68 protein-coding genes (2 of these 68 only partly in view) are annotated in these 52,958 nt (G+C 66.2%); 45 read left to right on the forward strand and 23 right to left on the reverse strand.

The window, feature by feature from the left end; genetic code table 11:
* A protein-coding gene (locus ACRYLO_RS03215; protein WP_482658838.1) for a methyl-accepting chemotaxis protein crosses the window boundary here: on the forward strand, window positions 1–1,480 show its 3' portion. 467 nt of this gene lie to the left of the window's left edge; only the last 1,480 of its 1,947 coding nucleotides appear in the window; its start codon lies beyond the left edge, outside the window; its stop codon occupies window positions 1,478–1,480.
* A gap of 175 nt (window positions 1,481–1,655) precedes the next feature.
* On the opposite strand, the gene ACRYLO_RS03220 is transcribed toward ACRYLO_RS03215, so the two are convergent.
* A complete protein-coding gene (locus ACRYLO_RS03220; RefSeq protein WP_482658839.1) occupies window positions 1,656–3,434 on the reverse strand; it encodes an endoglucanase in 1,779 nt (592 codons plus the stop codon).
* Window positions 3,431–3,652, reverse strand: a complete 222-nt coding sequence (locus ACRYLO_RS03225) for a hypothetical protein (protein ID WP_482658840.1) — start codon at window positions 3,650–3,652, stop codon at window positions 3,431–3,433. Before ACRYLO_RS03225 ends, ACRYLO_RS03220 begins: the two co-directional genes overlap by 4 nt.
* Before the next feature lie 100 nt (window positions 3,653–3,752).
* Here ACRYLO_RS03225 and ACRYLO_RS03230 point away from each other — a divergent pair, with 100 nt between their 5' ends.
* Window positions 3,753–4,163, forward strand: a complete 411-nt coding sequence (locus ACRYLO_RS03230) for a hypothetical protein (protein ID WP_482658841.1) — start codon at window positions 3,753–3,755, stop codon at window positions 4,161–4,163.
* Window position 4,164: 1 nt separating this feature from the next.
* On the opposite strand, the gene ACRYLO_RS03235 is transcribed toward ACRYLO_RS03230, so the two are convergent.
* The 5 genes from ACRYLO_RS03235 to ACRYLO_RS03255 form a co-directional block, all read right to left on the reverse strand.
* Complete coding sequence (locus ACRYLO_RS03235; protein ID WP_482658842.1) at window positions 4,165–4,815, reverse strand: GAF domain-containing protein; 651 nt, start codon at window positions 4,813–4,815, stop codon at window positions 4,165–4,167.
* A gap of 93 nt (window positions 4,816–4,908) precedes the next feature.
* Window positions 4,909–5,493 (reverse strand): MotE family protein, encoded by a 585-nt coding sequence (locus ACRYLO_RS03240; protein WP_482658843.1) that lies wholly within the window; start codon window positions 5,491–5,493, stop codon window positions 4,909–4,911.
* A complete protein-coding gene (locus tag ACRYLO_RS03245; protein ID WP_439538847.1) occupies window positions 5,493–5,831 on the reverse strand; it encodes a DUF6468 domain-containing protein in 339 nt (112 codons plus the stop codon). Before ACRYLO_RS03245 ends, ACRYLO_RS03240 begins: the two co-directional genes overlap by 1 nt.
* Window positions 5,828–6,847, reverse strand: coding sequence for a flagellar motor switch protein FliM (gene fliM / locus ACRYLO_RS03250; protein ID WP_482658844.1), 1,020 nt, complete (start codon window positions 6,845–6,847; stop codon window positions 5,828–5,830). Before fliM ends, ACRYLO_RS03245 begins: the two co-directional genes overlap by 4 nt.
* Entirely contained in the window at window positions 6,844–7,416 is a 573-nt protein-coding gene (locus ACRYLO_RS03255; protein ID WP_482658845.1) for a flagellar basal body-associated FliL family protein, read from the reverse strand. Before ACRYLO_RS03255 ends, fliM begins: the two co-directional genes overlap by 4 nt.
* 129 nt (window positions 7,417–7,545) lie before the next feature.
* Between ACRYLO_RS03255 and ACRYLO_RS03260 the strand changes: the two genes are divergently transcribed.
* Genes ACRYLO_RS03260 through flgH form a run of 4 tightly spaced genes read left to right on the forward strand, consistent with a single transcriptional unit; the run spans window position 7,546 to window position 10,366 of the window.
* Window positions 7,546–8,289 (forward strand): flagellar hook basal-body protein, encoded by a 744-nt coding sequence (locus tag ACRYLO_RS03260; RefSeq protein WP_482658846.1) that lies wholly within the window; start codon window positions 7,546–7,548, stop codon window positions 8,287–8,289.
* Window positions 8,290–8,313: 24 nt separating this feature from the next.
* Window positions 8,314–9,096 carry a flagellar basal-body rod protein FlgG gene (gene flgG, locus ACRYLO_RS03265; protein ID WP_482658847.1) on the forward strand — a complete coding sequence of 261 codons (783 nt, stop codon included), beginning with the start codon at window positions 8,314–8,316 and terminating at the stop codon, window positions 9,094–9,096.
* Window positions 9,096–9,572 carry a flagellar basal body P-ring formation chaperone FlgA gene (flgA, locus tag ACRYLO_RS03270; RefSeq protein ID WP_482658848.1) on the forward strand — a complete coding sequence of 159 codons (477 nt, stop codon included), beginning with the start codon at window positions 9,096–9,098 and terminating at the stop codon, window positions 9,570–9,572. Before flgG ends, flgA begins: the two co-directional genes overlap by 1 nt.
* 14 nt (window positions 9,573–9,586) lie before the next feature.
* Window positions 9,587–10,366, forward strand: coding sequence for a flagellar basal body L-ring protein FlgH (gene flgH, locus ACRYLO_RS03275; RefSeq protein WP_482658849.1), 780 nt, complete (start codon window positions 9,587–9,589; stop codon window positions 10,364–10,366).
* Window positions 10,367–10,647: 281 nt separating this feature from the next.
* Here the strand turns inward: flgH and ACRYLO_RS03280 are convergent, their stop codons facing one another.
* From ACRYLO_RS03280 to ACRYLO_RS03290, 3 genes are read right to left on the reverse strand one after another with little or no spacing between them, the layout of a single operon-like run.
* Entirely contained in the window at window positions 10,648–11,022 is a 375-nt protein-coding gene (locus ACRYLO_RS03280) for a hypothetical protein (RefSeq protein ID WP_482658850.1), read from the reverse strand.
* A gap of 31 nt (window positions 11,023–11,053) precedes the next feature.
* Window positions 11,054–11,785 carry a FadR/GntR family transcriptional regulator gene (locus ACRYLO_RS03285; RefSeq protein WP_482658851.1) on the reverse strand — a complete coding sequence of 244 codons (732 nt, stop codon included), beginning with the start codon at window positions 11,783–11,785 and terminating at the stop codon, window positions 11,054–11,056.
* A gap of 34 nt (window positions 11,786–11,819) precedes the next feature.
* On the reverse strand, window positions 11,820–12,737 hold the full coding sequence (locus ACRYLO_RS03290) for a DUF4861 family protein (protein ID WP_482658852.1): 918 nt from the start codon (window positions 12,735–12,737) through the stop codon (window positions 11,820–11,822).
* A 161-nt stretch (window positions 12,738–12,898) separates the two neighbouring features.
* Between ACRYLO_RS03290 and ACRYLO_RS03295 the strand changes: the two genes are divergently transcribed.
* Together ACRYLO_RS03295 and ACRYLO_RS03300 are read left to right on the forward strand one after the other, a co-directional pair.
* Window positions 12,899–13,318 carry a glycoside hydrolase family 88 protein gene (locus ACRYLO_RS03295; RefSeq protein WP_482658853.1) on the forward strand — a complete coding sequence of 140 codons (420 nt, stop codon included), beginning with the start codon at window positions 12,899–12,901 and terminating at the stop codon, window positions 13,316–13,318.
* Window positions 13,318–15,201, forward strand: a complete 1,884-nt coding sequence (locus tag ACRYLO_RS03300; RefSeq protein WP_482658854.1) for a hypothetical protein — start codon at window positions 13,318–13,320, stop codon at window positions 15,199–15,201. The genes ACRYLO_RS03295 and ACRYLO_RS03300 overlap by 1 nt, the downstream gene beginning before the upstream one ends.
* 132 nt (window positions 15,202–15,333) lie before the next feature.
* On the opposite strand, the gene ACRYLO_RS03305 is transcribed toward ACRYLO_RS03300, so the two are convergent.
* On the reverse strand, window positions 15,334–16,644 hold the full coding sequence (locus tag ACRYLO_RS03305; RefSeq protein WP_482658855.1) for a replication-associated recombination protein A: 1,311 nt from the start codon (window positions 16,642–16,644) through the stop codon (window positions 15,334–15,336).
* A gap of 103 nt (window positions 16,645–16,747) precedes the next feature.
* Between ACRYLO_RS03305 and ACRYLO_RS03310 the strand changes: the two genes are divergently transcribed.
* The gene (locus ACRYLO_RS03310; protein WP_482658856.1) at window positions 16,748–17,344 is read left to right on the forward strand and encodes a PadR family transcriptional regulator; all 597 of its coding nucleotides are present in this window, start codon (window positions 16,748–16,750) and stop codon (window positions 17,342–17,344) included.
* On the forward strand, window positions 17,344–17,658 hold the full coding sequence (locus ACRYLO_RS03315; protein ID WP_482658857.1) for a DUF2218 domain-containing protein: 315 nt from the start codon (window positions 17,344–17,346) through the stop codon (window positions 17,656–17,658). Before ACRYLO_RS03310 ends, ACRYLO_RS03315 begins: the two co-directional genes overlap by 1 nt.
* A 115-nt stretch (window positions 17,659–17,773) precedes the next feature.
* On the opposite strand, the gene ACRYLO_RS03320 is transcribed toward ACRYLO_RS03315, so the two are convergent.
* Window positions 17,774–18,919 (reverse strand): glycosyltransferase family 4 protein, encoded by a 1,146-nt coding sequence (locus ACRYLO_RS03320; RefSeq protein ID WP_482658858.1) that lies wholly within the window; start codon window positions 18,917–18,919, stop codon window positions 17,774–17,776.
* Between the two features lie 147 nt (window positions 18,920–19,066).
* Between ACRYLO_RS03320 and ACRYLO_RS03325 the strand changes: the two genes are divergently transcribed.
* From ACRYLO_RS03325 to radA, 4 genes are all read left to right on the forward strand, one after another.
* On the forward strand, window positions 19,067–19,984 hold the full coding sequence (locus ACRYLO_RS03325) for a hypothetical protein (RefSeq protein ID WP_482658859.1): 918 nt from the start codon (window positions 19,067–19,069) through the stop codon (window positions 19,982–19,984).
* Window positions 19,985–20,071: 87 nt separating this feature from the next.
* Window positions 20,072–20,767, forward strand: coding sequence for a glutathione S-transferase N-terminal domain-containing protein (locus ACRYLO_RS03330; RefSeq protein WP_482658860.1), 696 nt, complete (start codon window positions 20,072–20,074; stop codon window positions 20,765–20,767).
* 101 nt (window positions 20,768–20,868) lie between these two features.
* Complete coding sequence (locus ACRYLO_RS03335) at window positions 20,869–21,159, forward strand: hypothetical protein (protein ID WP_482658861.1); 291 nt, start codon at window positions 20,869–20,871, stop codon at window positions 21,157–21,159.
* A 59-nt stretch (window positions 21,160–21,218) separates the two neighbouring features.
* Entirely contained in the window at window positions 21,219–22,586 is a 1,368-nt protein-coding gene (gene radA / locus ACRYLO_RS03340; protein ID WP_482658862.1) for a DNA repair protein RadA, read from the forward strand.
* On the opposite strand, the gene ACRYLO_RS03345 is transcribed toward radA, so the two are convergent.
* Window positions 22,533–22,946 carry a VanZ family protein gene (locus ACRYLO_RS03345; protein WP_482658863.1) on the reverse strand — a complete coding sequence of 138 codons (414 nt, stop codon included), beginning with the start codon at window positions 22,944–22,946 and terminating at the stop codon, window positions 22,533–22,535. The two genes, radA and ACRYLO_RS03345, sit on opposite strands and share 54 nt — an antisense overlap.
* A 49-nt stretch (window positions 22,947–22,995) precedes the next feature.
* Window positions 22,996–23,877 (reverse strand): DMT family transporter, encoded by an 882-nt coding sequence (locus ACRYLO_RS03350; protein WP_482658864.1) that lies wholly within the window; start codon window positions 23,875–23,877, stop codon window positions 22,996–22,998.
* A gap of 102 nt (window positions 23,878–23,979) precedes the next feature.
* Between ACRYLO_RS03350 and ACRYLO_RS03355 the strand changes: the two genes are divergently transcribed.
* The 6 genes from ACRYLO_RS03355 to ACRYLO_RS03380 are packed head-to-tail and all read left to right on the forward strand — an operon-like array spanning window position 23,980 to window position 27,571.
* Window positions 23,980–24,555, forward strand: a complete 576-nt coding sequence (locus tag ACRYLO_RS03355; protein WP_482658865.1) for a CvpA family protein — start codon at window positions 23,980–23,982, stop codon at window positions 24,553–24,555.
* A complete protein-coding gene (locus ACRYLO_RS03360; protein WP_482658866.1) occupies window positions 24,552–24,989 on the forward strand; it encodes an iron-sulfur cluster assembly scaffold protein in 438 nt (145 codons plus the stop codon). Before ACRYLO_RS03355 ends, ACRYLO_RS03360 begins: the two co-directional genes overlap by 4 nt.
* Window positions 24,989–26,809 carry a monovalent cation:proton antiporter-2 (CPA2) family protein gene (locus ACRYLO_RS03365; RefSeq protein WP_482658867.1) on the forward strand — a complete coding sequence of 607 codons (1,821 nt, stop codon included), beginning with the start codon at window positions 24,989–24,991 and terminating at the stop codon, window positions 26,807–26,809. Before ACRYLO_RS03360 ends, ACRYLO_RS03365 begins: the two co-directional genes overlap by 1 nt.
* Window positions 26,806–27,141 (forward strand): DUF423 domain-containing protein, encoded by a 336-nt coding sequence (locus tag ACRYLO_RS03370; protein WP_482658868.1) that lies wholly within the window; start codon window positions 26,806–26,808, stop codon window positions 27,139–27,141. The genes ACRYLO_RS03365 and ACRYLO_RS03370 overlap by 4 nt, the downstream gene beginning before the upstream one ends.
* Window position 27,142: 1 nt before the next feature.
* Window positions 27,143–27,397, forward strand: a complete 255-nt coding sequence (locus ACRYLO_RS03375) for a hypothetical protein (protein ID WP_482658869.1) — start codon at window positions 27,143–27,145, stop codon at window positions 27,395–27,397.
* Window positions 27,398–27,406: 9 nt separating this feature from the next.
* Window positions 27,407–27,571: a hypothetical protein gene (locus ACRYLO_RS03380; protein ID WP_482658870.1), complete on the forward strand. Its 165-nt coding sequence runs from the start codon at window positions 27,407–27,409 to the stop codon at window positions 27,569–27,571.
* Window positions 27,572–27,575: 4 nt separating this feature from the next.
* Here the strand turns inward: ACRYLO_RS03380 and ACRYLO_RS03385 are convergent, their stop codons facing one another.
* Window positions 27,576–28,832: a sensor domain-containing phosphodiesterase gene (locus tag ACRYLO_RS03385; RefSeq protein ID WP_482658871.1), complete on the reverse strand. Its 1,257-nt coding sequence runs from the start codon at window positions 28,830–28,832 to the stop codon at window positions 27,576–27,578.
* 90 nt (window positions 28,833–28,922) lie between these two features.
* Complete coding sequence (locus ACRYLO_RS03390) at window positions 28,923–30,800, reverse strand: M1 family metallopeptidase (protein ID WP_482658872.1); 1,878 nt, start codon at window positions 30,798–30,800, stop codon at window positions 28,923–28,925.
* A 91-nt stretch (window positions 30,801–30,891) separates the two neighbouring features.
* On the opposite strand from ACRYLO_RS03390, the gene ACRYLO_RS03395 reads away from it, so the two are divergent.
* Window positions 30,892–31,254: a PRC-barrel domain-containing protein gene (locus ACRYLO_RS03395; RefSeq protein WP_482658873.1), complete on the forward strand. Its 363-nt coding sequence runs from the start codon at window positions 30,892–30,894 to the stop codon at window positions 31,252–31,254.
* Here the strand turns inward: ACRYLO_RS03395 and ACRYLO_RS03400 are convergent.
* The 6 genes from ACRYLO_RS03400 to ACRYLO_RS03425 all read right to left on the reverse strand — a co-directional run bounded on the left by ACRYLO_RS03400 (window position 31,251) and on the right by ACRYLO_RS03425 (window position 33,432).
* The gene (locus ACRYLO_RS03400) at window positions 31,251–31,469 is read right to left on the reverse strand and encodes a DUF2842 domain-containing protein (protein WP_482658874.1); all 219 of its coding nucleotides are present in this window, start codon (window positions 31,467–31,469) and stop codon (window positions 31,251–31,253) included. The two genes, ACRYLO_RS03395 and ACRYLO_RS03400, sit on opposite strands and share 4 nt — an antisense overlap.
* Window positions 31,466–32,020 carry a 5-formyltetrahydrofolate cyclo-ligase gene (locus tag ACRYLO_RS03405; RefSeq protein WP_482658875.1) on the reverse strand — a complete coding sequence of 185 codons (555 nt, stop codon included), beginning with the start codon at window positions 32,018–32,020 and terminating at the stop codon, window positions 31,466–31,468. The genes ACRYLO_RS03400 and ACRYLO_RS03405 overlap by 4 nt, the downstream gene beginning before the upstream one ends.
* Before the next feature lie 326 nt (window positions 32,021–32,346).
* Window positions 32,347–32,661 (reverse strand): type II toxin-antitoxin system RelE/ParE family toxin, encoded by a 315-nt coding sequence (locus ACRYLO_RS03410; RefSeq protein WP_482658876.1) that lies wholly within the window; start codon window positions 32,659–32,661, stop codon window positions 32,347–32,349.
* On the reverse strand, window positions 32,662–32,907 hold the full coding sequence (locus ACRYLO_RS03415) for a type II toxin-antitoxin system ParD family antitoxin (protein WP_482658877.1): 246 nt from the start codon (window positions 32,905–32,907) through the stop codon (window positions 32,662–32,664). It lies immediately after the preceding gene.
* Window positions 32,908–32,959: 52 nt separating this feature from the next.
* Window positions 32,960–33,247 carry a cell division protein ZapA gene (locus ACRYLO_RS03420; protein ID WP_482658878.1) on the reverse strand — a complete coding sequence of 96 codons (288 nt, stop codon included), beginning with the start codon at window positions 33,245–33,247 and terminating at the stop codon, window positions 32,960–32,962.
* A complete protein-coding gene (locus tag ACRYLO_RS03425) occupies window positions 33,247–33,432 on the reverse strand; it encodes a hypothetical protein (protein ID WP_482658879.1) in 186 nt (61 codons plus the stop codon). Before ACRYLO_RS03425 ends, ACRYLO_RS03420 begins: the two co-directional genes overlap by 1 nt.
* A 146-nt stretch (window positions 33,433–33,578) precedes the next feature.
* Here ACRYLO_RS03425 and tkt point away from each other — a divergent pair, with 146 nt between their 5' ends.
* The 5 genes from tkt (at window position 33,579) to ACRYLO_RS03450 (ending at window position 39,494) form a co-directional block, all read left to right on the forward strand.
* Window positions 33,579–35,543 (forward strand): transketolase, encoded by a 1,965-nt coding sequence (gene tkt / locus ACRYLO_RS03430; protein ID WP_482658880.1) that lies wholly within the window; start codon window positions 33,579–33,581, stop codon window positions 35,541–35,543.
* A gap of 10 nt (window positions 35,544–35,553) precedes the next feature.
* A complete protein-coding gene (gene gap, locus ACRYLO_RS03435) occupies window positions 35,554–36,561 on the forward strand; it encodes a type I glyceraldehyde-3-phosphate dehydrogenase (protein WP_482658881.1) in 1,008 nt (335 codons plus the stop codon).
* A gap of 286 nt (window positions 36,562–36,847) precedes the next feature.
* The gene (locus ACRYLO_RS03440) at window positions 36,848–37,303 is read left to right on the forward strand and encodes an MOSC domain-containing protein (RefSeq protein ID WP_482658882.1); all 456 of its coding nucleotides are present in this window, start codon (window positions 36,848–36,850) and stop codon (window positions 37,301–37,303) included.
* Entirely contained in the window at window positions 37,300–38,490 is a 1,191-nt protein-coding gene (locus tag ACRYLO_RS03445; protein ID WP_482658883.1) for a phosphoglycerate kinase, read from the forward strand. Before ACRYLO_RS03440 ends, ACRYLO_RS03445 begins: the two co-directional genes overlap by 4 nt.
* A 101-nt stretch (window positions 38,491–38,591) precedes the next feature.
* Complete coding sequence (locus ACRYLO_RS03450; RefSeq protein WP_482658884.1) at window positions 38,592–39,494, forward strand: fructose bisphosphate aldolase; 903 nt, start codon at window positions 38,592–38,594, stop codon at window positions 39,492–39,494.
* Here ACRYLO_RS03450 and ACRYLO_RS03455 read toward each other — a convergent pair.
* A complete protein-coding gene (locus ACRYLO_RS03455; RefSeq protein ID WP_482658885.1) occupies window positions 39,491–39,844 on the reverse strand; it encodes a hypothetical protein in 354 nt (117 codons plus the stop codon). The genes ACRYLO_RS03450 and ACRYLO_RS03455 overlap by 4 nt on opposite strands.
* Before the next feature lie 90 nt (window positions 39,845–39,934).
* Here ACRYLO_RS03455 and thiE point away from each other — a divergent pair, with 90 nt between their 5' ends.
* From thiE to nuoG, 19 genes are all read left to right on the forward strand, one after another.
* On the forward strand, window positions 39,935–40,624 hold the full coding sequence (gene thiE / locus ACRYLO_RS03460) for a thiamine phosphate synthase (protein ID WP_482658886.1): 690 nt from the start codon (window positions 39,935–39,937) through the stop codon (window positions 40,622–40,624).
* A gap of 18 nt (window positions 40,625–40,642) precedes the next feature.
* The gene (locus ACRYLO_RS03465; RefSeq protein WP_482658887.1) at window positions 40,643–41,050 is read left to right on the forward strand and encodes a low affinity iron permease family protein; all 408 of its coding nucleotides are present in this window, start codon (window positions 40,643–40,645) and stop codon (window positions 41,048–41,050) included.
* Window positions 41,051–41,105: 55 nt separating this feature from the next.
* Window positions 41,106–42,134, forward strand: a complete 1,029-nt coding sequence (locus ACRYLO_RS03470) for a L,D-transpeptidase family protein (protein WP_482658888.1) — start codon at window positions 41,106–41,108, stop codon at window positions 42,132–42,134.
* Entirely contained in the window at window positions 42,131–42,733 is a 603-nt protein-coding gene (locus ACRYLO_RS03475; RefSeq protein ID WP_482658889.1) for a murein hydrolase activator EnvC family protein, read from the forward strand. Before ACRYLO_RS03470 ends, ACRYLO_RS03475 begins: the two co-directional genes overlap by 4 nt.
* A 55-nt stretch (window positions 42,734–42,788) precedes the next feature.
* Window positions 42,789–43,352, forward strand: coding sequence for an elongation factor P (gene efp / locus ACRYLO_RS03480; RefSeq protein ID WP_482658890.1), 564 nt, complete (start codon window positions 42,789–42,791; stop codon window positions 43,350–43,352).
* A gap of 124 nt (window positions 43,353–43,476) precedes the next feature.
* Entirely contained in the window at window positions 43,477–44,292 is an 816-nt protein-coding gene (locus ACRYLO_RS03485; RefSeq protein ID WP_482658891.1) for an inositol monophosphatase family protein, read from the forward strand.
* Window positions 44,289–45,179, forward strand: a complete 891-nt coding sequence (locus tag ACRYLO_RS03490) for a hypothetical protein (RefSeq protein WP_482658892.1) — start codon at window positions 44,289–44,291, stop codon at window positions 45,177–45,179. The genes ACRYLO_RS03485 and ACRYLO_RS03490 overlap by 4 nt, the downstream gene beginning before the upstream one ends.
* A 98-nt stretch (window positions 45,180–45,277) precedes the next feature.
* Entirely contained in the window at window positions 45,278–45,652 is a 375-nt protein-coding gene (gene ndhC / locus ACRYLO_RS03495) for an NADH-quinone oxidoreductase subunit A (protein WP_145849447.1), read from the forward strand.
* A gap of 47 nt (window positions 45,653–45,699) precedes the next feature.
* Complete coding sequence (locus ACRYLO_RS03500; RefSeq protein WP_482661663.1) at window positions 45,700–46,221, forward strand: NuoB/complex I 20 kDa subunit family protein; 522 nt, start codon at window positions 45,700–45,702, stop codon at window positions 46,219–46,221.
* 20 nt (window positions 46,222–46,241) lie between these two features.
* Complete coding sequence (locus tag ACRYLO_RS03505; protein ID WP_482658893.1) at window positions 46,242–46,754, forward strand: hypothetical protein; 513 nt, start codon at window positions 46,242–46,244, stop codon at window positions 46,752–46,754.
* Window positions 46,754–47,677 (forward strand): NADH-quinone oxidoreductase subunit C, encoded by a 924-nt coding sequence (locus ACRYLO_RS03510; RefSeq protein ID WP_482658894.1) that lies wholly within the window; start codon window positions 46,754–46,756, stop codon window positions 47,675–47,677. The genes ACRYLO_RS03505 and ACRYLO_RS03510 overlap by 1 nt, the downstream gene beginning before the upstream one ends.
* Before the next feature lie 100 nt (window positions 47,678–47,777).
* Window positions 47,778–49,013, forward strand: a complete 1,236-nt coding sequence (locus tag ACRYLO_RS03515; protein ID WP_310040985.1) for an NADH-quinone oxidoreductase subunit D — start codon at window positions 47,778–47,780, stop codon at window positions 49,011–49,013.
* On the forward strand, window positions 49,010–49,324 hold the full coding sequence (locus ACRYLO_RS03520; RefSeq protein ID WP_482658895.1) for a hypothetical protein: 315 nt from the start codon (window positions 49,010–49,012) through the stop codon (window positions 49,322–49,324). Before ACRYLO_RS03515 ends, ACRYLO_RS03520 begins: the two co-directional genes overlap by 4 nt.
* Complete coding sequence (locus ACRYLO_RS03525) at window positions 49,317–49,685, forward strand: nuclear transport factor 2 family protein (protein WP_482658896.1); 369 nt, start codon at window positions 49,317–49,319, stop codon at window positions 49,683–49,685. Before ACRYLO_RS03520 ends, ACRYLO_RS03525 begins: the two co-directional genes overlap by 8 nt.
* The gene (locus ACRYLO_RS03530; RefSeq protein WP_482658897.1) at window positions 49,685–50,353 is read left to right on the forward strand and encodes a complex I 24 kDa subunit family protein; all 669 of its coding nucleotides are present in this window, start codon (window positions 49,685–49,687) and stop codon (window positions 50,351–50,353) included. Before ACRYLO_RS03525 ends, ACRYLO_RS03530 begins: the two co-directional genes overlap by 1 nt.
* A complete protein-coding gene (locus ACRYLO_RS03535) occupies window positions 50,350–50,520 on the forward strand; it encodes a hypothetical protein (RefSeq protein WP_294017039.1) in 171 nt (56 codons plus the stop codon). The genes ACRYLO_RS03530 and ACRYLO_RS03535 overlap by 4 nt, the downstream gene beginning before the upstream one ends.
* A 1-nt stretch (window position 50,521) precedes the next feature.
* Window positions 50,522–51,826: an NADH-quinone oxidoreductase subunit NuoF gene (gene nuoF / locus ACRYLO_RS03540; protein ID WP_482658898.1), complete on the forward strand. Its 1,305-nt coding sequence runs from the start codon at window positions 50,522–50,524 to the stop codon at window positions 51,824–51,826.
* Complete coding sequence (locus tag ACRYLO_RS03545) at window positions 51,823–52,074, forward strand: hypothetical protein (protein WP_482658899.1); 252 nt, start codon at window positions 51,823–51,825, stop codon at window positions 52,072–52,074. The genes nuoF and ACRYLO_RS03545 overlap by 4 nt, the downstream gene beginning before the upstream one ends.
* Window positions 52,067–52,958, forward strand: partial view of an NADH-quinone oxidoreductase subunit NuoG gene (gene nuoG, locus ACRYLO_RS03550; protein ID WP_482658900.1) — the 5' portion only. Its footprint extends 1,115 nt past the window's final position; 892 of the gene's 2,007 nt are visible here — the first part of the coding sequence; its start codon is at window positions 52,067–52,069; the stop codon falls past the right edge of the window. The genes ACRYLO_RS03545 and nuoG overlap by 8 nt, the downstream gene beginning before the upstream one ends.

Below are 52,958 nucleotides of genomic sequence, written 5' to 3' on the forward strand. Positions count from 1 at the left end.
GGCGATCCGGGCGGAATTGCGCCGTTTCACCTCTGAACGCGCCGCGGCGGCGACCAAGAAGAGCGCGGAACTGTCCGATATGACGTCCAGCGCGGTCACCTCGATGCTCGTTACCGGCCTGCTCGGTGTCGTCCTTGCCGTTGGCTTCGGCATCTTCATCGCCCGCCGCACGATCATCGCCCCGCTGATGGGTCTTGAAGGCGCGATGCGCACGCTGGCCGAAGGCAATAACCACATCGACGTCAACGGCACCGATCGCGGTGACGAAGTCGGTGCGATGGCCAAGGCGGTGCTCGTCTTCCGCGATAACGCCCAGGAACAGGAGCGCCTGACCGCCGCCAAGGCCCAGGCTGATGCCGAGCAGAAGATGGTGATCGAAACCGTGTCCAGCCATCTGGAATCGCTGGCGCAGGGCGACCTGACCCGGCCGATCAACACCGAATTCACCGGCTCCTATGCCGTACTGAAGGACAATTTCAACGCCGCAGTCACGTCGCTCAGCGAACTGATCCAGTCGGTCATGGAAAGCGTCCGTTCGATCAGCTCCGGCTCGACCGAGATCGAGGCGGCATCGGAAGACCTTGCCCGCCGCACCGAAAGCGCGGCTGCCTCGCTTGAGGAAACCTCGGCCGCGGTTGCGCAGATCAACGATCGCCTGCGCACCGGCGCCGAAGCGGCGACCCGCACCGTCGGTCGCGCCGATCAGGCGATGGTCACCGTCGGCACCGGTCGCGGCACGGCTGAGGAAGCGGTATCGGCCATGGGCCGCGTCGCCGAAAGCGCCAAGGGCATCGACAGCGTGATCGAAGGGCTGGACAAGATCGCCTTCCAGACCCGCGTTCTCGCGATGAACGCCGCCGTCGAAGCCGGCCGTGCCGGCGAAGCGGGCCGTGGCTTTGCAGTCGTCGCCGATCTGGTCGGCCAGCTCGCCATGCGCTCCGAAGAGGAAGCCAAGCGCGCCCGCGAACAGCTGACGGCAACCCAGAATGACGTCGAAATCGCGGTTGGCGCGGTCGAGCGCGTCGATGGCGCGCTGGTCGGCATCTCGTCCGACGTGTCGGCGGTGCATGAAATGTTGAACGGCCTCGCTCAGGACAACCAGGCGCAGGCGGCGGCGGTGCAGCAGATCGCATCGGCGATCGGCACGATGGACGAATCGACGCAGCAGAATGCGGCGATGGTCGAGGAAACCTCGGCAGCGGCGCGCAGTCTCAATTCCGAAGTCCGCGTGCTTGGCGACCGCGCCGACACCTTCCGCACGGCGGCGAGCTCGGGGTCGCAAGCGCCTGCGCCGGTGCGCGCACCGCGACCGGTGACGAAGGCTCCGGCCAAGCCGCGCGCCGCGGCACCCGCGCCCAAGGTCGCGGCAAAGTCCGCGCGCCAGTCGAGCGAGCATGTCTATCAGTCGCCGATCAAGCCGCTGCCGGCCGCGGCGATCCCGTCGCTCGTGCGCAAGAGCGACTCGTGGGACGAGTTCTGACCCCCGAGCCGGCCGGACATTCCCCCCGGACGGTTTGAACCTCGCGGCGGTGCCTCCCCCGGCACCGCCGCTTTTCATTTGCGTGCCGAATGGCGGCGTTGAATGCACCACGCGCCGACCCCAACATGGTGAGGCGGCGCGCAAGACGTGACGGCGGTGTAGGTTGTGCGGGACGTTATCCGCGTGCGAGCAGCAACAGGTCGCCGTCGGCGGCGATCTCGGACACGCCTGCCATGGCGGCGTCGAGCGCGGCCGGATTGACCGCGCCGCTGGACGCGGCCAGCGCGCCCAGCGCTTCGCCCGCCTTGGTCCCGCGTAACGCGGGCAGATAGCGCTTGCGCAATGCGACAAGGCCGGGCTCGTCGCCCAGCATCACCAGCGCAACCGCCTGACGCAGCACCGTGGCATTGCGTTCAGGGCTAAGCACCGCACGATTGGCCTGCGCAAAGCGCGCCCAGTCGCGCGCTTGCCACAGCATCTCGGCGCGCAGGTCGTCTGCTGCGTCGATCTGGTCGAGCATGGCCAGCGCGTCGCCGCGTCGGCCCATGCGCCATGTGGCGATCGCCTGCATCTTTTGGCGGTCTGCGGCGATTGGCGCGGGATAGTCCGGGCCATCGCTGCGGCGCAGGATTGCCAGCGCCTGGTCGGGCTTGTCGGCGAGCAGCAGCAGGCGCGCGATGCGGACCGACAACGGCCCCTTGGCAATGTCGATCGCGCGGTTCTGCATCTGATGCTGCAGCAATTCGGCGGCGCGGAAATGCAGGCCGGCGGCGGACAGCCGATCGGCCAGCGTGCTGACCAGCAGGTCGCCCGGCGCCCCGGTCGGGGACAGGTCGCGATATTCCCAGAACAGCCCAGCCGCCTGTGCGATCGGGCGCTTGGGATCGTTGACCAGCGCCTGAAGACCAGCCTGGATCCGCGTCAGCGTCGGTCCGGTCTGCGTGCCAAGGTCGAAATGACGAAACAGCGTCGCCGATGCGACGAGTGCGATCACCGGATCCTGCGCGCGCTCGGCAATCTGCCATTTGAGCTCGAGCGCCGCGCGCTCGACCGCTCCGCCGCGCCACCGAAAGGTGAGGGCGTCGAGCCGCTTCACCGCCTCGCCTGGCTTGATCGTGCTCCGCGCAACCGCATCGCGGATCAGCGCGAGTTCGGCTGCGGCGCGCTCGGCCGGCGTGCCCGACAGCATCACGCGCTCAAGCCGCAGCTTGCCCGCTTCGGGCTGACCGGTCGCCATCAATGCGATGCCGCGCTGCAGATTGGCCGCGACGTGCTGATCGGGGATCGCGGCAAGAAAGCGCAATGCGCGGGCGTGATGGCCCGACCGGATCAGGCCGTTGGCGGCATCGAGCAGAAAGGCGATACGATCCGCCCCATGGTGCGCCAGGATCGCGGGCACCGCGCATTTGAGCAGTGCGCTGCCAGCTGCGCCGTCGATCACTGCGCCTGCACGGATGCGCCACGCACAGGCTTCCGGATCGGCAAGCAATTCGGGCGCATTGAACCAGGTCAGGGCGGCGGCGTTGCGGTCGGCCAGCACGCTCGCCTTGCCCATCGCCAGCCGCCAGGCCGGTACCAGTTCGAGCGCATGGTCATCCCGTTGCATCGTTTCGAGCACGCCCAGCGCTTCCGAGCCCCGCCGTGTATCGATCAGCGCGGTCGCCAGCTTCCAGCGGGCGGCCTGTCGCGTCTCCGCCGTGCTGCGCGCAATCAGCGACCAGGCGAGGGGGGCGTCGATGGCGGCGCGCGTCCCGGGCGCGGCGCGCGGCATTTCGGCGAGCTGGGCGGCGAAGGGGGTTGGCTTTGCCACCGCGCCGCCGGGGGCGGGTTTGGCCGCTGTCGGGGGCTGCGCACCATGCGCCGGGGCGGCGGGCTTGGCATCGCCCGCCGCCATCGCGGCGCTGGCGCTTCCGGCCAACAGGAGCAGCGCAAGGGCACGTGCCGGGCGAGTCATGTGCGCAGCAGCAACCAGGCCTGGACCACGCCGCCGATCAGCGCGGCGGACAGGAACAGAAATGCGATCACCGCGCGCCCGATTCCGGTTTTGTCGGACGCGCGCGGTGCGGCGGCGCGGCGCGGCGCAGGGCCGGTGGCAAAGCCGCCGCCCAGGCGGCGGTCGGAGGTGCTGCCACCGATAACGCGCATCCGCGCTGGCTTTTGATCGTGACTCATTCAAATCCCAACGGGGCAAGTCCCAACACGGGGTTTTCAATCTATTATAGAAGGGCGGGGCCGGGTGCGGTCCCTGCCGCACGCCTTTGACGGAGACCCCATGCGCCGATCCGCTGCCCGCCTGACTGCCGCTGCCGCATTGCTGGCAGTGGCCGCGCCCGCCGGAGCTGCCGGCGGCGGCGGGGGAGAGGCTGCCGTCGTTCCGCTGGGGAAGTTTCGTGTGCCGATCATCGACGCCGGGCGGCTCGATGGCGACCTTGAACTTGAGCTGGCCATTACTCCGGCCGACGGTGTCGATGCGGGTGCGTTGGGCGCGGCCCAACCGGCATTGCGCGCGGCGATGCTGTCGGCCCTGCTGGACTTTGCACAGCTGAACGCGTCACCGCGGATCGCGGTGGATGCCGAGGCGCTGGCCCATGCGCTCGATACCGCCGCACATGCCGCCGATCCGCAGGCCGGCCATGTGCTGATCCTCGAAGTGCGCACCAGCCCCGCGCGCGGCGCGCCGTAATTTAGATCCCCCGCATTCCGGTCAGCGGCAACACTTCGCGCATCACCCGGTCGATCGCGGTGACCAGCGCATCATCGCCGTCACGCGTCGCCTGTCGGATCAGCGACTCCAGCCCCTCGACCGTGGTGCGCCCGACGCGACGCATGTGATGCGGCGAGGACGCTTCCTCCAGGATTCGCGTCGTCGCGCGTTCCAGCTGCGGGATGGCGCGATCGGCGAAATCGGGCCGGACGCGCTGATCGGCCACGAACACCGTGCCGAGCTTCGCCCCCTGCACGCCGCGCATCGGCACGGCAGCGTAAGCGCGCAGCGCGAGCGGTCCGGCGACGAAGCGATTGTCCGCGAACTTCGGGTTCGCCGACAGATCGGTCTCGGCCATGGGGATCTGGGTTTCGACGACCCCGGCGCATAGCGATTCGGACAATGGGACCGCGTCGAGATCGACGCCATGCAGCACCGGTAACCAGCAAAATCCGCTGTCGACCACGCTGACGCCCGCGATCGGGACATCCATCGTGCGGCTCAATTCCTGGATCAACGCGTTGAAGCGCGGCGAATCGCGCAGCGCCAGCAGGCCGGACGCGAACAGCGCCGCACGACGCAGCGCATCTTCGCTCGACAAAGGCACACTGTCCGAGTCGGGGATCGTCACTGATGTCTCCGCTCAAGGACCCCGCTTATCGCAAGATGAACTTAGCGGACCGCTCCTGTCAGTATTGTAGTATTACAGTAATGCGTTGCGTTCTCATTTGGGCGCGGCGCGGCCAGCCCTGGTGGGTGTCGCTGCAGCCGCTTTGGGCTGGGTCATTCCGCCCCGCGCAAGCGCCATGCCCAGGGTCGCGGCGGCATCGGGCGACATGGCCTGCATCATCAGCGCGGCGTTGCGCTCGCGCATCCGCTGCGCCACCTGGAACTGCACGTCGGGGCTCAGCTTCTCAAACACTGGCGCGGCTTTGGCGGGCTTCATCGACTGAAAGATGCGGGCCAAATCGCTATAGCGTTTTTCCTCCGCAGCGGCAGCGGCATCGGGCGCGCCAGCGGCACCCGCATCGGCTCCGGCCTTGCCCTCGGCTGCTGCCTTGGCCTGTGCGTCCTTCTGCTGGCGCTGCAACCTCAGCCGCGCCGCCTTGAGCGCCTGTTCGCGCAGGTCGAGCGCGCGGCGGCGCTCGGCCTCCTTGCGCTGGGCGGCATTGATCTCGCCCTCGATCTGGCTGCCGAGCCGCGTTTTGGGCACGACCGATTCGCCTACGGCCACCGCCGCATCGACGCCGTTTGCCACCGCACCAACTGTCGCGACGGCGGCGGTGATCAGCAGGAAGGGGATGCGCATCAGTACCGGTCCACCGGTTCGGCGCGCCGTGCCGCTGCGGCGGATTCGACCAGCCGCTCGGCGGTCGAATCCGCAATCTCGATCATCATCCGCAATTCGTCTGCCACCGCCTTGGCGCGCGCGGCGTCATGGGTTCCGCGGGCATATTGGGTCAGCGTGCCCTTGAGCTCGGACAGCACCAGCCGCGCCTGCACGGTCGCCTGGTCGAGGGTCGACACGACCTGCGCCAGATCGTTGCGCTTCAGTGCGTTGAGCGCGCGCATCATGCGCATGCTCTGAACAATCACCACCGTGCAGAACAGCATCGTCAACACGTTCGCAATCAGCGAATAGGTCATGCGCGCTTCTCCTTGGCGATGTCGGACACCAGCCGCACCGCAATCTTGTTCGATCGCTGGCCGATCTGGGCGCGGCCGATGGTCACGCCGCCGCATTGCATGTCGAGTGGCTGGTCGGGGTCGGCGAACAGCGGGATCGTCTGGCCGATCTTGAAGTCGCGCACGGCACCCAGGGCCATGTCGCGTTCGCCCAGGACGACGTCCAGCGTCACGTCCACCTTGCGCACCTCCGACGCCATATGGACTTCCCAGATCGTGTCGCGGCCCAATTTTTCGCCCATGAACCGCTGGTTGAGCAGATGGCGTACCGGCTCGATCGTCGCATAGGGCAGCAGGATGCTGAAATTCCCTCCGCGCTCGTCCATGCTGACCCGGAAGGTGGCGACCGCGCAGACGTTGGTCGTGCCGGCGATCGCGACGAAGCGCGGGCTGCTTTCCACGCGCTCCAGCTCGATCGTGGTCGGGGTGATCGGCGCCATCGACGTCGACAGGTCGCTCAGCACATGGCCCAGCATGCGCGAGACAAGGTCGGTTTCGATCGTGGTGAAGCCGCGCCCGTCGATCATCACCTGATCGCCGCCGCCGCGCCGCCCGCCGAGCAGCGCGTCGACCACGGCATAGATCAGGCTGGAATCGACCGAGACCAGGCCATAATTTTCCCATTCCTCGACGCGAAACACGCCGATCATCGCGGGCAGCATGATGTGGTTGAGATAATCGCCGAAACGGATCGAGGTCACTTCCTCCAGGCTGACGTCGATCGCATCGGAGGTCAGGTTGCGCATCGACGTCGCAAAGATGCGGACCATGCGGTCGAACACGACTTCCAGCATCGGCAGCCGCTCGCGGCTGATGACGTTGGATTCGATGACCGCGCGCAGCCCTTCCTTGGGCTGGCCGAAACCCCCGACCTGCCCGAACAGCGCGTCGATCCCCGCCTGGTCGAGCAGCGCCTCGGCGTCGGAATCGAACTTGGGCGGCTCGGGCAGCTCGAAATCGTCGAAATTATCGCTCATTGCTGCACCAGATCCTGGATCAGAACGTCTTTGACCGCGTCCGGCCCCAGCGTCTGGGTGGCGCGGACCAGCAGCTCTTCCTTGACGCGATAGACTGCGCCCGACCCATTCAGGTCTTCGGGGCGCAGCTCGCGCAGGAACGGCTGATAGGCGTCGATCAGCAGCGGCAGCTTGCCCTGCAGCTTCTCGACCGAGCTTGCCTTGCCCGGCACAAGCACGAAATGGACCTTCAGGAAGCGCGCGGCACCGTCCGCGCTGCGCAGGTTTACGACCAGCGGGGGGACGTCGAGATAGGCGCTGCCGGCCTTTCCGTCCTTGCCGCCCTTTTCCTTGTCGCCATCGTCGCCGCCTTCTTCGGCCTCTGCCTCGGCTTCGCCCTCGCCATGTTCACCCTCGGCAGTTTTTGCCGCCGGCTTGTCCGACCCCATCAGGAAAAAGGCTGCGCCACCGCCGCCGCCGCCCAGCACCAGCACGGCCGCGCCGATGATGATCATCAGCTTCTTCTTGCTGCCCTTGGGCTTGGCTGCCGCCTCGCCGTCCTTGGCTTCGACGATGATGTCGTCGCTCATGTCTCGCGCCCCAATCTCTTTGCCCATCCGCGACCGGACCGGCGGAATGTTCCTATTATAGGGGAGTGGGGCGGCAACATTTGCCTAGCCGCAAAAAACTTGGACGATTTTTTTCGGAGGGCGGTGGCGATGGATATCTCATCCTATGTGCTGCTGAGTCACAATCAGGCGCTGCGGCGTCGGCTCGACGTGAGCGCGAACAATATGGCCAATATCTCGACGGCCGGGTTCAAGCGCGAAGCGCCGGTGTTCCGCGAATATGTGGAGCAGAGCGGCGGCGGCACGGATGCGCCGGTCAAGACGACGTCGATGGTGCTCGACTATGGCGCGGTGCATGACCAGAGCGCGGGCGCGTTTCTCGCGACCGGCAATCCGATCGACGTGATGATCGACGGCGCGGGCTATCTCGCGGTCGAAACGCCGGAGGGCGGCACCGCCTATACGCGCGCGGGATATCTGAAGGTCGGTGAGGATGGCACGCTGCAGACGGCGGGCGGGCTGGCCCTGCTCGGCGAAGGTGGTCGCCCGATCACGATTCCGCCCGAACAGGCGGGGCAGGTCAGCATCGGCAAGGACGGCACGGTCAGCGCGGGCGACGCGCAGGTCGGTCGCGTCGCGGTGACGGTGTTCGACGACGAACGCATGGTCGATCCGCGCGGCGACGGCACCTTCACCGGCACTGGCGGACGCGAACTGGCCGCCGCCGACACCAAGCTCAAGACTGGCGGCGTCGAAGGATCGAACGTCCAGGCGATCGTCGAGACCACCAATATGGTCGAGATCCTGCGCGCTTATCAGACCAGCATGAAGATGTCGGAGTCGCTGGGCGACATGCGCAAGTCCGCGATCGACAAGCTTGGCCGCTTTGGCTGACCCCATTTCCACGGAGACTGACCCATGCGTACCCTCTCCATCGCCGGCACCGGGATGCTCGCGCAGCAGACCAATGTCGATGTGATCTCGAACAACATCGCGAACATGAACACGACCGGCTACAAGCGCCAGCGTGCCGAGTTTCAGGACCTGCTCTATCAGCAGGTGACCCGGCCCGGCGGCGCATCCGGCCCCGACAGCCGCGTGCCGACCGGCATTCAGATCGGCGCGGGCGTCAAGACCGGCGGCGTCTATCGCATCGCGACCCAGGGCGCGATGAGCCAGACCGACAATCGCTATGACGTGGCGATCCAGGGGCGCGGCTATTTCGCAATCACGCTGCCATCGGGCGAAACCGCCTATACCCGCGACGGTTCGTTTCAGTTGTCCGATCAGGGTGAGCTGGTCAGTGCCGACGGCTTTCCGGTCCAGCCGGGCATCACCATTCCCGCCGAAGCGGTCGATGTAACGATCTCCAAGACCGGCGAAGTTCAGGTGATCCTTGCCGGCCAGCCCGAGCCGCAGAATGTCGGCCAGCTCCAGCTCGCGACCTTCATCAACGAAGCCGGGCTCGAGGCGCAGGGCGGCAACCTCTTCCTCGAAACCGCCGCATCGGGCCAGCCAACCCTCGCCAATCCGGCTGAGCCGGGCTTCGGCGCGTTGCAACAGGGCTTTGTCGAGGCGTCGAACGTCAATCCGGTCGCCGAAATCACCGCGCTGATCACAGCGCAGCGCGCCTATGAAATGAACAGCCGCGTCGTGAAGACTGCGGACGAGATGCTGGCCACCACCAGCCAGCTGCGCTGATGATCTATCGCATCGCCTTCATCGCCGCGGCGTTGGTTCCGGTGGCCGCACCGGCGCAGACGCCGGCGGCGCCCGCTCCGGCGCGCGCGGTGCCCGCACAGGTCGAGGTCGCCGTGCTCACGCGCCCGGTCCAGCGCGGCGAGATCCTCTCCGCCGACGACTTTGTCTATGAAAAGCGCTCACCCAACATGGGTCGCGGCGCGATCGATGCCGAAGCCGCCAAGGGGCTGGAGGCGGTGCGCCCACTCTCGCCTGGATCGGTGGTGCGGATCAGCGACGTCATCACCCCGCGGCTGGTCCGCCGGGGCGAGCCGGTGCTGATCGCTTACAAGGTCGGCGCGCTCACCATCACCACCCAGGGCCGCGCCCTGGCCAGCGCGGGGGCGGGCGAACCCGTCCGCGTCGTCACCACCTCCACCCAGCGCACGCTCGACGGCTTCGTCGCGGGCAACGGGCTGGTCCGTATCCTGTATTGAGGGAGCAGATACCCATGAAGAAGATCATCCTCGCCGTCACTGCGGCGACCCTGGTTTCCGGCTGCGGCGCAGTCGATCGGCTCGGCCGCATCGGCAAGGCACCCAAGATGTCCGCGCCCGAGGACATGGCGATGCCGGGCGGCGAACGCTCGATCGGCAATCCCGGCTATCGGCCCGGCACCGCCGCAGCGGCGGTGTCCAATGCGCCGGTCGCGCCCGGCACCGTCCCGGCTCAGACACCGGCCGCCTCCGCTTCGCTGTTCCGCGCCGGTGCCGGCGCGTTCCTCAGCGATCAGCGCGCGACCCGCATGGGCGACATTCTGACGATCAAGATCAACATCGCGGACAAGGCCGAGGTGGGCAACAACACTTCTCGCAACCGCAGCGGTTCGGAAAATGCCGGTATCGCCTCACTGCTCGGGCTCCAGAATCTGCTGCCCAAGTCGATCGACCCGACCAACCTCGCCAGCACCAATTCGAAATCGCAATCGAGCGGCGGCGGCAATATCAGCCGTTCCGAAACGATCAACATGACCATGTCGGCGATCGTCACCAACGTCTTTCCCAACGGCAATCTCGGCATCCGGGGCCGTCAGGAAGTGCGCGTGAACAACGAACTGCGCGAACTGGTCGTCAGCGGCGTGGTCCGCCCACAGGATATCGGCCGCGACAATTCGGTGCGCCACAGCCAGATCGCCGAGGCGCGGATCAGCTATGGCGGCCGCGGCCAGCTGTCGGATGCACAGCAGGCGCGCTGGGGCCAGCAGATCTACGACGCGCTGTTTCCATTCTGAGCTTGGCCCGTCCCAGCCGGGGGGCCGTGGACGGGCCAGCCCCTTTCCCAGCCGGGGGGCCGAGGAAAGGGAAGGGAGGCGCAGAAGCGCCGCCATTCCAAAGAGGGGGAGGGAGAAACCCTCCCCCTTTTTTGTTGCCTGCTCCAGTTCCGTCATGCTGAACTTGGTTCAGCATCCACCGCGCCACCAGCGGCTCAGTCGCGTTTGGAGCGGTGAACCCTGAGACGAGTTCAGGTGGCGATCGGGAAAGGACGACGGCGGTCGATCTGAATTTCCGGCCGCTAGGCGTCGCCGTTGCAATGCACAGAGACCAATGTTTTCGTCGGGGCGTGATAACGGACGTTTATCACCGCGCAGCCTCCATCAAAGATTGCGGGCATCTCGGTGGCAGCGATCCAATAGGATTGGTCGTTTTCCCATCGCTGCTCGGGCATGCCGCCGGAAATGTATCTCGCGTCTACGTTTCCATCCGATCCATGCGTGTAAAGGCGCGCATAGGTACTGAGGTCATGTTCCGGCACCTGCGCGCTCACCTGTCGCTCGATGATCACCGATAGTGCCGCGTCGCCCGACAAGGGGGCGGATTGGCTGGGCAGGGCGGTGGGCTGGTTGGTCTCTTCGCTTCCACAGCCTGCCAACGCAAAGGCCAGCAACACACACGAGACGCCAATTCGCCCCATTATTTGCTCACCCCGCGTCGCCTTCGCCGTCGCTCCGTCCCGCCTTCAGCGCCTCATGCCGGTCGATCGACTTCTGGATATGCCGCCGCGCCGCGCGCCGCGCCGCTGCCGGGTCGCCCGCCTCGATCGCGGCATGGATCGCCTCATGGTCGCGGTTGATCATGCGGGCATAGCGCTGGTGCTTCCGGGGGTCGTTGCCCTGCAGATACAGCTTGCGCGACGGCACCAGCCGCACGCCCAGAAACTGGGTGAAGCGCACGAAATAGGCATTGCCCGTCGCCCGCGCGATCGCCGCGTGGAAGGCCGCGTCGGCGGCGACCGATCCTTCCGCCTCGGTGCTTGCATCCATCGCCGCCAGCGCGGCGCGGATGTCCTCCAGGTCCGCCTCGGTCCGGCGCTCGGCGGCGAGCGCGGCCATCTCCGCCTCAAACCCCATGCGCATTTCCAGCAGGCGCAGCACATCGTCGATCGCGCTGACCTCGTCCGGCGTCACCTGAAATGCGCGATACTGCGCGCCCTCGGCGACATAGGCACCCGATCCGCGCCGCGACACCAGCAACCCGCGCGCAGCGAGGCGCGAATAGGCCTCCCGCACCACGGTGCGGCTGACCCCGAAACTCTCGGTAATCGCCTTCTCGGTCGGAAAACGCGAGCCCGGAGGCATCTCCCCCCGTTCGATCTGTTCCTCGAACCGCTGGACCAGATCGTCGGCCAGCGACGCCGCTTTGGTTACCGTCATTACGGGACCGATAGCATTGCGCGGCTGGGGCTGGCTAGGGTGTGAAATCAGGACGTTGCTGCTGGACATAGGCGTGCCAATCGGGTTCGCGCTTGAAATCGGGACCGCCGCTCCACGCCGCGCCGGCATAATAGACAAAGGGTGTTCCGGGCGTGACCCGCACGAGGATCAGGTAATTGTCCGCGTCCTCCGCAAATCCGACGAACGCGGCCGGATCGACCATCACCGCGCCAGCCATCGCGCCCTTGTCCGGCGTTTCCGGCCCCCACCAGATCAGCCGAGCCCGCTCGCTGTCCTTGGTGACCTTACCCAGCGCGGTGCCGGTGGGGCGCTTCGACAGGCCGATCGCAGCCGTCAGCGGCTTGGCGCTGCTCGACCTGATCGTCGAGGTCATCCGGATAAAGTTGCTGCCCGGCACCAGCGCGAACTGCCGCGTCTCGGCCACGTTGCGCGCCGTATCGACCGGCCAGGCGGGATAGTCGACGCTGAACGCCGCGCGATCCGGCCCGGCGCTCTCGATGCGCGGGTTCACATAGTTGCGCGACGTCCACAATTTATTGTCGTGCCAGATGCCCAGGCCCCCGATCCCGCGTCCGGTGCCGACATTGTAGAAATCGACGCCCTCACCCTGATCCTGATGCTGGTCCCCGGTGCGCAGTTGCCGGTCCATGAACGGCCAGCGCACGCGCTTCCCCCACGCGTCGATGCCCGAGGAGGACGGCGGCTCGGCCGCCTCCAGCGGGCGGCCATAGATGCGGAACGCAATCCGGTCATTCTCGAACAGCAGGTCGCCATAGCGATACTCGGCGATGGACACCGCCGCGCGCTCTCTCTGCTCTTCGGCAGAGGCGGGGCGCAGGGGTTTATGCTGCTGTGCCGAGGCTGCCGGGGCGACCAGCAGCGCAAGCCCGGTGATCGCCATGGCCATGCGGCGTGTTCGCGGTTCCGGCATCCAATCCCCTCGACTATTGTCTAGTTGTGTGACAACCTTATTGGCGGCTAAACGTCAATTGGAAAGATTATGGCACCGGTGTCAACAGCCAAGATGCGCCGGTGCGTTTAGGAGAGGGGTTGTGACCGTCACGCACCGCGTCGCAGCCAGAGGGAAATGAGATGTCGTTGATTCTGCTCGCCCTTGCCGGGGCTGCCCCCGCTGCAGCTACGCCCCCGGTGGCGGTTGCAGCGGTTGCGCCGCGCGCGCAGTTGCCGCGCCCCGACACGATCCCGGCGCAAGTCCGCCGCGTCGCCGATTGGCAGCTCGCCAACCGCAGCGGCACCGCCTTCTTCACCTATGCCTTTGCCTGGGGCGTCGACGCCGGGCTGCTCGACCGCGCGACATATCAGCCAGCGGCGATCCGCGGCTGGGACGCGATCGTCGGCGCGGTGCAGTCCGATGGCATGCTCGGCTGGGTGCAGCAGGTCGGCGATCGGCCCGACAGCGTGTCGGCGAAGGAAACCCAATTCTATGGCGCGGGCGCCTTTCTGCTCGCCGGTACCGCGATGGCCGATCTCGCGCGGAAGGAGTCCAATTGATGCGTTCGTTGTTGCTGATCGCCCTTGCAACCCCCGTCGCCGTGCAGGCCGCACCGGTCGATCGCCGCGCGGATGCGCCGGCCGGCCCGGTCTATACCGACGCCGTCGCGCCGATGGACACCAGCGTTACCACGCGCCTGTCACCCCAACTTGAAAAACTGGTCGAGCAGCTGCTCCGCGATGGCAAGGCGACGAAGATCGACGGCGTCGCCGTGTTCGGCGGCGGGGACAAGTTCCTTCCGGGCAAGATCGCCGCGACCATGGCGCATCGGATCGTCGCGCTCGAACCGAATGACCCCCGGCTCGACCAACGGCTGCGCGAATTTGCTGACATGGCCGACCTCACGCTGGCAAACGACAATGAAAGCTGGGGCCTCTATTATTACATCGCCGCGCTGCACGACCTGCATGCGCGTGGCCTGCTCGAACGCGCCGTCCGCCCGGCGACGCTCGCCACGCTCAAGCAGCGGCTCGACTGGCGCCGCTTCGTCCGACCGGACCTCAGCCTGATCAACCTGCCCAACAACTATTACGGCGTCGCCTTCTCGATCGCGCGTTTCCGCCACCTGCTCGGCTGGGAGGATGCGAGCGCGGGCGACCAGCTGCTCGCACGCATGATCGACCATTATCGCAAATATTCGGGCGAATATGGCTTTGCCGACGAGACCGAGGGGAAGGGGCGGTTCGACCGCTATTCGGTGCTGCTGATCGGGGAGATCGCGCACCGCCTGCTCGAAACCGGCATGACGCCGAGCGATGAGGTCAAGGCATGGCTGCGCAAGTCGGTCGACCTGCTGCTCCCGCGCTTCAACCTGCACGGTGACGGGTTCGAATATGGCCGCAGCATCGGCACCTATGGCGACACCGCCTTCCTCGAAGTGCTGACCGCCGCCGCCTTGCTCAAGGTGATGACCCCGGTCGAGGAGCGCATGGCCTATGCCTTCTCCAGCCGGGTCACCGCGCGCTACATGGATTTCTGGATCGATCCGGTCAGCGGGTCGGTCGACCTGTGGGGCCGCACCGCATGGGGGCAGGGGCGGCGCACCGATGCCTATCGCGGGGAAGGGCGCATCCTCGGCGAGAATTTCAGCCTCGCCCGCCAGCATATCTACACCAACGCGATCTGGAACCGGCTCGGCTATCGCGGGCAGGCACCCGATCCGGGCTTTGCACGCTGGCTCGACACGCTGCCGCGCTCGACCATGACCTGGTTCGCGCGCGGCGTGCATGATCGCGGGCTGGTGACGATCCGTGACGGCAATCGGATGATCTCCCTGCCCATCATCAACGGGGCGGAGGGGCAGCATATGAACAACCCCTATTTCCCGATCCCCTTTTCGCCCGGGATGCTCGCCGCGTCGGCCGACGCGACCTTCACGCAGCTGTTGCCGCGCATCACGCTGGCCAATGGCGACGTGCTGATGCCGCTGGCCTTCTTCAAGGATGTGCGCGTCACGCGGCGCGGCGCGGTGACCGATGTGCGCTGGCACCAGACCGCGCTCGACCGCATGGGCGGTAATGACGCGCAGCTCGACACCCGCGTGTCGATCGAGACCCATTACCGCTTCTCTCCCGGGAAGATCGAACGAAGCGACCGCATCGTCCCGGCAGAGGGGGTCAAGATCGCACGGATCGATATGGAGTTTGCGAGCTTCTCCGACGCACCCGCGCAGCGGGCCGGGGCGGTGACCTTTGCCCGCGGCGCGGTGCAGCGCTTCGCCACCACCGGCTATGGCGCATGCGCCGCGGCGGCGCCGAGCGACCCGGTCTATCGTGCCCCGGTCGGCCCCTTCGCAACGGTCGTCAAATGCGCCCGCACAGCGGGGGAGATGCCCTCGGGAGTGATCGCCACAAGTTGGACTTTGTCATACAACTACGACTAAGGGCTAGTTGACCGCGGCCAAGCCAGTTGTCATACATCCTTGGCAACTCGGCTGGGCCATCCCTCTCTCGGTCCGCGCCATCACCGCCGCCGCGGGGTCTCTACCCCCGGCGGCGGCCTTTTTGGCTCAAGTTTAACGCCCCCGTCGCGCGTCCCACCACGCGAGTCGCTCGGCGATGCGCTTCTCCGTCCCCCGGTCGGTCGGGGTGTAGAAGGTCTCCGGCGTCATCTCCTCGGGCCAGTAATTGGCGCCGCTGAACCCGTCCTCGGCATCATGGTCATAGGCATAGCCCTTGCCATAGCCGATCTCCTTCATCAGCTTGGTCGGCGCGTTGAGGATGTTCTGCGGCGGCATCAGCGATCCGGTTTCCTTCGCTGACCGCCACGCCGCCTTCATGGCCTTGTATGCCGCGTTCGATTTGGGTGCGGTCGCGCAATAGAGGCATGCCTGCACGATCGCGAGTTCGCCCTCGGGCGACCCCAGAAACTCATAACTGTCTTTGGCAGCGAGGCACTGGATCAGCGCCTGCGGGTCGGCCAGGCCGATATCCTCGCTCGCAAACCGTACCAGCCGCCGCAGCACGTACAGCGGCTCCTCGCCGGCCACCAGCATCCGCGCGAGATAATAGAGCGCCGCCTGTGGATCGCTCCCGCGCAGCGATTTGTGGAGTGCGGAGATGAGGTTGTAATGCCCCTCGCGGTCCTTGTCGTACACCGCGACCCGGCGTTGCAGGAACGCCGACAGCCCCGCCGGATCGAGCGGCGCGTCGAAGCTGACCGAGTAGAGCGTCTCCGCCTGATTGAGCAGGAACCGCCCGTCACCATCCGCGCTCGCCACCAGCGCATCGCGCGCCTCGGAGGTGAGGGGGAGGGGGCGGCCCTCGATCGCCTCGGCGCGGTCGAGTAACTGGCTCAGCGCCGGATGATCCAGCCGCCGCAGGATCAGCACCTGCGCCCGGCTGAGCAGTGCAGCGTTGAGTTCGAACGACGGATTCTCGGTCGTCGCGCCGACCAGGGTCACCGTGCCGTCCTCGACGAACGGCAGAAACCCGTCCTGCTGCGCGCGGTTGAAGCGGTGAATTTCGTCCACGAACAACAAGGTCCGCTGACCGATCCGCGCATGCTCCTTCGCCTCGGCGAACACTTTTTTGAGGTCCGCGACACCCGAAAACACCGCGCTGATCGCGACGAAGCGCAAGCCGACCGCATCGGCGAGCAGCCGTGCCGTCGTCGTCTTTCCAGTCCCCGGCGGCCCCCACAGGATGATCGACGACAGCTTCCCCGCCGCCACCATCCGCCCGATCGCGCCCTCCGGCCCGGTCAGATGTTCCTGCCCGACGACCTCCTCCAGCCGAGCCGGACGCAGCCGATCGGCCAGCGGCGCGGAGGCGGAAACTTCGGAAGGGGAGGCGGCGGGTGCGGTCCCGCCGAACAGGTCAGCCATGGCGGCGGATATAGGAATTCAGCACCCCAACGCGAAGGGGCTTGTCAAAACACATTCAAGATATATCTTAAACGCATCACGACTCGAATATGAAGGATATAGAATGTTTCGAGCACATCATCGCGGCCACGGGCCGCACGGCATGCACGCCAGCCGCGGACGCCGCCAATGGGGGCCGTTCACGGTCGAATGGGACATCAATGCCGAAGCGACCGGCGGGCGCGGCGGTGGCCGCGGACGGCGCCGCATCTTCACCGGCGACGAACTCCGCCTCGTCCTGCTCGCGCTGATCGCCGACCAGCCGCGCCACGGCTATGACCTGATCCGCGAGATCGAAGAGCGCACCGGCGGCGCCTATGCCCCCAGCCCCGGCGTGGTCTATCCGACGCTGACCCTGCTCGCCGACATGGATCATATCGCCGAACAGGCGGCGGAGGGCGCTAAGAAGCTCTATGCGATCACCGCGACCGGGCAAGCGCATCTTGAGGAAAACGCCGAACAAGTGACGCTGCTGATGGGCCGCCTCGCCGAACTCGGCACCCAGCGCGAACAGAGCGGGCGCAGCCCGGTGCGCCGCGCCATGGGCAACCTCAAGATGGCTGTGATGCAGCGGCTGAGCGACGGCGAAGCCGATCAGGAGACGGTCGACGCGATCGTCGACATCATCGACGCCGCCGCGCGCAAGGTGGAGCGCCTCTGATGACCGCCACCGCAACCGGCTTCGCCCCGACCGACAAGGCGTCGCGCTACCTGCAGCAGCTGTGCAAGCATTGGGAGCATAACCTCAAGGTCGAGTACACCGCCAACCATGGCACGATCGTGTTTCCAAAGGACGCGCGTGGCGCGAACTGGCCCGGCGACGGGCTGGTCACGCTCGACGCCAAGCCCGACGGCATCGCGATCCGCATCGACGCCAGCGCACCCGAACAGGCCGAGGGGTTGAAGGGCGCGATCGAACGCCATCTCGACCGGTTTGCGTTCCGGGAGGAGGGGCTGAAGTACGATTGGTCCTAAATCCCCCTCCCGCTTGCGGGAGGGGCTAGGGGAGGGCCTGTCAACACGCTGCTAGGCCGGTGGAGGAGGACAGGCCCTCCCCCGACCCCTCCCACAAGTGGGAGGGGAGCGCGCCTCACCGTCCCCCCATCACCGCAAGATACGCATCCAGCACCGCCTGATTGACCTGCGGCCAAACCTGCGCCTGCATCCGCTGATGCCCCAGCGCCCCGAAGCGCGCGCGCATCTCTGCATCGCGCGCCAGCCGCTCGATCGCGTCGGCATAGGCGGTGACGTCGCGGGGCGGGACCAGAAAGCCGGTCTCGCCCTCGACCACCAGATCCATCGCTCCGGTCGCGCGCGCGGCAACCACCGGCACGCCGCACGCCATCGCTTCCGACGTCACATTACCGAACGTCTCGGTCACCGACGGGTTGAAGAACACGTCCATCGACGCGACCGCGCGGCCGAGCGCATCGCCCGACTGGAACCCGGTAAAGATCGCCTCGGGCACCTGTCCCGCGAACCACTCCCGCGCCGGACCTTCGCCGACCACCAGCACCTTGTGCGGCACTCCGCGCCGGGTCAGCTCGCGCGCGACCTCGGCAAAGATGTCGAGCCCCTTTTCCAGCACCAGCCGCCCGAGGAAGCCGATGGCGGGCACATCATCGGCAATCCCCAGCCCGCGCCGCCACTCCAGGTCGCGCCGCTGCGGATTGAACCGTGCATGATCCACCCCGCGCGACCAGATGCCGATCGGCGTGGTCACGCCCCAGCTCTGGATCAGATCGGCGATCGACTGGCCCGGCACCATCACCCGATCGACCCGGTTGTAAAAGCGCTTCAGCCGCCGGATCAGCCACGGCTCGACAAAGCCCAGCCCATAATAGCGCGGATAGGTTTCGAACCGCGTGTGCAGCGACGCGACCACCGGAATGCCCTGCTTGCGCGCCCACGCCACTGCGGCATGGCCCAGAAATTCGGGTGCGGAGACATGGACGAGGTTCGGTGCAAACGCCTCCAGATCCTCCCGCGGCGCGCGCGGCAATCCCAGCGCGACCTTATACTCGCCGCGCCCACCGGGCATGGCAAAGGCTGGCACGCTGACCAGATCGCCCTCCGGCTCAAACGCGGGCTTTTCGACGGTCGGCGAATAGACGCGCACCGTGACCCCAGCATCGAGCAAATGGCGCACCAGCTTGTTCAGCGCCTGGTTCGCGCCGTCGCGCACATAATTATAGTTGCCGCTGAACAGCGCAACGCGAAGGTCGGTCGGAGTCATCACGCCCCATTAGCTGCACGTGCGCGCACGCGCTACCTTTGCTCCAGGCGACCAACTCGTCTGTTGCCAAGTGTCGAAGATGCGATGAGAAAACTGCAAGAGGTCCAAAGGGGGAGAGCGGACGTGGCGGGAGGATTCGCGCGGAGCATGACGATCGCGGTTGCGGGCATCGCGGGGTTGGCCGCGCTGGTGCCCGCCTATGGCCAGGAACGCGCCGTCAGCGCGCGCCAGGCGGTCGATACCTTCATGCAGGGTCGGACGCTGGACGTGGTGATCGAGCCGCGCCCTGTGGCGTGCTCGCCCTCATTTGAGGTCTGCTACTCGAACTATTTCCGCAAGCTCCGCTGGGTTCAGGACGATGCGCCCCGGCTGTCCTGCCGCAGCGCCATGCTTCCCGTAAAGCGCCGGGTTTCCTATCGCCTGGTCGATGAGGGCGAACCGCCGTTCGCACCGGCTGCGGTCTTCGCACGCATCGCCGATCCGCAGGACGCTTGGATCGATTGGCGAGCGGTGACGCGCATTGTGCGTGAAGACCGGGTCGTGCGTGTGCTTGCGCCGCTCAACGCCTATCGAGTCAATTTCACCTTTGCGAAGACCGCCGATGCCGCGCGCGCGGCCGAGCAGTTCGAGGCGCTGCGAACGGCCTGCGCCGATCCCGAAGCGCCGGTCACCGATTTGCTGCAGGCCTATCGTGTGTCGCTGAGGACGCTTCAAGAAAGTGCGACGGGGCTCCGCGTCAAGCTCCCGCGCGACACGGTTCCGGACACGGCACGGTCGAACGTTACCATTGCCTATCTTCGCGGCGGCATGTGCGAAAGCGGCAGTCTCGGCGGGTTCAGTGACGGCAAGCGTTTCACCATCGCATTTCCCGACCTGCGAAACGGGTCGGTAGTTTCGCGAGAGGCGGATATCGTCCGGATCGATGCCGCAGTCGCGGGCTATGTGGTGGAGTTCGACCTGAAGACCGAACAAAGCGCCGCTACGCTGGCCGATGCGGTGGGATTCATCGCCAACTGGTGCAGGACCCAGTACGCGCCCACCAAAATCTATCCCCGCATGTGGTGAACGGTCCTCGTCACAGTCCATCGATAGCGCGCCGGGGCATGGCAACGCGATGGCGGCGCGCCTATCTCCGGGGAACAGGAGATTCCCATGGCCGATCTGTCCGCCTTCCCGATCACCCGCCGCTGGCCCGCGCAGCATCCCGACCGCATTCAGCTCTATTCGCTCAACACCCCCAATGGGGTGAAGGCGGGGATCATGCTCGAGGAGACCGGCCTGCCCTATGAGGCGCATCTGATCGATATCGGCGCGGACGACCAAAAGTCGCCCGAATTCCTCAGCCTCAATCCTAACGGCAAAATCCCCGCGATCCTCGATCCCGATGGCCCGAACGGCCGCCCGCTCGCGCTATTCGAAAGCGGCGCGATTTTGCTGTACCTCGCCGACAAGACCGGCAAATTCCTCGACCCCGTGCAGCGTTACGAGACGATCGGCTGGGTGATGTGGCAGATGGGCGGGCTTGGCCCGATGTTCGGCCAGCTCGGCTTCTTCCACAAATTTGCCGGGCGCGAGATCGCGGACAAGCGCCCGCTCGACCGCTATGTCGCCGAATCCAAACGCCTCCTCGGCGTCCTCGATACGCAGCTCAAGGGCCGCGACTGGATCATGGGCGACTATTCGATCGCCGACATCGCCTCGCTCGGCTGGGTCCGCAATCTGATCGGCTTTTACGAGGCGCGCGATCTGGTCGGCTTCGACGAATTCGCCAACGTGGCGGCCTGGCTGGAACGCGGTCTTGCCCGTCCAGCCGTTCAGCGCGGACTGATGGTCACGGCAAAGGAGTAATCCGGGCGCAATTCATTGCGCGTTCACCGCCCAAACGTTTATCTCGGATGTCGCCCTGAGACGGTCGGCCTGTTCTGAGTGACATTTCAGGGAGGGTTCCGATGTCCGTTCTCGCACTTTCGCTCGCTGCGCTGCTGCTGCCGACCGCGATCCAGACCGACCGCCCATCCGGCGCGGCGGCGGGTGATGAAAAGGCCAATCACAATACTGCACGGTCCAACAAGAGCACCGTCGCCGCGCCGGGCGGTCCCTCCGTCGGGACGGGCGATGCCACGGCGAACCACAACACCATCCGGTCGAGCAAGAACAAGGGCGGTCGTGGCCCGGCGCCGGCCAGCGGCGGCACGCAGCCTGAGGGTGGGACGCAGGAAAACGCGCCAAAACCCCAGTGATCGACCCCGTTTTCCAAACGCATATTCCCTTTTCGTTCCGCTCGGGTTAGGCAGGCGTCATGGCCAAACCCAAGAAGCGTTACGTCTGTCAGTCCTGCGGCTCCGTGACGTCGCAATGGGCGGGGCAATGCGCCGATTGCGGTGAGTGGAACACGTTGGTCGAGGATGCCGGCGCGGTCGTCACGCCGTTTCAGGCCAAGCATAACCTTCAGGGCGGCGGGCGGATGATCCTGCTGTCCGGGCTCGACGCCGATGTCCCGCTGCCCGCGCGGATGGGCACCGGGATCGCCGAGCTCGACCGCGCGCTGGGCGGCGGCTTTGTCGAGGCGTCGGCGACCCTGATCGGCGGCGACCCGGGCATCGGCAAGTCGACGCTGCTGCTTCAGGCGGCGGCACGGATGGCGCTGGCGGGCAAGAGCGTCGCCTATGTCTCGGGCGAGGAGGCGGCCGATCAGGTGCGGCTGCGCGCCCGCCGCCTGGGCCTCGGCAACGCGCCGGTACAGCTCGCCTCGGCGACCAGCGTGCGCGACATCCTCACCACGCTCGGCGGCGCTAGCCCGCCCGACCTGCTCATCATCGATTCGATCCAGACGATGCACAGCGACCTGATCGAGGGCGCACCCGGTACGGTCAGTCAGGTGCGCGCATCGTCGCAGGAGCTGATCCGCTTCGCCAAGGAACGCGGCACCGCGCTGGTGCTGGTCGGCCATGTGACCAAGGATGGCAGCCTCGCCGGCCCGCGCGTGCTCGAACATATGGTCGACACCGTGCTGGCGTTCGAGGGTGAGCGCAGCCACCAGTATCGCATCCTGCGCGCGGTCAAGAACCGCTTCGGCGGCACCGACGAGATCGGCGTATTCGCGATGCAGACCGAGGGGCTGACCGAAGTCGGCAACCCGTCCTCGCTGTTCCTCACCAGCCGCGACGAAAGCGTCAGCGGCACGGTGGTGTTTCCTGCATTGGAAGGCACCCGCCCGGTACTGGTCGAGATTCAGGCGCTGGTCGTCCGCCTCGCATCCGGCGCCACCCCCCGCCGCGCCGTGGTCGGCTGGGACAGCGGCCGGCTGGCGATGATCCTTGCCGTGCTCGAGGCACGCTGCGGCCTCAGCTTCGCGACCAGCGAAGTCTATCTCAACATCGCCGGCGGCTATCGCGTCCAGGACCCCGCCGCCGACCTCGCGGTCGCCGCCGCGCTCATCTCGGCACTGTCCGAACGCCCGGTCGCGACCGACATGGTCACGTTCGGCGAAATCGCGCTGTCGGGGGAGGTGCGCCCGGTCGCGCATGGCGCCTTGCGGCTCAAGGAAGCGGGCAAGCTCGGCTTCACCCGCGCGCTCGCGCCCTCGGCGCAGGCGCCTGAGGGCAGCGTCGCGCTAACCGGTTTCCGCAACCTCACCGGCTTTGTCGACCATATGCTCGGGCGCTGAACGCTTGCGCCGCCGGGCGAGCAGGTGCCGCGCGGGATCGAGCACCGCCAGCATCACCGCTGTCGCCGCGACATCCGCCAGCCAGTCGTCCAGCGCCGCCGTCCGTCCCAAGGCGGGCAGCATCTGGGCAAATTCGATCAACGCCCCGAACCCGGCAAAGGCCAGCAGCAATGTCACCGCCCGCACGCGCGGATAGGCGAGCCGCGCCAGCCCGGTCAGCACGACAAAGGCAATGATATGCTGCACCTTGTCCCCCGGATCACCCGGCAGGGCGGGGGGCTTAGGCAGCACCGCCATCACGAAGGCGAACACCAGCGCCGCCCAAAAGGCGACCACGAAGAATCGACGAAGCAGGATCATGCGCCTCAGATAGGGCGCGGCGCACCTTTATCCAAAGCCGATCTGCGCGTCACACGCTCCGCTTCACCGGTGGACGCCGTGCGCGCCACGCGGCGAGGATGCCCGACGCGGCGATGATCGCCATGCCGGTCATGCTCCAGCGATCGGGCATGTGGGCGAAGATCAGCCAGCCGAGCAGCGCGACGAACAGCAATTGCAGATAGTTGAGCGACGCCAGCACCGACGCCGGCGTGTCGCGATAGGCCGCGGTGAACAGGAAATGGCCCAGCCCGCCATAGACGCCCAGGCTGAGCAACAGCAGCAGGTCGAACCCGTCGGGCATCCGGTCGGGGATGAACCACGGTGCCATCGCGCCAAAGATCACCGTCCCGGTCAGCGTGGTGTAGAACAGCATCGCGATCGTGCTCTCGGTCCGCGCCAGGCTGCGCGACAACAGCTGATAGATGCTCGTGGTGACCATCCCGACCCCGGCGAGCATAACCCCGACCGGATCGAGCCCACCGCCGGGCCGCACGATGAACAGCACGCCGACAAAGCCCAGCGCCGCAGCGCCGATCCCCGCCACGCCGACCTTCTCGCCAAGCAGCGGCCCGGCGGCGAGGATCACCACCACCGGGGCAAAGAACAGGATCGCGCTGGTCTCGGCCACCGGCATCCGCTGCAGCGCGAGGCCAATCGACAGCGATCCGATCGACAGTGCCAGCCCGCGCACGATCACCCATCCAGTGCGCTTGGTACGGAGCATCTCGGGAGCGCGACGCGGCGCGAGCAGCGCGGTCATCAGCACCAGGTTGCCGGCATAGCGGATCGCGACGATCAGCGGCACATCGTACCGAGCCCCCAGATATTTGACGGTGACGTCGAGGCACGCAAACAGCAACAGCCCGAAAATGAACAAGGATGCGCCGCGGAGCGGGTGATGGGCGGTCATGCGGAGATCCCGATGGCGATGTGAAGCGCCCATGCGCACAAATCGGGGCTTCGACAAGCCGCACGCGGCGGCTATGAGGCGGGCAGGGCGGGGAGGCGCGCAATGGGACTGACGGCAATCGACATCTTGGTGCTGCTGGGCGTGGGGGCGGCGGCGATCACCGGCGTGATGCGCGGCTTCGTCACCGAAGTGCTGTCGCTGATGGCGTGGCTGCTGGTCGTCGCAGCAATCCGCTTCCTCCACACCCCCGTTGCCGCCGCGCTGGCCGAGCCGGTCGGGACGGTGCAGGGGGCGGCGGTGCTCGCCTTCGCGCTGCTTGGCGGCATCGCCTATTTCGGCGGGCGCGTGGTCGCCAATGCGATCGGATCGCGTACCCGCTCGGGCTTTCTTGGGCCCATCGACCGCGCGCTCGGACTCGGCTTCGGCGCGGTAAAGGGGCTGATCCTCGCCAGCCTCGCCTTCCTGCTTGTCGCGCTCGCGGTCGACACGGTCAGCGGCGGCCCGGCCAAGCGCCCCGAATGGATGACCGCCGGCCGTACCTATCCGCTGCTCAACGCTACCAGCGCCAGCATCGCCGAATTCGTCGACCGCCGTCGCCGGGGAGAACCGGTGTTCGGCAATGAAACCGATGCCGCAGAGCTTGCGAACGGGTCGGACGCGGTTACATCGGAGCCATGACGGCTCCGCTCTACAATACTGACATCCTGCGGCTCGCCGCCACCATTCCGCATCACCAGCGCCTGCCCAACCCGATGGCGAGTGTTGAGAAGCGCTCGCCCGTGTGCGGCAGCCGCGTAACCGTCGATGTCGACCTCGACGGATCAGGCCGCGTCGCAGCGCTGGGGATGCAGGTCCGCGCCTGCGCGCTGGGACAGGCTTCGGCATCGCTGATGGGCGCGCACGCCATCGGTCGCACCCCCGCCGAACTCGACGCCGCCCGCGACGCGCTGACCCGCTGGCTGGCGGGGGAGGGTGGCGCCTCGCCCGACTGGCCCGGCCTCGACCTCTTCGCTCCCGCCCTCCCGCACAGCGCCCGCCACCCCTCGATCCGCCTCGCGTTCGAGGCGGTCGCCGAAGCCGCCACCCGCGCCAGCACCGAAAAGGCCGCCTGATGGACCACGGTGCCGCCCATAGCTTTGTCGCCGAAAGCGCCCCGCTGCTTGGCTTCGCTTTGCTGTTCGTCCTGATCTTCCGCCGCATGGGGCTGGGCGCGACGCTCGGCTATCTTGTCGCCGGTGCCCTGGTCGGCCCGCAAGTGCTCGGGCTCGTCGGCGGCGCGGAAAGCAAGATGGGCATCGCCGAATTCGGCATCGCCCTGCTGCTGTTCCTCGTCGGCCTCGAACTCAGCCCGTCGCGGCTGTGGCGGATGAAGCGCGACATTTTCGGCTTCGGCCTGCTGCAGGTCGTGCTGTGCGGCCTGGCGCTCAGCGTCGTGATCGGGTTCGGCGCGAACTTTTCGGTCTCCGCCGCGCTCGCGCTCGGCCTCCCACTGGCGCTCTCCTCAACCGCGCAGGTGCTCCCGATGCTGCAAAGCGCCGGTCGCATGCGCACCCCGTTCGGCGAGCGTGCCTTCTCGACTTTGCTGTTCCAAGACATCTCGATCGTCCCGCTGATCACGATCATCGCGATCTTGAGCCGCAATCCGGCGGATGCAGAGGGCCCTCCGGGCTGGCTGCTCGCCATCTACACCGTCGCGGCGATCACCGGGCTGGTGCTGGCCGGCCGCTATCTGCTGCGCCCGTTGTTCAAGCTGATCGGCAATTGGGGCGAGCGCGAATTGTTCGTGTTCGCCGGCCTGTTCACCGTGGTCGGCGCCGCCGCGCTGATGCAGTCGATCGGCCTCTCCACCGCACTCGGCGCGTTCATCGCCGGCGTGATGCTCGCCGACAGCCCCTATCGGCACGAGCTGGAGGCGGATATCGAGCCCTTCCGTTCGATCCTGCTCGGCCTGTTCTTCCTGTCGGTCGGCATGATGCTCGACCTGTCCGCCATCGCCGAACGCCCGGTATTCGTGCTCGGCATGGCCGCAGCGCTGATCGCGACCAAGACCCTCGTCATCACCGGCCTCGCCATGGCGTTCCGCATGCCGTGGCGTCAGGCGCTGGGCCTCGGCCTGTTGCTCAGCCAGGGCGGCGAATTCGGTTTCGTCCTGTTCGCGCAGGCGCAGAACGCGCTGCTGATCGCCCCCGAGGCGGTCAGCGTGTTCAGCGCGGTCGTTACCCTGTCGATGGCCACCACGCCGTTCCTCATGATGTTCACCAAACGCTTCCGCGCCGATGCGGTCGAGGCGCAGGGCGAGCGCGACGGCCCGGTGTCGGACGGATCGAGCGCGCTGATCGTCGGCTATGGCCGCTTCGGCCAGACGGTCGGCCAGATGCTGAATGCTCAGGGCATCGCCGTCACGCTGATCGACACCGATATCGAGATGATCGACATCGCCGGCCAGTTCGGCGCCAAGGTCTATTATGGCGACGGCACCCGCATCGACATGCTGCGGCAGGCCGGGGCGGGCGACGCGCAGCTGATCCTGTTCTGCCTCGACGGCGACAAGATCGAACCGGAACTGGTCGAGGCGGTCCACGAATCCTTCCCCAACGCATCGATCTTCGTGCGCGCTTATGACCGCCGCGCGCTGTTGAAGCTCAAGGGTACGCCTGCAAGCGGCGTCGTGCGCGAAGTGCTCGAATCCGCCATCGTCATGGCGCGCAAGGCGATGGCTGCGGTCGGCGTCGATATCGAGGAGATCGAGCGTACCGAGGATCTCTACCGCCGCCGCGACCGCGAACGGCTTCGCATCCAGCACGAAGCCGGCAGCCTTGTCGCCGCGCGTGAAGCGATCATCGGCGATCCCGACCTCGACTGGCGCCCCGGCCGGCGCGACGCGCCCGATCCGCTGGAGCCCAAGCCCGCGACCGGGAGTGAGTGCGGATGAACTGGCTGGCCGCTCTTGCCGCGCTCTCCGGCGCCATCGCGGTCGGCGCAGGCGCATTTGGCGCGCATGGCGCAGAGGGCAAGGCGGCCGAATGGCTGCGCACCGGCGCAACCTATCAACTGATCCATGTCGTCGCCGCCCTCGTCGCGGTGCAGATGGGCGCGAGGGGCGCGGGCTGGCTGTTCGTCGCCGGGGCCGCGATCTTTGCCTTCACGCTTTACGCCATGGCATTCGGCGCACCGCGCTGGCTCGGCGCGATCACCCCGATCGGCGGCACCGCGCTGATCGTCGGCTGGCTGTGGCTGGCATGGCACGCGCTCCGGGGCGGGTAGAATGCGCCGCATCCTCTTCGCAGCGGGCGCGGTGCTCGCGCTGGATATCGCGATCTCGTTCGGAATGGCGTTCGCCGGAAGCCGGGGCGTTCACAATTTGGTCTATTGGACACTCCCGCCGGTCGCTGTCGCGCTGGCGGCGTTTCCGGCTTGGCGGGGCAAGGCGCTTGCCGCAGCCGGGTTGTGGCCGCTGTTCATTCCGGCAGCCATTACGTCGGAGCTATTGGCGCATTTGCTCGGCCATTGTCTCCAATAAGGCATTTGCATGCGCACGCGGCTAAGCGTCTGCCGCCGCAAGCGGAGGTTCGCGGATGAAGGGAAGGCGGTCACGGCCGCACTGGCCGCGACCATCACCCTGCGCCCCTATCGCTGCGACCGCTGTTTCGGCTTTCACCTGACCGGGCGGACCAAGGGCAAGCGCAGCCTGTAGCGGGTCAGCCGGCCGCGCGCAGCTCAGTCGCCGCATCCCGCATCGCCGCAAGCGACTGCGGCCGCCCCAGCAAATACCCCTGGATCAGGTCGATGCCGAGCGCGCGCAGCACCGCCAGCTCATCCTCGCGCTCGACACCTTCGGCAATCAGACGGCTGCCGGTATCGCGTGCGAACATCATCAACCCGGCGGCCAGCGCGCGGCGGCCCGGATCATGCTGGATATCCTCGATCAGAAAGCGGTCGAGCTTCACCAGATCGGGGCGCATCTGGATGATCTGCTGCAGCCCGCTATAGCCGGACCCCGCATCGTCCACCGCGATCTTCAGCCCCTCGGCGCGCAGCGGCGCGAGCCGGTCGAGCAGCGTGCAGACGTCCGAAACCCGGTCATGCTCGGTGACTTCCAGTACCACGCGGTCCAGCGGTGCGCGGCGCAGGATCCCGGGCAGCTCGGGCGACATCGCCGTCGCCGGGCTGGCATTGACCGACAGATAGGCATGGTCGGGCAACTGCGACAGGCCCTGCAACGCGCGGTCGATCGCGAACAGCTCGAACGCTTCGCCCATGCCGACCAGATTGGCCTGATTGAACCATTTGTCGGGCGAACGGTACGGCTCGACCGTAATCCGCGCCAGCGCCTCATAGCCGGCGGGCCGCCCCTGCGAGAGGCTGAAGATCGGCTGATAGTGAATCTCCATCAGCCCTTCGGCCATGACCTGCTCGATCGCGCCGCGCGACGCCGCCGCTTCCTCGCGATTGCCCAGATCGCGCTCGATCTCGAACGCGGCCAGGTCGGCAAAGGCGCGCATCATGCCCAGGTCGCGCGGGTTCAGCGTGGGACTTGCAAAGGGGCCAAGGCAGCAGAACATGCCATAGGTGCGCCCGTCCGACAGGCGGATCGGCACGCTGACATGCGCCCCGATCGGCACGGCGGCGGTGATCGGCATCGCCATCGCAATCGGCTCGGCGGCGGTGTCGGGGATCAACTCGGGCAGCCGCCCGGCCAGAATGTGGCGGCAATAGACATCGTCGAGCGAATGCACGTCGCCCGCCTTGGCCAGATGCTCCAGCCCCGGCGCGTCGACGACGCGAAACACCGAATCATTGCCGACAAACTCTGAGACATAGGCGACCTGCAGCCCCAGATGCGCACGCACCGCCTGCAACGCGCGGGCGATGATCGCGTCCGAACTCGTTGCCTCACTGGCGTGAGAAATAATCTCGCGCAGTGCGGTTGCGCCAAGCGTCTCGCCCTCGACCATCAATTCAACCCCGTTCGTACCGCGAATTCTGTCGCGTTTCGTTCGAACTTTGGCCGAAATAATATGAAGATTTGGTCAGCGGCGATCGACTCAGCTACCCAAAATGCGCGTCACCGCGCCCACCGTCACCGGGTGATATCCGGGCTTTGCCTTCTGGAAAATCCGCTCGGCAATCGGCGTGCCCCACTCGCCCTGCGCCTTCAGCCCACGATAGAGCGGCGTCACCAGCAAATTGCGGCCGACGCGCGTCAGATATTCCTCCAGCGCCGGGATCACCGGCTCATAGCGGTTGGCAATCGCCAGATCGAACCATGCCGACTGGACATAGGCATTCTGCGATTTCGTCAGTCCCAGCGCCGCGTCCAGCTCGGCCAGCCGCGCCGCGCTCTGCTGGCGGGGCAGCCCGCCCAGCAACCGCTGCCATTGCTGCGTCTGCCATCCCGCCGTGTCGATCGCCGCCGCCGGACCGCCCGCGTTGAACGCGGCAAGCTGCGCGTCGACCTTGGCCAGCGTGTCTGACTTCACCTGCACCGCATTCGACGGCACGCCCGGCTGATACACCCAGCGGTCGAGCTGCAGCTTGGCTTCGAGCGCCTTGTCGCCCTTGATCAGATGCGTGCGGATATCGGCCAGGAACCCGGCGCTGGTCTGCGGCTGAAATGCGTGGCGGTCAAAATAGCCGCGCAGATAGGCGTCGAACCGCTCCCGCCCGACCGCAACTTCGATCGTGCGCAGGAAGGTGCTGCCCTTGAGGTAATCCAGCTGCCCCGCGCTATCGCCCGGCGCGCCATGCAGTCGCGTCGACGGCGCGCTATCGCCACCGGCACTCTTCACGTCGCGCAGCATCCCGGCATAATCGAGGTCGGAATAGATCGCCGCGCGCTCCTTGCCGTACAGCGCCTCCATAATCCGGTTCTCGAAATAGGTGGTGAACCCCTCGTTCAGCCAGCCGTCCGACCAGGTCGCGTTGGTGACGAGATTGCCCGACCAGCTATGCGCCAGCTCATGCGCCAGCACATCGGTGTTTGACCGGTCGCCGGTGATGATCGTCGGGGTGAAGAAAGTGAGGTTGGGGTTCTCCATCCCGCCATAGGGGAAGGAGGGCGGCAGGACGAGCATGTCGTAGCGGCCCCAGCGATAGGGGCCGTACAGCGCCTGCGCCGCGTCGATCATCTTTTCGACATCGGCAAATTCGGACACGGCCGCGTCGATCATCCCCGCCTCGGCCCATACGCCGCTGCGCGGGCCGATTTCCTTGAACTTCAGGTCTCCGACCGCGATTGCGATCAGGTATGGCGGCACCGGATTGTCCATCCGAAAACGGAACTGGCGGCGGTAATGCGGGACCAGCTTGCCCGTCGCGCCGTCAAGCATCTGTCCGCTCATCACCGGCACGAACCCATCCGGCACGGTGATCGTCGCGGACCATGTCTGGCGGATGCCGGGGCTGTCCTGCGTCGGGATCCAGCTGCGATTGTTGATCGCCTGACCCTGGCTGAAGAGGAAGGGCAGGGTCTTGCTCTGCGTCTGTGCCGGGGTCAGCCACTGCAACGCCCGCGCGCCGGGGCTGGCGCTATAGGCGATGCGGATCTTCTTCGCGCCGTTGAGCTGGATGGTCAGCGGGCTGCCCAGCTGCGGGTCCTTCGGGCCGACCGTGTGCGGCAGCTTGACGCGCTGTTCGTCGGTCACCTCGGTGATGGTGAGGTCGAGCGTATCGAGCACGATCTCCTTTGCACCCTTGGCCGCCGTGACATCCAGCACGGCGACGCCGCTGATCGTCTTGCTTGCAAAATCGATGTGCAGGTCCAGGTCGACATGCGTCACCCGCGCTTCGGCGGGGCGGGCATAGGTCCACACATCCTTCGCTTCGGGCGTGGTCAGGACCGGCGCGACCTGGGCGGTCTGGGCGTGGGCGAGGGCGGGGGCGGCGGAGGCGAGCAGCACGGCTGCGAGGGTCAGGATACGCATGGTCGCAACTGCTACGACCCGATTTCGTTCGGCACAAGCGCGGCGCTCATGCGTTGGTTGCGCATATCCCTGAAATTGAAGGAGAGATGCGATGAACACCGCCGTCGACAGCCCGAACAGCCTGATTGCTTCCGACCGGGTCGAAGGCACCAGCGTCTATGACACCAGCGGCGAAAAGCTCGGCCATGTCGAGCGCTTCATGGTCGACAAGGTCTCGGGCCGCGCCGAATATGCCGTAATGGCGTTCGGCGGCATTCTCGGCATCGGCCACCGCCATTATCCCGTGCCATGGCAGGCGCTGACCTACGACACCGACAAGGACGGCTATGTCGTGTCGCTCAGCCGCGACAAGCTCGAAAACGCGCCGAATTATGATCGCGAAGGCGAAGAGCCGAGCTACGACCGCGCTTACGGGCAAGAGGTCTACGACTATTACGGGGTCCCCGCGCTCTAGTCGCGCGGGCGGCGCCAGCGGCCGGTCTCCATCCACAGCAGCAACGGCTTGAGCGGCAGGATCCACACGATCCCCGTGAAGACGTAAAAGACCAGCTGGATGAGGACCGGCCATTCGCCCACAATGCGCGACAGGCTCGCCACCGCCACGCACCACACGACGATCAGCGCAATGATCGCGAAAGCGCCCATGGGCTTGCGCCAGGACGGGGTCATGCCGCCGCCTCGCCATGCGCGGCGGCCTCGGTGACCACCCCGTGTAACGGCATGTCCCACGCGTCGGTCGCCAGCCCTCCGACCTGCTGGACCGACCAGGCGACCCCGATCCGCCACGCATCGGGCAGCCGCTCGAACACCCGGTCATAATGACCCGCACCCTGACCGAGCCGGTTCATCGCCGCGTCGAACGCCAGCAACGGGGTCAGCACGATATCGGGATCGCACTCGACGCCGCTGTCATCCGGCTGGCGCAGTCCCAGCGGTCCATCGACCAGCGCATGTTCGGGTCCCCACGCAAAAAAGCGCACCGGTGACGCGCGACTGGTTACGTGCGGCAAGACGATCGTGCACCCCGCTTCCCTCGCAGCCCAGGCAATCGCGGTCGGATCGGCCTCGCTGCCCACTGGAATATAGGAAGAGACGGTAACGCCCGGGCCGAACCGCGCGAGCAGGGCAGGGGGCGGCTCGATCACCCCGCCGATGGTCATCGCGAACTCATCGCGCAACGCGCGCATCCGGGCGCGCAGGGTTCGTTTATCGTCAGCCATGATCTCTGCGTCTCGCCTCCGGCGAGGCGGCGGGGCCAGCCCGCTCCCCCACCCGGCCACCCAACGCCAGTATCCTATGGGTGGCCGGGTGGGGGAGCGGGCTGGCACCGCGCAGCTTCGCTGCCCCATCAGTTGGCGGGACCACCATGGGCCGTGTGCTTGAATATCCTCTGACGCCGTTTTACGTCAGGTGGGGACCATGTGCCACAGGCCAGGACCTGAGCAGGGACAGCCCCCATGGATGATGAATCGCCTCAGGGATAATCGCTAAAGCTCGCACCGGGCAGTACCCGCCGACACCAATCTAGGTCGGGATGCGGCTAAATTCAATGCGATTGCGGCGGGTCGAACTGCGCCGCGACATCGCGATGGCCCTCGATGATGCGGACAATCTCGACCCGCTCGGGCACGTCGCGAAAGAAGATCACATAACCCTGCTCTGACACCGACCGAATGTCGGAGCGCAATTCTGGCCGCGCGGTCCCGAGTGTGCCCGGCAGGCTCGCGATCCGCTCGCACCGGTCGCGCAGCTTTGCGATGAAGCCGTCGGCGATTGTCAGATGTGAGCTACCAATCGCGATTTCCGTGTAAATGTCGCCCAAATCTTGCTCTGCCGTTGGCAGAAAAATCAGGCGACGCACTCAATAGCCCCGCGCGACAAGATCCTTGCGCACAAGTGCGAGATGCGCGTCGACCTGTTCCGGCGTCCGCTCGCCACCAGCCTCAATCGCCGCGTTCAGGGTGTCGCGCAAAGCCTGCAATTTCGCCTCGCGCTCCTCCACCAGCCGCAACCCCTCCCGCACGACCTCGCTTGCCGAGCCATAGCGGCCCGACTTGACGATGCTGTCGACGAATCCTTCCCAGCGTTCACCGATCGATACGTTCATGGCAACCTCCTGATCCGATGATGGCCCAATAACATAAAATGCGCAATTTTCGTTATTGCTCCAGCGCCGCCGCGACCGCCTCCAGCCGATCCGCCAGATTCTCGAGCAGCACCGGTGATACGCCCCCCGGCGGGTTGCGCTCGGCCTCGTCCAGCTGGTCGGCCAAGATCAGCGCCAGGAACAGCATCGTCCGCTCGCCGCTCAGGCCACCCGACGCGCGCACCGCCGTGTCGGCATGGCGTTCCAGCAACGCGCCCAGCCGCTCGAGATGCAGTTCCTCGCCATCGCGGCAGGCGATGCTGTGGCTGCGTCCGGCGATGGTCAGCGTGACCTGGCCCATCAGCCTTCGCCCTCTTCTGCGATCAGCGCATCGAGTGCGACGATCGCCTGTTCGACCTTGCCGCGCAGCGCTGCGTGCCGGCGTTCCAGCCGCTCGGCATCGAATGCGCGGCGCGCAGCCGCAGCCTCGATCCGCGTAAGCGCGCGCTCGATCCGATCGAGCGCGGAGGGTTCCGCATCCGCCATGCCGGGTGGATAGGGTGGCTTTATCCGCGCCGCAACCCCGCGCGGTTGACGACTGCGCCCGCGCGCCCCATTGGCACGCCAACTTCGATTCGCCGGGCCGTGGCGAGACTCAACGCGACGCGCGCAGGCCCGATAGGGGATATGCCGTGACCATTTCATTCGCCGACCGCGCCAACGCCATTCGCGCTTTGTCGATGGACGCGGTGGAGGCCGCCAATTCGGGCCATCCCGGCATGCCGATGGGCATGGCCGATGTCGCGACCGTCCTGTTCAGCGACTATCTGAAGTACGATCCCGCCGATCCCAAATGGGCCGACCGCGACCGCTTCGTGCTGTCGGCTGGCCACGGCTCGATGCTGATCTATTCGCTGCTGCACCTGACCGGCTATGCTCGCCCGACGCTCGATGACATCAAGAACTTCCGCAAGGTCGGCAGCCCGTGCGCCGGCCATCCCGAGAATTTCGAGCTGCCCGGCGTCGAATGCACCACCGGCCCGCTCGGTCAGGGCCTCGCCATGGCGGTCGGCATGGCGCTGGCCGAGCGTCACCTCAATGCCGTGTTCGATGACAGCATCGTCGATCACCGCACCTGGGTGATCGCGGGTGACGGCTGCCTGATGGAGGGCATCAACCACGAAGCGATCGGCCTTGCCGGGCATCTCAAGCTCGGTCGGCTGATCGTGCTGTGGGACGACAATGACATCACCATCGACGGCAAGGTGTCGCTGTCGTCGAGCGAGAATATTCCTGCCCGCTACGAAGCGACCGGCTGGCACGTCGTCGCCTGCGACGGCCATGATCCCGCCAGCATCGCCGCCGCGTTCGACGCCGCGCTCGCCGACCCGCGCCCCTCGCTGGTCCGTTGCAAGACGGTGATCGGCAAGGGCGCCCCGAACAAGGGCGGGACCAGCAAGGTCCATGGCTCACCGCTCGGCTCGGAAGAAGTCGCCGCCGCCCGCGCAGCGCTCGGCTGGACCCACGAACCGTTCGAAATCCCTGCCGACATCGCCGCCGCGTGGGCAGACGCCGGCAAGCGCGGTGCCGCCCCAAAGGCGGACTGGACTGCGCGCCTCGCCGCCCATGCCGACCGCGCCGAGTTCGAGCGTCGCATGGCGGGCGAGCTGCCGGACTTCGACCTCGACAGCTATATCGCCGACCTGCTCGCCAACCCGCCCAAGGTCGCGACGCGCAAGTCGAGCGAAATGGCGCTTGAGCCGCTGACCGAAAACCTGCCCGAACTGATCGGCGGCTCGGCCGACCTGACCGGCTCCAACAACACCAAGACCAAGGCAACCGGGCCGCTGACGGCCGAAAACTATGCCGGCCGCTATGTCTATTACGGCATCCGCGAATTCGGCATGGCCGCGGCGATGAACGGCATGGCGCTGCATGGCGGGATCATCCCCTATGGCGGCACCTTCCTCGTCTTCTCCGACTATGCGCGTGGCGCGATCCGCCTCTCGGCGCTCCAGCGCGCGCGCGTCGTCTATGTGATGACGCATGACAGCATTGGCCTGGGCGAAGACGGCCCGACCCATCAGCCGATCGAGCATCTGCAGAGCCTGCGCGCGATGCCGAACCTCAACGTCTGGCGTCCGTGCGACGCGGTCGAGACCGCTGCCGCCTGGGACCTGTCGCTGCGCACTACCGACGGCCCGTCGATGCTGGTGCTGACCCGCCAGAATCTGCGCCCGCTGGTCGATGCGACGCAGGTCGCCGATATCGCCAAGGGCGGCTACCGCCTCCAGTCGGCACAGGCCGCGCGCAAGGTCGTGCTGCTCGCCACCGGCTCGGAAGTTGAAATTGCCGCCGATATTCGTACCGCCCTTGAAGCTCAGGGCATCGGTGCCGATGTCGTGTCCATGCCCTGCACCGAGGCGTTCGACGCCCAGCCCGCCGCCTATCGCGCCGATCTGCTGCCCACCGACGCGCTGATCGTGTCGATCGAGGCCGGCAGTACCTTCGGGTGGCAGCGTTACACCGGCCTCGACGGCCTCAACTTCGGCATCGACGGCTTCGGCGCGTCGGGTCCCGCCGAAGACCTTTACCGCCATTTCGGGCTGACCGCTGACGCGATCGCCCCACAGATTATTGCACGGCTTGCCGCTTAAGGAGAGACGAATGACGAAGGTTGCGATCAACGGGTTCGGACGCATCGGACGCCTGGTGGCGCGGGCGATCCTGGAGCGCCCGGAAAGCGGTCTGGAACTGGTCACGATCAACGATCTGGCCGATGCCAAGTCGAACGCCTGGCTGTTCAGCCGCGACAGCGTGCACGGCAAATACCCCGGCACCGTATCGGCCGACGGCGATGACATCATCATCGACGGCAAGCGCATCAAGGTGACCAAGGAGCGCGATCCCGCCAACCTGCCGCACGCCGCGAACGGCGTCGATCTCGTCCTCGAATGCACCGGCTTCTTCACCGACCGCGCCAGCTGCCAGAAGCATATCGATGCCGGCGCAAAGAAGGTGCTGATCTCGGCCCCCGGCAAGGATGTCGACCTGACCGTCGTCTATGGCGTCAACCATGACAAGCTTGAGGCCGGCCACACGATCGTGTCGAACGCATCGTGCACCACCAACTGCCTCGCCCCGGTGGCCAAGGTGCTGAACGACAGCATCGGGATCGAGCGTGGCCTGATGACCACGATCCACGCCTACACCAACGATCAGAAGATCCTCGACCAGATCCATTCGGACATGCGCCGCGCCCGCGCTGCGGCGATGAGCATGATCCCGACCACCACCGGCGCTGCCCGCGCGGTTGGCGAAGTGCTGCCCGAGCTCAAGGGCAAGCTCGACGGTTCGTCGGTGCGCGTCCCCGTGCCGGATGGCTCGCTGATCGACCTGACCTTCACGCCGAAGCGCGACACGACCAAGGAAGAGGTCAACGCGATCCTCAAGGCGTCGGCGGAAAGCGGCCCGCTGGTCGGCGTGCTCGCGTTCAGCGACGAGCCGCTCGTTTCGATCGACATCGTCCACAACCCGGCCAGCTCGACCATCGACAGCCTCGAAACCGCCGTCATCGACGGCAAGCTCGTCCGCGTCGTCAGCTGGTACGACAATGAATGGGGCTTCTCGAACCGCATGGTCGACACCGCCAGCACCATGGCCAAGCTGGGCTGAACCAAGCAGTGACACTGCCGCAAGCGGTAGGGCGCAATACGCGCCCCTCCCGCTTGCGGGAGGGGCTGGGGGAGGGCCTGTCACCCCGCCGAACTACCGGATCGGCAGGCGGCCGCTTTCCTACAGCCGCCCGTTTCGGTTAGGGTCGAACCATGACGCAGCGTCACCCCCTCCCGACCGCAACCGGCAGCCTCAACCGTCAGCCTGACACCCGCGCATACATGGCGAAAAACGTCAGACTTGTCAGGAACGGGTACCTCGCTACCCGCCCAACCGGAGCGATCGCATGACCGGCCGCATCGCGGGAATCGCCCGCCACGCCATCCCCAAGGGGCCGATGGAGACCATCGACCACGCCACCGTCACGCTCGAAGGCGGGATCGGCGGCGATTTTCGCGGCGCGATGAAGGGCAAGCCCTATAAGCGCCAGGTCAGCCTGATCGAAGCCGCCGACTGGGACGCCGCGATGGCACAGGTCGGCCATTCGATCTCCTGGGAACAGCGCCGCGCCAATCTGCTGGTCGAAGGCTTCGACCTGCCCCAGACCCCCGGCGTCCGCATCCGCATCGGCGCGGACGTCGTCCTCGAAATCACCTGCGAGACCGAACCGTGTGAGCGGATGGAGGCGCTGGCCGAAGGCCTCCGCGCCGCGCTCACCCCCGACTGGCGCGGCGGCGCGCTCACCAAAGTCATCACGCCCGGCACCATTGCCGTCGGCGACAGCATCAGGATCGAACCATGACGCGTGCATTCAAGACCCTCGACGATATGGGCGACATCACCGGCAAGCGGGTGCTGGTGCGCGAAGACCTGAACGTGCCGATGGCCGATGGCGCCGTCACCGACGACAACCGCTTCCGAGCGGCTGTCCAGACCGTCGCCGAACTGGCGGACAAGGGCGCGATCGTCCTGATCCTCGCCCATTTCGGCCGCCCCAAGGTGCCGAGCCCCGAGCATTCGACCGCGCAGCTTGCCCGCCCGTTCAGCCAGGTCCTGGGTCGTGAGGTCCGCTATATCGACTGGGAGGGCGACGCCGAGTCGGTCGCGACGCTTCAGCCCGGCGACATCGGCCTGCTCGAAAACACCCGCTTCTTCGGCGGTGAGGAAAAGAACGACCCCGCCACGGTCGACCGCTTCGCCGCACTCGGCGACCTCTATGTCAACGACGCCTTCTCCGCCGCGCACCGCGCCCATGCCTCGACCGAGGGGCTGGCGCACCGTCTGCCCGCCTTCGCCGGACGCCAGATGGAGGCCGAACTCGACGCGCTCGACAAGGCGCTGGGCAACCCCGACCACCCCGTTGCGGCGGTCGTCGGCGGGGCCAAGGTGTCGACCAAGCTCGATGTGCTCAAGGCAATGGTGGGGAAGGTCGATCACCTGATCATCGGCGGCGGCATGGCCAACACCTTCCTCGCCGCGCGCGGGGTCGATGTCGGCAAGTCGCTGTGCGAGCATGACCTGACCGGCACGGCGGAAGAAATCTTCGACGCTGCGGACAAGACGAACTGCACGATCCATCTGCCCTATGACGTGGTGGTGTCGAAGGAATTCGCCGCCAATCCGCCGTCGCTGCGCACGTGCAACGTGCATGAAGTTGCCGCCGACGAGATGATCCTCGACATCGGCCCGGCGGCGAGCGAGGCGCTGGCGGACGTGCTCAAGAATTGCCGCACGCTCGTCTGGAACGGCCCGCTCGGCGCGTTCGAGACCAAGCCGTTCGACACCGCCACCATGGCCCTCGCCCACACCGTCGCCGCGCTGACCAAGGAAGGCTCGCTGGTCTCGGTCGCCGGGGGCGGCGATACGGTCGCGGCGCTCAATCAGGCCGGCGTCGCGGGCGACATGAGCTTCGTCTCCACCGCCGGCGGCGCGTTCCTCGAATGGATGGAGGGCAAGGAACTGCCCGGCGTGGCGGCGCTGACGCGCTGACCGCGATTTTTCGGCGGGTTGGCTATCGTTGTCAGGCTTTTCAGCGCGTTGCCGCGCTGCAATAGGCCGCGCAACAAAGTGTCGGAACAGGGACCGTGACCATGAACACCGCCGAAATGACCGCCAAGATCGCCGAAGGTAACGGCTTCATCGCCGCGCTCGACCAGTCCGGCGGTTCGACGCCCAAGGCACTGGCCGGCTATGGCGTCGCCGACGATGCCTGGTCGACCGACGAGGAGATGTTCGGCCTGATCCACGCGATGCGCAGCCGCATCATCACATCGCCCTGCTTCACGGGCGAAAAGGTGATCGGCGCGATCCTGTTCGAACGCACGATGGACGGACAGGTCGATGGCAAGTCGACCCCGGCGGCGCTGATCGAGCGCGGCGTGGTCCCCTTCATCAAGATCGACAAGGGGCTGGAGGCAGAGGAAAATGGCGTCCAGTTGATGAAGCCGATGCCCGATCTCGACGCGCTGCTCACCAAGGCAAAGGGCCTCGGCGTGTTCGGCACCAAGGAACGCTCTGTCGTCAACCTCGCCAATGCCGAGGGCATTGCGGCGGTGGTGAAGCAGCAGTTCGAAATCGGCGCTCAGGTGATCGGCCACGGCTTGATGCCGATCATCGAGCCAGAGGTGAACATCAAGTCGCCCGAACGCGCGCAGGCCGACGCGATCCTGCGTGACGAGATCCTCAAGGCACTCGACGCACTGCCCGAGGGGCAGCAGGTGATGCTCAAGCTGTCGATCCCCGCCACCCCCGGCCTGTTCGATTCGCTGGTCGATCATCCCAAGGTGCTGCGCGTGGTGGCTTTGTCCGGCGGCTTCAAGCGCCCCGAAGCCTGTGCCCAGCTCGCCAGGAACCGCGGCATGATCGCCAGCTTCAGCCGCGCGCTGCTTGAGGATCTGCGCCACGGCATGACCGACGCCGAATTCGACGCGTCGTTGGGCGAGGCGATCGACGCGATCCATGGCGCGTCGACGCGAAAGACGGTGACCGCCTAACGGCTGACCTGGAAGGCGAAGCGATAGGGGGCGGGCGGCCGTTGCTGGCCCGCCATCTTCTCCGGCGACACGGCGACCAGCGTCACCGTCCACCCGCCAACCCGGGCCGGCTCGCCCAGCGTCAGGTCCAGCGATCGGGGCTTGCGGCCATCGCGGATCGTCACCCGGACGATCGCCCGCCCGGCATGGATGCACCGTGCATTCATCGGACAGCGGCTGTCCTCAACGACCTTGTCGGCGCGCAGCCGCAGCGGACCGGTCCGCGTCCAGTGATGCAGGCGAACTCCGGCCGTCACCGGCTGCGGTGGAAGCTCGGCACAGGCAGCGGCGAGCAGGGTGGGTGCAATCATCGAGCAGATCATGGTGCAAGCCTGCGCCGTCGAGGCTGACCGCGCAATGAACCGCTTCCGGTCTGCGCAGCGAGGCTCTATCAGCGCGACATGATCGATGATGACGACCTGCCGCCGCTCGGCCCCGAATTCGCTGCGCAATTCAAGCGCGACGACAGCCGCCCGCCCTGCCAGCTCTACCTGATCTCGCCGCTCGACGTGGATGGCGACTTCCCCGACCGGCTCGCCCGCGCACTCGACGCCGGGCCGGTCGCGGCGTTCCAGTTCCGCGTCAAGGATGTCGATCAGCACGAAGCGGCCCGCCTCGCCGAGCCGCTGCTGCGGATCTGCGCCGACCGCGAGGTGGCGTTCATCGTCAATGACAGCATCAGCCTGGCCAAGAGGCTGGGCGCGGATGGCGTGCATCTGGGGCAGGGCGATGGCGACCCGCGTGAGGCACGTTCGGTGCTCGGCCCGGCGGCGCAGATCGGCGTGACCTGCCATGACAGCCGCCATCTTGCGATGGAAGCGGGTGAGGCGGGGGCGGATTATGTCGCGTTCGGCGCCTTTTACCCGACTACGACCAAAGCGACGACGCATCGTCCCGATCCCGCGATCCTGTCGTGGTGGACGACGGTGTTCGAGATTCCATGCGTAGCGATCGGCGGGATCACGCCGGACAATGCCGCGCCGCTGGTGAGCGCCGGTGCCGACTTTATTGCGGTGTCGGGCGCGGTGTGGAGCGGGGACGAGGCTGCGGCGGTGCGCGCATTCGATGCCGTGCTGAACGCAGTACGCTGATCGACGGGGGAAGCTTAGATGCTCGACCGGGTGTTCACGATCGTTGCCGGGCGCATCGCCGCGCTGGCGGGGCAGCCGGTGGCGTTCATCGTCGCGGTGCTGCTGATTATCGGCTGGGGCCTGACGGGGCCGGTGTTCGGCTTTTCGGACACGTGGCAGCTGATCGTGAACACCTCGACCACCATCGTCACCTTCCTGATGGTGTTCCTGATCCAGAATTCGCAAAATCGCGACGCGGCGGCGCTGCAGGCCAAGCTTGACGAGTTGATCCGGGCGATGGAGGGCGCGCGCAACGAGTTCATCGGCATCGAACATCGCAGCGATACCGAGATCGAGGCGATCCGCGCCGCGATCGAGATCGAGGTGCGCGAGGATCCATCGGCCCATCCCGCCGCGACGGTCGATCGGTTGCGCAACCGCTATTGATGCAACCGCGCCGATGTTGCCTCGTTATCCCGCTGTAACGAGACGGAGAATAGGTGTGCGTAAGGGTGTTGCAGGATTGATCGCGGCGGCTGGGATCGCGACGGGTGGCGCGGTGGCGGTTCAGGCCCAGAGTGGCGCTGCGCCAAAGACGGCTCCGGCCAAGCCAGCGCTCAGCCGCGACATTCTGCATGTCCAGGTCATCCTCGACCATCTCGGTTTTCCCCCCGGCCCTCTGGACGGGCGTGAGGGGCCAGGATTGACTGCTGCCCTAAAGGCATTCCAGATCACGCGGCAGATCCCGGTGACCGGCAAGACCGATGCACGCACGTTACAGGCGCTGCACGCACATCGCGCCATCCGCCCGACACGGATTGTCCGACTGACGTCCGAGATGCTCGCAGGGCCGTTCATCCGTCCCTGGCCGCGCGACCCGCAGGCGCAATCGAAGCTCAACACGATGGGCTATCGCAGCGCGCTCGAAAAGCTGGCGGAGATGTTTCATACGACGCCGCAAGTGCTGATCGAGCTCAACAGCCCTGACACGCGCCTGGCACCCGGAGTGCCGGTCGAGTTCCCCAACGCAATCCCCGCGTCGCAGGCCTTTCCAGCCGATATGAAGCCGGAATGGCGCAAGACGCTGACCGACCTCAACGTCAACGCGGTCCAGCCCAAGGCGAACCGGATCGTCGTCGACAAGTCGGACAAGGTGCTGCGCGTGTTCGACGGCAAAGGGATGCTCGCGGCGCAGTTCAACGTCACCACGGGGAGCAAGCGCGACCCGCTGCCGATCGGCAGCTGGAAGGTCAATGGCGTCGCGACCAACCCCGATTTTCACTACAATCCCAAGCTGTTCTGGGACGTCAGCGACAAGAAGCCCGACGCGCTGCTGCCCCCCGGCCCGAACAGCCCGGTCGGCGTGGTATGGATCGACCTGAGCAAGGAGCATTACGGTATCCATGGCACGCCCGAACCGCATCTGATCGGGCGGAGCGAGAGCCATGGCTGTATCCGCCTGACCAACTGGGACGCGGCGCGGCTGGCGCTGATGGTGTCGCCGGGCACGCCGGTGATCTTTCAGGAATGAGCAAGCTGCGGATCGCCTTGTGGGTGGCGGGGGGCTGCGCGGTCGCGGTCGTCGCGTTCCTCGCTGCGACGATCCGGATAGTCGAGCCGAGTTCCGCCACCGCTCAACCGCCGCCCGAACCCCCACTCCCGCCCGCGGTTGCGCCTACGGTCTTGGCCGCGCATTCCGCTAGTCTGCTGGTTCCTGTCGCGGGGGTCGCACGCACGTCGTTGCGCAGCAACTGGGGCGAGCCGCGCGGCGACGGCGAGCGCGCGCATCAGGGGCTCGATATCATGGCCCCCGCCAACACGCGGGTAGTCGCAGCAGCCGACGGGCGGGTGGAAAAACTGTTCTACTCCAACGGCGGTGGCGGGATCAGCCTGTACCAGCGCTCGGTCGATGGTGGATGGATCTATTATTACGCCCATCTCGCCGGTTATGCGCCCGGGATCGCGGAGGGCAGGGTGCTGCGCGCAGGCGAAACGCTCGGCTATGTCGGCGACACCGGCAATTCGGGCGCAGGCAACTACCACCTGCATTTCGGCGTGTCGCGCATGGCGCCCGGCGAGCGCTGGCATCAGGGGACGCCGGTGGACCCCTATCCGCTGCTTGCCTTTTGAGGGGCCGGAGCCTATGGGCCGCGCCTGTTCTTTCTCAGCACTGTAGGCGATCCCCATGAAGATCAGCGGCGTGGACATCCGTCCCGGCAACATCATCGAATATGAAGGCGGCATCTGGCGCGCGGTCAAGATCCAGCACACCCAGCCGGGCAAGGGCGGCGCCTATATGCAGGTGGAGATGAAGAATCTCCGCGACGGTCGCAAGAACAACGTCCGCTTCCGCTCGGCCGAAACGGTCGAGCGCATCCGCCTCGACACCAAGGATTTCCAGTTCCTCTATCCTGAAGGCGACATGCTCGTGTTCATGGACAAGGAAACCTATGACCAGACCACGCTGCCGCGCGACCTGCTCGGTGACGCGGCTGCGTTCCTGCAGGACGGCATGGATGTCGTCATGGAGCTGTATGACGATGAGGCGATCAGCGTCCAGCTGCCCGACACGATCGAAGCGACGATTGTCGAGGCCGACGCGGTGGTGAAGGGGCAGACGGCATCGTCGTCCTACAAGCCCGCGATCCTCGACAATGGCGTCCGCATCATGGTCCCGCCGCACATCGCCAGCGGCACGCGCATCGTGGTCGATGTGTACGAGCAGACCTACGTCCGCCGGGCGGATTGACCGGTTCCCCTCCCGCTTGCGGGAGGGGCTAGGGGAGGGCGTGTTCGTGGCCTCACGACCCTCCGCTGATTGCTGACAGGCCCTCCCCCAACCCCTCCCGCATACGGGAGGGGGGAGAAGTTCGATGGTTTCCCATTCCGGCCTCATCACCGTCATCGAGCGTGCCGCGCGCAAGGCGGGGCCGCGGTTGCGGCGTGACTTCAACGAAGTCCAGCAGCTGCAGGTCAGCCGCAAGGGGCCGGCGGATTTCGTGTCGATGGCCGACAAGCGCGCCGAGGACACGCTGATCGATGAACTGCGCAAGGCGCGGCCCGATTGGGGCTTCCTGGTCGAGGAGCGCGGGCAGATCGCGGGCGATCCCGACAAGCCGCGCTGGATCATCGATCCGCTCGACGGCACCACCAACTTCCTCCACGGCATCCCGCATTTCTGCATGTCGATCGCGGTCGAGGATCCGCATGGCAGCCAGGGCAAGCCCGAAATCACCCATGGCTATGTCTATCAGCCGATCACCGATGAGAGCTTCTGGGCCGAAAAGGGCCGCGGTGCATGGGTTCAGGACCAGCGGCTGCGCGTCTCGTCGCGCCGCGATCTCGCCGATACGCTGATCGCCACCGGCATTCCGTTCATGGGCCATGGCAATTTCGCCGAATGGAGCCGCATTTTCGGTGCGGTCGCGCCCGAAGTCGCCGGCATCCGCCGCTTCGGCTCGGCCGCGCTCGACCTCGCCTGGGTCGCGGCGGGCCGCTATGACGGCTTCTGGGAAAGCGGCCTCAAGCCGTGGGACACCGCGGCGGGCATCCTGCTGGTCAAGGAAGCGGGCGGGTTCGTCACCGATTTCCGCGGCACCGACAATGCCCATGCCAAGGGCGAAATCCTCGCCGCGAACGACGCGATCCATTCCAAGCTGCACAAGCTGCTGGCCGGATCGCTGCGGTGATCCGCGCGGGGGCGCTGCTGCTGCTGGCCCTGACGGCCACGGCGGACGCTCCCGAAACCGTCTATTCCGCCCCCGCGCAGCATCGCCTGATCGAAGGGGTCGCGACCGATGGCGCGACGATCTGGCTGTCGAGCGTGCTTGATCGCACTATTCTGGTCCGGCGCGCAGATGTTGTGACCAGCATCGCAATGCCGGCCGGGACGCTGCACCCGCTGGGGCTGGCATGGGACGCGCGTCGTAGCTGGCTATGGGTCGCCACCGATTGTCCCGATCTTCCCGGCGTCGCGAAGTGCGACTCCGGCGCGTTGGTCGCGCTCGACCGCAGGGGGCGGCTCAAGGCGAAGCTCTCGGCCGGACCCGGCTTTCACCCCGGCGATGTTTCCGCGGCGGGCGGCGCGGTGTTCGTTTCCGATGGTCTCAACGGCGCGGTCTATCGCCTAAACGGCACCACGCTCGACCCGCTGATCGCCCCCGGCGTTGCGCGTTCGGCGCAGGGGACTGCGCTCGCGGCCGATGGCGAGCACCTGATCGTCGCCGACTATGGCCGTGGCGTCGCAACCGTCGATCTGAAGACGAAGGTGCGGACCTTGCTGCCGATGCCGGATGGCAAACCGCTGCGTGGGCTCGATGGTCTGGTTCGCGTCGGTGCGGACTATTACGCGATCCATAACGGCAGCAGCCCCGGATCGTTGATCCATTTCCGCATCAACGGTGCGCAGATCGACGTCACGGTCGTTCATCGCGGTGCGCCGCTTGCCGACCCGACTCAGCTCGCCCTGGATGGCAGCCGGCTGCTCGTGGTAGCCGATGCCGGCTGGCCCGCGGCGAGCAAGCCGGACCAACCGCCGCGCAGTGCGAATACGCTAGTCGCCTTTCGCCTCCCATAGCGCTCTAGTTGCGAGTGATTCTCACGGGTTTCCGCCCTTGATGCCCCCCTGCCATCGGCCTAAAGCGACCCGAAGATTCCGCAATTGCGAGGGCCGTCTTGGTCGACCTTATCGAATATCTGCCGATCCTGCTGTTCCTGGGGGTGGCGCTGGTGCTTTCGAGTGCCTTTGTCTTCCTGCCCATGATCGCGGCTCGCTTCACCGGCGCGCATCAGCCGACGCCTGAGAAGCTTACCGAATATGAATGCGGCTTCCCCGCGTTCGAGGATTCGCGCAGCCAGTTCGACGTGCGCTTCTACCTCGTCGCGATCCTCTTCATCATCTTCGATCTTGAAGCGGCGTTCCTGTTCCCCTGGGCGGTCACCGTATTCGACCTGGGCTGGGCCGCGTGGATCAGCATGATGATCTTCATTGCCGAACTCGGCCTTGGCCTCGCTTATGCGTGGAAGGTCGGCGCGCTGGATTGGGAATGAGCCAGATGAATACGACCTCTCCGATCCTGAATGCCCAGGGCCAGCCGATGACCGGCGGCGCGGTGGTGCAGCCCGATCAGTCGTTCTTCAACGACCTCAATGGCGAGCTGAACGACAAGGGTTTCCTCGTTACCTCGACCGAGGATCTGTTCACCTGGGCGCGCACCGGCTCGCTTTGGTGGATGACCTTTGGCCTCGCGTGCTGCGCGGTGGAGATGATCCACGTCAACATGCCGCGCTATGACATGGAGCGGTTCGGCGCCGCTCCGCGTGCATCGCCGCGCCAGTCGGACGTGATGATCGTCGCGGGCACGCTGTGCAACAAGATGGCCCCGGCGCTGCGCCGCGTGTACGACCAGATGTCGGAGCCGAAATACGTCATTTCGATGGGCAGCTGCGCCAATGGCGGCGGCTATTACCATTATAGCTACAGCGTCGTGCGTGGCTGCGACCGGATCGTGCCGGTCGACATCTATGTCCCCGGCTGCCCGCCGACCGCCGAGGCGTTACTGTACGGCGTGATGCAGCTTCAGCGTAAGATCCGCCGGATCGGGACGGTGACGCGGTGATCGCATCGGGAGCAATCGCGATGGGTGCGGTGGGACTGGCGCTGGCTGCAGTGTCGAGTGACGCGCTTGTGTGGTCGCGGACGGTGTCGCCTGACGGTACGCTATCGGCCGAAACCCCGTGCACCGCAGGGGAGATTCATGCCGGGCGCGCCATCCCCAATGCCGAATTGCCGATCCGCAACTATGTGCCGGAATCGCGGATTCTGTGCCGAGCCGGCGGGCGCGCGTTCATGGCGGGTGTGATCGACGTGAATGACGCCCCTGCCGGCGTTTCGGCATTTGACCATCTCGTCGAGATGCTTGGCAAGCGGGCACCTGCGCAGGGCAAGCCCAGCCAGACCGTGATCGCCGGTCGGCGCGCGATGATTAACCGGGCTGTTCGGGGCGGCACCATTGCCCAGACCGGTTTCATCGAGGTCGGGCCAAAGAAGATCGTTACGGTCGTCGCCGGTTCCATGCCCGGCGCAGGTGAGATTGCGGATATGGGGGCGGCCATCGATCGCTTCTATGGGTCGATCGAGGTGAAGAACTGATGCGTGCCCCGGCTCCCAAATATGCCGCCAATGACGGCGTGATCGCGGCGGCGCAGGCTGCGCTCGGCGATATGTTGATCGAGGCGAGTGATCTGGTCGGCGAGGTCAATCTGACCGTCGATCGTGCGCGCCTGCCTGAGGCGATGATCGCGCTGCGCGATGGCGCGGCCTTGCAGTATCAGGCGCTGATGGAAATCGCCGGGGTCGATTATCCCGAGCGGGCCGAGCGGTTCGACGTCTGCTACATGCTGCTCAGCTACACCCGCAACCACCGCATCCGCGTCCGCGTGACGACGGATGAGGTTCAGTCTGTGCCGTCGGTGACGTCGATCTGGCCGGTCGCCGGCTGGCTCGAGCGCGAAGTGTACGACATGTACGGCGTGCTGTTTGAAGGCAATAACGACCTCCGCCGCATCCTCACCGACTATGGCTTTCGCGGGCATCCGCAGCGCAAGGACTTCCCGCTCTCGGGCTTCGTCGAGCTGCGCTATTCGGAGGCCGACAAGCGCGTGGTCTATGAGCCGGTGCAGCTGGCGCAGGACTTCCGCAATTTCGACTTCATGAGCCCGTGGGAAGGCGCGCAGTACGTGCTGCCCGGCGACGAGAAGGCACCGGCCGCGCCGGCTCCGGCCTCGGCTCCCGCACCTGCTGCGGCACCGGCCGCCAAGGTCGAGGACAAGCCTGCCGCCGCTCCGGAGGCAAAGGGCGCGCCGACCCCGGCGAGCGCCGAGCAGGTCAAGGAAGCCGATGACTCGGTGAAGCCGGTCAAGGCGCGTGGTCGCACGCCCAAGACGAGCGATGGCCCCGAGGATACCGGCATCGGCAAGGCCTCGCCCGACGCCGGCCCTGCGCCCGCCGACCCCGATGCTGTGAAAAAGCCCCGCAAGCCGGCCAAGCCGCGCGCGAAGAAGGGGGAGGAATGATGATGCCCCTCCGTCCGTTTGCCCTGAGCCTGTCGAAGGGCCTCTCTGACGCTTTGGGACTGGGCTTCGACAAGCTCAGCCCGAACGGAGGTTCGGTGTAATGTCCGAGTATCTCGACGAAATCGCCGGTCGCACCGACGCCGCTGACCCCAGCGTGGGCGATACCGCAATCGCCAACTACACGATCAACTTCGGGCCGCAGCACCCGGCGGCGCATGGCGTGTTGCGCCTCGTCACCGAGCTGGACGGCGAGATTATCGAGCGGATCGACCCGCATGTGGGTCTCCTGCATCGCGGCACCGAAAAGCTGATCGAGTACAAGACCTACACCCAGGCGCTCCCGTACATGGATCGCCTTGATTACTGCTCGCCGCTGGCGATGGAGCACAGCTTCGTCCTCGCGGTCGAAAAGCTGCTCGACCTCGAAGTGCCGGTGCGCGCGCAATATCTCCGCGTGTTCTTCGCCGAGCTGACGCGCATCTGTAACCACATGCTCAACCTCGGCGCGCACGTCATGGACGTCGGCGCGATGACGCCGAACCTGTGGATGTTCGAGCTGCGCGAGGATTGCCTCAACTTCTTTGAGCGCATGTCCGGCGCGCGCATGCACCACAATTACCTGCGCCCCGGCGGCGTGCATCAGGACGTACCGCTCAAGTTGCTAACCGATATCGGCGACTGGCTGGACACGCGCCTGCCGCAGCTGTTCGGCGACGCGATCAGCCTTGTCGCGGAAAACCGCATCTTCAAGCAGCGCAATGTCGACATCGCGATCGTCAACCGCGACGACGCGGTGAAATGGGGCTTTTCCGGCCCGATGATCCGCGCCGCCGGCATCCCGTGGGACCTGCGCAAGTCGCAGCCCTATGACGTCTATGACCGCATGGATTTCGAGATCCCGGTCGGCACGCGTGGCGACTGCTATGACCGCTTCATGGTCCGCGTCGAGGAAGTCTATCAGTCCGCGCGCATCATGAAGCAGTGCCTGAACGAAATGCCGTCGGGCCCGATCGCGTCGCTCGACCGCAAGGTGGTGCCGCCCAAGCGCGCCGAGATGAAGCAGTCGATGGAAGCGCTGATTCATCACTTCAAGCTGTATACCGAGGGCTTCCACGTTCCGGCGGGCGAAGTGTACGTCGCGACCGAAAGCCCCAAGGGCGAATTCGGCATCTACATGGTCAGCGACGGGTCGAACAAACCCTATCGCTGCAAGATCCGCCCGACCGCATTCAGCCATTTGCAGGCGATGGACTTCATGTCGCGCGGGCACATGCTGGCGGACATCACCGCGATTCTGGGCGCGATGGATATCGTGTTCGGGGAGTGTGACCGGTGAGCATTGTCACCTTCGCCTTCATGTTCCTTTTCTTCGCCGCGCAGGGCTTCGCCGTGCTCGTAACCGCCGCCCTTGCCGTCAATTTGCTCGGGGTCGAGCACTGGTCTGCCAAGATTGCAGCGATGTTCGTATCCTACCTGGCTTGGATCGCCTTCACACTGTCTGGCTACGCCATGCTTGGTGGAGAAGGCGGCCTGATGGATGGCTTCGCCATGATGCTGTTTCTGTGCTTCACGGCGCTTCTGAGTGCCGCATTCTGGACTGCGGCTTGGTTGGTGACGCCACTGATTGGCAGTGCACGTCATGGCTGATGCTCTCGCCTTCCAGGACGCGCCCGTGAGCACCCGCATCGCCACCGCCCACGCAATGATCGCGCATTACAACGCGCAGGATGCCGACGCCTATGTCGCGCTGATGACCGACGATGCCTGTGAAGCGGGCTATCGCGGCGCGGTGCTGCGTGAGGGCAAGGAAGGCGTCCGCGCGGGGCTGAAGGCGATGTTCGCCCAGTTCCCGCACAACCGCGCCGACATCCTCGCCAGCTATGAGCTGGGGGAGACGGTGCTGCTCCACGAAACGGTCTCGCGCGCGCCCGATGGCGAGCAGTTCGAGGTCATGTCCATCTACACCTTCAGCGGCGACCGAGTGAGCCGCGTGGAGTTCATCCGCTAATGGCCGACGCAAACGCAATCGAAGACACGCCGGAACTCCGCGCACGCTGGGGCAATTTCGCCTGGACGGCGGAGAACGCCGCCAAGGCCGCGACCATCCGTGCGCGCTATCCCGAGGGGCGGCAGATGAGCTGCACCATCCCCTATCTCGACCTGGCGCAACGTCAGGTCGGGGCGGAGACGGATACGCAGGGGTGGCTGCCGATCCCGGTGATCGAATTCGTCGCGCGCGAGCTCGACATGGCGGTGATCCGCGTGCTGGAGGTCGCGACCTTCTACACGATGTTCAACCTGCACCCGGTCGGCAAATATCATGTGCAGGTGTGCGGCACGACGCCGTGCTGGCTGCGCGGATCGGACGAGGTCTTCGCCGCGTGCAAGAACCGCGGCATGGCCAAGGGCAAGACCACGCCCGACGGCCTGTTCACGCTGACCGAGGTCGAGTGCATGGGCAATTGCGCGTCGGCGCCGATGGTCCAGATCAACGACGATAATTTCGAGGATCTGGACTACGACCGCACCGTCGCGATCCTCGACGCACTGGCGCAGGGCAAGAGCCCCAAGGCGGGGACGCAGGAACCCGGCCGCCACACCGTCGAGCCGCTCGGTGGCCCGACCAGCCTGACCGCGATGGTGTCCGACAACCACGACTACAGGAGCGAATGGTGAGCAAGAACACGATCTTCACGATCCTCGCCATCATCGGTGGCATCGTCGTCGCGATCTGGGCGCTGAAACTGGCCGCGAAACTGTTCGTGCCGCTGCTCGTCATCGGCGCGGGTGTCGCGATCTACCTCGTGGTCAAGGACAACAAGCGTATCGGGGGGCCGCGTTAACATGCTCGCGGACAAGGACCGGATTTTCACCAATCTCTACGGCTATCAGCCGTGGAACCTCGACGCTGCGATGAAGCGCGGCGCGTGGGACAATACCAAGGCGCTGCTCGAACTCGGCCCCGACACGATCATCGAAAAGATCAAGGCGTCGGGCCTGCGCGGGCGCGGCGGGGCGGGGTTCCCGACCGGCATGAAATGGTCGTTCATGCCCAAGAACCCGACGCCCGAACGGCCGAGCTTCCTGGTCATCAATGCCGACGAATCCGAACCGGGTTCGTGCAAGGACCGTGAGATCATCCGCCACGACCCGCATTTGCTGCTCGAAGGCGCGCTGGTCGCCGGCTTCGCGATGCGCGCGCGTGCGGCCTATATCTACATCCGCGGCGAATATATCCGCGAGGCCGAGACGCTGTTCAAGGCGATCGAGGAAGCCTACGCCAAGGGCCTGCTGGGCAAGAATGCCTGCGGGTCGGGCTATGATTTCGACGTCTTCTGCCATCGCGGCGCGGGCGCCTACATCTGCGGCGAAGAGACCGCGATGATCGAGAGCCTGGAGGGCAAGAAGGGCCAGCCGCGCCTCAAGCCGCCCTTCCCGGCGGGTGCGGGCCTCTATGGCTGCCCGACCACGGTCAACAATGTCGAATCGATCGCGGTCGCGCCCACGATCCTGCGCCGCTCGCCCGAATGGTTCGCGAGCTTCGGCCGGGAGAACAACAAGGGCACCAAGCTGTTCCAGATCAGCGGTCACGTCGAAAAGCCGTGCGTGGTCGAGGAAAGCATGTCGATTCCGTTCCGCGAGCTGATCGAAAAGCATTGCGGCGGTATTCGCGGTGGCTGGGACAATCTGCTCGCGGTGATCCCCGGCGGGTCGTCGGTGCCGCTGGTTCCGGCGGCGGAGATCATGGACGCGCCGATGGACTTTGACGGCCTGCGCGCGCTCGGTTCCGGCCTTGGCACCGCTGCGGTGATCGTGATGGACAAGTCCACCGACATCGTCGCCGCGATCAGCCGCATTTCGTACTTCTACAAGCATGAGAGCTGTGGCCAGTGCACCCCGTGCCGTGAGGGCACCGGCTGGATGTGGCGCGTGATGGAGCGGATGCGCACCGGCGATGCTGACATCAGCGAGATCGATACGCTGTTCAACGTCACCAAGCAGGTCGAAGGCCACACCATCTGTGCGCTCGGCGACGCGGCGGCATGGCCGATCCAGGGCCTGATCAAGCATTTCCGGCCCGAGATGGAGCGGCGCATCCTTGAGAAGCAGGGCGGCGGGCTGAGTCCGATGCAGGAGGCCGCGGAGTGAACGTGCAGCCTCCCCGGTCGAAGTTCGCGCTGGTCATTTACGTGGCGGCGGGGCTGGTCGCGCTGACCATCCTCGCCGACATGTGGAATCGGTACAATTACACCGACCATTTCAGCCTTGGATACCAGTTGCAGCAATTGGTCCGCGAAGCTTCGCTCGTGGCGATCATCGCTGCGGTGGGCGTCGGGGTTCAGTATCTGGCGGACATCCGCTGGCTGCTTCTGCAGCAAAGGGGCAAAGATGCCTAAGCTTACCGTAGATGGAATCGAAGTCGAAGTCCCCGCCGGTGCCACCGTGCTCCAGGCGTGCGAGGCTGCGGGCAAGGAAATTCCGCGTTTCTGCTACCATGAGCGGCTGAGTATCGCCGGCAATTGCCGCATGTGCCTGGTCGAGGTGAAGCCCGGGCCGCCCAAGCCGCAGGCGTCGTGCGCGCTGCCCGCCGCCGACAATCAGGACGTCCGCACCGACAGCGCGATGGTCAAGGCCGCGCGCGAAGGCGTGATGGAGTTCCTGCTGATCAACCATCCGCTCGATTGCCCGATCTGCGATCAGGGCGGCGAGTGCGACTTGCAGGACCAGTCGGTCGCCTATGGTCGCGGCCATTCGCGCTACACCGAAAACAAACGCGCGGTGACCGAGAAATATATGGGTCCCATCGTCAAGACGGTGATGACCCGCTGCATCCAGTGCACCCGCTGCGTCCGCTTTGCCGAAGAGGTTGCGGGCGTGGAAGAAATCGGCGCGCTGTATCGCGGCGAGAACATGCAGATCACCAGCTACCTCGAACAGGCGGTGACGTCCGAACTGTCGGGCAATGTCGTCGATCTGTGCCCGGTTGGCGCACTGACGTCGAAGCCCTATGCGTTCGAAGCGCGCCCGTGGGAACTCAAGAAGACGCTGGCGATCGACGTGATGGACGCGGTCGGCACCAATATCCGCATCGACAGCCGCGGGCGCGGCGTGCTGCGCGTGCTGCCGCGCATCAACGAAGACGTGAACGAGGAATGGGCGCACGACAAGACGCGCCACCATGTCGACGGCCTCAGCTTCCGCCGGCTCGACAAGCCCTATGTCCGCAAGGACGGCAGACTGGTCGAATCGACCTGGGACGAGGCGTTCGCCGCCATCGCCG

This window comes from Sphingomonas sp. SDUR79, assembly GCF_056821745.1.

Bases quoted from the DNA above. Each gene is read 5' to 3' on its own strand.
- ACRYLO_RS03220 (WP_482658839.1), bottom strand. From the start codon at position 3,434: ATGACTCGCCCGGCACGTGCCCTTGCGCTGCTCCTGTTGGCCGGAAGC.
- ACRYLO_RS03225 (WP_482658840.1), bottom strand. From the start codon at position 3,652: ATGAGTCACGATCAAAAGCCAGCGCGGATGCGCGTTATCGGTGGCAGC.
- ACRYLO_RS03230 (WP_482658841.1), top strand. From the start codon at position 3,753: ATGCGCCGATCCGCTGCCCGCCTGACTGCCGCTGCCGCATTGCTGGCA.
- ACRYLO_RS03240 (WP_482658843.1), bottom strand. From the start codon at position 5,493: ATGCGCATCCCCTTCCTGCTGATCACCGCCGCCGTCGCGACAGTTGGT.
- ACRYLO_RS03245 (WP_439538847.1), bottom strand. From the start codon at position 5,831: ATGACCTATTCGCTGATTGCGAACGTGTTGACGATGCTGTTCTGCACG.
- fliM (WP_482658844.1), bottom strand. From the start codon at position 6,847: ATGAGCGATAATTTCGACGATTTCGAGCTGCCCGAGCCGCCCAAGTTC.
- ACRYLO_RS03255 (WP_482658845.1), bottom strand. From the start codon at position 7,416: ATGAGCGACGACATCATCGTCGAAGCCAAGGACGGCGAGGCGGCAGCC.
- ACRYLO_RS03260 (WP_482658846.1), top strand. From the start codon at position 7,546: ATGGATATCTCATCCTATGTGCTGCTGAGTCACAATCAGGCGCTGCGG.
- flgG (WP_482658847.1), top strand. From the start codon at position 8,314: ATGCGTACCCTCTCCATCGCCGGCACCGGGATGCTCGCGCAGCAGACC.
- flgA (WP_482658848.1), top strand. From the start codon at position 9,096: ATGATCTATCGCATCGCCTTCATCGCCGCGGCGTTGGTTCCGGTGGCC.
- flgH (WP_482658849.1), top strand. From the start codon at position 9,587: ATGAAGAAGATCATCCTCGCCGTCACTGCGGCGACCCTGGTTTCCGGC.
- ACRYLO_RS03285 (WP_482658851.1), bottom strand. From the start codon at position 11,785: ATGACGGTAACCAAAGCGGCGTCGCTGGCCGACGATCTGGTCCAGCGG.
- ACRYLO_RS03290 (WP_482658852.1), bottom strand. From the start codon at position 12,737: ATGCCGGAACCGCGAACACGCCGCATGGCCATGGCGATCACCGGGCTT.
- ACRYLO_RS03295 (WP_482658853.1), top strand. From the start codon at position 12,899: ATGTCGTTGATTCTGCTCGCCCTTGCCGGGGCTGCCCCCGCTGCAGCT.
- ACRYLO_RS03300 (WP_482658854.1), top strand. From the start codon at position 13,318: ATGCGTTCGTTGTTGCTGATCGCCCTTGCAACCCCCGTCGCCGTGCAG.
- ACRYLO_RS03305 (WP_482658855.1), bottom strand. From the start codon at position 16,644: ATGGCTGACCTGTTCGGCGGGACCGCACCCGCCGCCTCCCCTTCCGAA.
- ACRYLO_RS03310 (WP_482658856.1), top strand. From the start codon at position 16,748: ATGTTTCGAGCACATCATCGCGGCCACGGGCCGCACGGCATGCACGCC.
- ACRYLO_RS03315 (WP_482658857.1), top strand. From the start codon at position 17,344: ATGACCGCCACCGCAACCGGCTTCGCCCCGACCGACAAGGCGTCGCGC.
- ACRYLO_RS03320 (WP_482658858.1), bottom strand. From the start codon at position 18,919: ATGACTCCGACCGACCTTCGCGTTGCGCTGTTCAGCGGCAACTATAAT.
- ACRYLO_RS03325 (WP_482658859.1), top strand. From the start codon at position 19,067: ATGACGATCGCGGTTGCGGGCATCGCGGGGTTGGCCGCGCTGGTGCCC.
- ACRYLO_RS03330 (WP_482658860.1), top strand. From the start codon at position 20,072: ATGGCCGATCTGTCCGCCTTCCCGATCACCCGCCGCTGGCCCGCGCAG.
- ACRYLO_RS03335 (WP_482658861.1), top strand. From the start codon at position 20,869: ATGTCCGTTCTCGCACTTTCGCTCGCTGCGCTGCTGCTGCCGACCGCG.
- radA (WP_482658862.1), top strand. From the start codon at position 21,219: ATGGCCAAACCCAAGAAGCGTTACGTCTGTCAGTCCTGCGGCTCCGTG.
- ACRYLO_RS03345 (WP_482658863.1), bottom strand. From the start codon at position 22,946: ATGATCCTGCTTCGTCGATTCTTCGTGGTCGCCTTTTGGGCGGCGCTG.
- ACRYLO_RS03350 (WP_482658864.1), bottom strand. From the start codon at position 23,877: ATGACCGCCCATCACCCGCTCCGCGGCGCATCCTTGTTCATTTTCGGG.
- ACRYLO_RS03355 (WP_482658865.1), top strand. From the start codon at position 23,980: ATGGGACTGACGGCAATCGACATCTTGGTGCTGCTGGGCGTGGGGGCG.
- ACRYLO_RS03360 (WP_482658866.1), top strand. From the start codon at position 24,552: ATGACGGCTCCGCTCTACAATACTGACATCCTGCGGCTCGCCGCCACC.
- ACRYLO_RS03365 (WP_482658867.1), top strand. From the start codon at position 24,989: ATGGACCACGGTGCCGCCCATAGCTTTGTCGCCGAAAGCGCCCCGCTG.
- ACRYLO_RS03370 (WP_482658868.1), top strand. From the start codon at position 26,806: ATGAACTGGCTGGCCGCTCTTGCCGCGCTCTCCGGCGCCATCGCGGTC.
- ACRYLO_RS03375 (WP_482658869.1), top strand. From the start codon at position 27,143: ATGCGCCGCATCCTCTTCGCAGCGGGCGCGGTGCTCGCGCTGGATATC.
- ACRYLO_RS03380 (WP_482658870.1), top strand. From the start codon at position 27,407: ATGCGCACGCGGCTAAGCGTCTGCCGCCGCAAGCGGAGGTTCGCGGAT.
- ACRYLO_RS03385 (WP_482658871.1), bottom strand. From the start codon at position 28,832: ATGGTCGAGGGCGAGACGCTTGGCGCAACCGCACTGCGCGAGATTATT.
- ACRYLO_RS03390 (WP_482658872.1), bottom strand. From the start codon at position 30,800: ATGCGTATCCTGACCCTCGCAGCCGTGCTGCTCGCCTCCGCCGCCCCC.
- ACRYLO_RS03395 (WP_482658873.1), top strand. From the start codon at position 30,892: ATGAACACCGCCGTCGACAGCCCGAACAGCCTGATTGCTTCCGACCGG.
- ACRYLO_RS03400 (WP_482658874.1), bottom strand. From the start codon at position 31,469: ATGACCCCGTCCTGGCGCAAGCCCATGGGCGCTTTCGCGATCATTGCG.
- ACRYLO_RS03405 (WP_482658875.1), bottom strand. From the start codon at position 32,020: ATGGCTGACGATAAACGAACCCTGCGCGCCCGGATGCGCGCGTTGCGC.
- ACRYLO_RS03415 (WP_482658877.1), bottom strand. From the start codon at position 32,907: ATGAACGTATCGATCGGTGAACGCTGGGAAGGATTCGTCGACAGCATC.
- ACRYLO_RS03420 (WP_482658878.1), bottom strand. From the start codon at position 33,247: ATGGGCCAGGTCACGCTGACCATCGCCGGACGCAGCCACAGCATCGCC.
- ACRYLO_RS03425 (WP_482658879.1), bottom strand. From the start codon at position 33,432: ATGGCGGATGCGGAACCCTCCGCGCTCGATCGGATCGAGCGCGCGCTT.
- gap (WP_482658881.1), top strand. From the start codon at position 35,554: ATGACGAAGGTTGCGATCAACGGGTTCGGACGCATCGGACGCCTGGTG.
- ACRYLO_RS03440 (WP_482658882.1), top strand. From the start codon at position 36,848: ATGACCGGCCGCATCGCGGGAATCGCCCGCCACGCCATCCCCAAGGGG.
- ACRYLO_RS03445 (WP_482658883.1), top strand. From the start codon at position 37,300: ATGACGCGTGCATTCAAGACCCTCGACGATATGGGCGACATCACCGGC.
- ACRYLO_RS03450 (WP_482658884.1), top strand. From the start codon at position 38,592: ATGAACACCGCCGAAATGACCGCCAAGATCGCCGAAGGTAACGGCTTC.
- ACRYLO_RS03455 (WP_482658885.1), bottom strand. From the start codon at position 39,844: ATGATTGCACCCACCCTGCTCGCCGCTGCCTGTGCCGAGCTTCCACCG.
- thiE (WP_482658886.1), top strand. From the start codon at position 39,935: ATGATCGATGATGACGACCTGCCGCCGCTCGGCCCCGAATTCGCTGCG.
- ACRYLO_RS03465 (WP_482658887.1), top strand. From the start codon at position 40,643: ATGCTCGACCGGGTGTTCACGATCGTTGCCGGGCGCATCGCCGCGCTG.
- ACRYLO_RS03475 (WP_482658889.1), top strand. From the start codon at position 42,131: ATGAGCAAGCTGCGGATCGCCTTGTGGGTGGCGGGGGGCTGCGCGGTC.
- efp (WP_482658890.1), top strand. From the start codon at position 42,789: ATGAAGATCAGCGGCGTGGACATCCGTCCCGGCAACATCATCGAATAT.
- ACRYLO_RS03485 (WP_482658891.1), top strand. From the start codon at position 43,477: ATGGTTTCCCATTCCGGCCTCATCACCGTCATCGAGCGTGCCGCGCGC.
- ACRYLO_RS03500 (WP_482661663.1), top strand. From the start codon at position 45,700: ATGACCGGCGGCGCGGTGGTGCAGCCCGATCAGTCGTTCTTCAACGAC.
- ACRYLO_RS03505 (WP_482658893.1), top strand. From the start codon at position 46,242: ATGGGTGCGGTGGGACTGGCGCTGGCTGCAGTGTCGAGTGACGCGCTT.
- ACRYLO_RS03510 (WP_482658894.1), top strand. From the start codon at position 46,754: ATGCGTGCCCCGGCTCCCAAATATGCCGCCAATGACGGCGTGATCGCG.
- ACRYLO_RS03515 (WP_310040985.1), top strand. From the start codon at position 47,778: ATGTCCGAGTATCTCGACGAAATCGCCGGTCGCACCGACGCCGCTGAC.
- ACRYLO_RS03525 (WP_482658896.1), top strand. From the start codon at position 49,317: ATGGCTGATGCTCTCGCCTTCCAGGACGCGCCCGTGAGCACCCGCATC.
- ACRYLO_RS03530 (WP_482658897.1), top strand. From the start codon at position 49,685: ATGGCCGACGCAAACGCAATCGAAGACACGCCGGAACTCCGCGCACGC.
- nuoF (WP_482658898.1), top strand. From the start codon at position 50,522: ATGCTCGCGGACAAGGACCGGATTTTCACCAATCTCTACGGCTATCAG.